Origin of the sequence: Aequorivita vladivostokensis (assembly GCF_000952855.1) — a bacterium.
In the GTDB taxonomy this organism is placed as follows: Bacteria; Bacteroidota; Bacteroidia; order Flavobacteriales; family Flavobacteriaceae; genus Aequorivita; species Aequorivita vladivostokensis.
On record NZ_JSVU01000001.1, the window covers coordinates 519,043 to 576,184 of the forward strand.

At 41.2% G+C, this 57,142-nt stretch carries 64 protein-coding genes (2 of these 64 running past the window's edge); 50 read left to right on the forward strand and 14 right to left on the reverse strand.

Going from position 1 to position 57,142, the window contains the following annotated elements; all coding sequences use genetic code 11:
* On the forward strand, positions 1–269 hold the 3' portion of the coding sequence (locus MB09_RS02340) for a DUF5723 family protein (protein ID WP_045079228.1). 1,147 nt of this gene lie to the left of the window's left edge; 269 of the gene's 1,416 nt are visible here — the last part of the coding sequence; its start codon lies off the left edge, out of view; the stop codon is at positions 267–269.
* Entirely contained in the window at positions 266–1,057 is a 792-nt protein-coding gene (locus tag MB09_RS15375; RefSeq protein WP_052671272.1) for a hypothetical protein, read from the forward strand. The genes MB09_RS02340 and MB09_RS15375 overlap by 4 nt, the downstream gene beginning before the upstream one ends.
* Here MB09_RS15375 and MB09_RS02350 read toward each other — a convergent pair.
* Complete coding sequence (locus MB09_RS02350) at positions 1,054–2,331, reverse strand: replication-associated recombination protein A (RefSeq protein WP_045079229.1); 1,278 nt, start codon at positions 2,329–2,331, stop codon at positions 1,054–1,056. The two genes, MB09_RS15375 and MB09_RS02350, sit on opposite strands and share 4 nt — an antisense overlap.
* Before the next feature lie 91 nt (positions 2,332–2,422).
* On the opposite strand from MB09_RS02350, the gene MB09_RS02355 reads away from it, so the two are divergent.
* On the forward strand, positions 2,423–3,205 hold the full coding sequence (locus tag MB09_RS02355) for a rhomboid family intramembrane serine protease (RefSeq protein WP_045079230.1): 783 nt from the start codon (positions 2,423–2,425) through the stop codon (positions 3,203–3,205).
* A gap of 1 nt (position 3,206) precedes the next feature.
* Here MB09_RS02355 and rlmB read toward each other — a convergent pair whose 3' ends face one another.
* From rlmB to MB09_RS02380, 5 genes are all read right to left on the reverse strand, one after another.
* A complete protein-coding gene (rlmB, locus tag MB09_RS02360) occupies positions 3,207–3,947 on the reverse strand; it encodes a 23S rRNA (guanosine(2251)-2'-O)-methyltransferase RlmB (RefSeq protein WP_045079231.1) in 741 nt (246 codons plus the stop codon).
* A gap of 245 nt (positions 3,948–4,192) precedes the next feature.
* Positions 4,193–4,615 (reverse strand): hypothetical protein, encoded by a 423-nt coding sequence (locus MB09_RS02365; protein WP_045079232.1) that lies wholly within the window; start codon positions 4,613–4,615, stop codon positions 4,193–4,195.
* A gap of 25 nt (positions 4,616–4,640) precedes the next feature.
* Positions 4,641–6,083, reverse strand: coding sequence for a RagB/SusD family nutrient uptake outer membrane protein (locus MB09_RS02370; RefSeq protein ID WP_045079233.1), 1,443 nt, complete (start codon positions 6,081–6,083; stop codon positions 4,641–4,643).
* Positions 6,084–6,102: 19 nt separating this feature from the next.
* On the reverse strand, positions 6,103–9,162 hold the full coding sequence (locus MB09_RS02375) for a SusC/RagA family TonB-linked outer membrane protein (RefSeq protein ID WP_045079234.1): 3,060 nt from the start codon (positions 9,160–9,162) through the stop codon (positions 6,103–6,105).
* Positions 9,163–9,282: 120 nt separating this feature from the next.
* A complete protein-coding gene (locus tag MB09_RS02380) occupies positions 9,283–10,980 on the reverse strand; it encodes a POTRA domain-containing protein (RefSeq protein WP_052671273.1) in 1,698 nt (565 codons plus the stop codon).
* 186 nt (positions 10,981–11,166) lie between these two features.
* Here MB09_RS02380 and rpsL point away from each other — a divergent pair, with 186 nt between their 5' ends.
* The 41 genes from rpsL to MB09_RS02580 all read left to right on the forward strand — a co-directional run bounded on the left by rpsL (position 11,167) and on the right by MB09_RS02580 (position 40,825).
* Positions 11,167–11,541, forward strand: coding sequence for a 30S ribosomal protein S12 (gene rpsL / locus MB09_RS02385; protein WP_014782632.1), 375 nt, complete (start codon positions 11,167–11,169; stop codon positions 11,539–11,541).
* Between the two features lie 61 nt (positions 11,542–11,602).
* Complete coding sequence (gene rpsG, locus MB09_RS02390) at positions 11,603–12,079, forward strand: 30S ribosomal protein S7 (protein WP_045079235.1); 477 nt, start codon at positions 11,603–11,605, stop codon at positions 12,077–12,079.
* Between the two features lie 3 nt (positions 12,080–12,082).
* Positions 12,083–14,215, forward strand: a complete 2,133-nt coding sequence (fusA, locus tag MB09_RS02395) for an elongation factor G (RefSeq protein WP_045079236.1) — start codon at positions 12,083–12,085, stop codon at positions 14,213–14,215.
* A gap of 11 nt (positions 14,216–14,226) precedes the next feature.
* Entirely contained in the window at positions 14,227–14,532 is a 306-nt protein-coding gene (gene rpsJ / locus MB09_RS02400) for a 30S ribosomal protein S10 (RefSeq protein ID WP_010181931.1), read from the forward strand.
* 164 nt (positions 14,533–14,696) lie between these two features.
* Entirely contained in the window at positions 14,697–15,308 is a 612-nt protein-coding gene (rplC, locus tag MB09_RS02405) for a 50S ribosomal protein L3 (protein ID WP_045079237.1), read from the forward strand.
* Positions 15,308–15,937, forward strand: coding sequence for a 50S ribosomal protein L4 (gene rplD / locus MB09_RS02410; protein ID WP_045079238.1), 630 nt, complete (start codon positions 15,308–15,310; stop codon positions 15,935–15,937). The genes rplC and rplD overlap by 1 nt, the downstream gene beginning before the upstream one ends.
* 7 nt (positions 15,938–15,944) lie before the next feature.
* Positions 15,945–16,235 (forward strand): 50S ribosomal protein L23, encoded by a 291-nt coding sequence (rplW, locus tag MB09_RS02415; RefSeq protein ID WP_045079239.1) that lies wholly within the window; start codon positions 15,945–15,947, stop codon positions 16,233–16,235.
* A gap of 26 nt (positions 16,236–16,261) precedes the next feature.
* Complete coding sequence (gene rplB / locus MB09_RS02420) at positions 16,262–17,086, forward strand: 50S ribosomal protein L2 (RefSeq protein ID WP_045079240.1); 825 nt, start codon at positions 16,262–16,264, stop codon at positions 17,084–17,086.
* A 3-nt stretch (positions 17,087–17,089) separates the two neighbouring features.
* Positions 17,090–17,368: a 30S ribosomal protein S19 gene (gene rpsS / locus MB09_RS02425; RefSeq protein ID WP_045079241.1), complete on the forward strand. Its 279-nt coding sequence runs from the start codon at positions 17,090–17,092 to the stop codon at positions 17,366–17,368.
* Between the two features lie 6 nt (positions 17,369–17,374).
* Entirely contained in the window at positions 17,375–17,785 is a 411-nt protein-coding gene (gene rplV / locus MB09_RS02430; protein WP_045079242.1) for a 50S ribosomal protein L22, read from the forward strand.
* Positions 17,786–17,789: 4 nt separating this feature from the next.
* A complete protein-coding gene (rpsC, locus tag MB09_RS02435; protein ID WP_045079243.1) occupies positions 17,790–18,518 on the forward strand; it encodes a 30S ribosomal protein S3 in 729 nt (242 codons plus the stop codon).
* An 18-nt stretch (positions 18,519–18,536) separates the two neighbouring features.
* Entirely contained in the window at positions 18,537–18,956 is a 420-nt protein-coding gene (gene rplP, locus MB09_RS02440; protein ID WP_045079244.1) for a 50S ribosomal protein L16, read from the forward strand.
* Positions 18,957–18,967: 11 nt separating this feature from the next.
* Positions 18,968–19,159 (forward strand): 50S ribosomal protein L29, encoded by a 192-nt coding sequence (rpmC, locus tag MB09_RS02445; protein WP_045079245.1) that lies wholly within the window; start codon positions 18,968–18,970, stop codon positions 19,157–19,159.
* A 15-nt stretch (positions 19,160–19,174) separates the two neighbouring features.
* A complete protein-coding gene (gene rpsQ / locus MB09_RS02450; protein ID WP_045079246.1) occupies positions 19,175–19,438 on the forward strand; it encodes a 30S ribosomal protein S17 in 264 nt (87 codons plus the stop codon).
* 2 nt (positions 19,439–19,440) lie between these two features.
* Complete coding sequence (gene rplN / locus MB09_RS02455) at positions 19,441–19,809, forward strand: 50S ribosomal protein L14 (RefSeq protein WP_045079247.1); 369 nt, start codon at positions 19,441–19,443, stop codon at positions 19,807–19,809.
* Positions 19,810–19,822: 13 nt separating this feature from the next.
* Positions 19,823–20,137 carry a 50S ribosomal protein L24 gene (gene rplX, locus MB09_RS02460; RefSeq protein WP_045079358.1) on the forward strand — a complete coding sequence of 105 codons (315 nt, stop codon included), beginning with the start codon at positions 19,823–19,825 and terminating at the stop codon, positions 20,135–20,137.
* A gap of 2 nt (positions 20,138–20,139) precedes the next feature.
* The gene (gene rplE, locus MB09_RS02465) at positions 20,140–20,691 is read left to right on the forward strand and encodes a 50S ribosomal protein L5 (RefSeq protein WP_045079248.1); all 552 of its coding nucleotides are present in this window, start codon (positions 20,140–20,142) and stop codon (positions 20,689–20,691) included.
* Positions 20,692–20,694: 3 nt separating this feature from the next.
* Complete coding sequence (gene rpsN / locus MB09_RS02470) at positions 20,695–20,964, forward strand: 30S ribosomal protein S14 (protein ID WP_045079249.1); 270 nt, start codon at positions 20,695–20,697, stop codon at positions 20,962–20,964.
* A gap of 95 nt (positions 20,965–21,059) precedes the next feature.
* Complete coding sequence (gene rpsH, locus MB09_RS02475) at positions 21,060–21,461, forward strand: 30S ribosomal protein S8 (RefSeq protein WP_045079250.1); 402 nt, start codon at positions 21,060–21,062, stop codon at positions 21,459–21,461.
* A gap of 15 nt (positions 21,462–21,476) precedes the next feature.
* On the forward strand, positions 21,477–22,022 hold the full coding sequence (rplF, locus tag MB09_RS02480; protein ID WP_045079251.1) for a 50S ribosomal protein L6: 546 nt from the start codon (positions 21,477–21,479) through the stop codon (positions 22,020–22,022).
* A gap of 11 nt (positions 22,023–22,033) precedes the next feature.
* Positions 22,034–22,390, forward strand: a complete 357-nt coding sequence (gene rplR / locus MB09_RS02485; protein ID WP_045079252.1) for a 50S ribosomal protein L18 — start codon at positions 22,034–22,036, stop codon at positions 22,388–22,390.
* 8 nt (positions 22,391–22,398) lie between these two features.
* Positions 22,399–22,923 carry a 30S ribosomal protein S5 gene (rpsE, locus tag MB09_RS02490; RefSeq protein ID WP_045079253.1) on the forward strand — a complete coding sequence of 175 codons (525 nt, stop codon included), beginning with the start codon at positions 22,399–22,401 and terminating at the stop codon, positions 22,921–22,923.
* A gap of 11 nt (positions 22,924–22,934) precedes the next feature.
* Entirely contained in the window at positions 22,935–23,114 is a 180-nt protein-coding gene (rpmD, locus tag MB09_RS02495; RefSeq protein ID WP_045079254.1) for a 50S ribosomal protein L30, read from the forward strand.
* Between the two features lie 14 nt (positions 23,115–23,128).
* The gene (gene rplO, locus MB09_RS02500; RefSeq protein WP_045079255.1) at positions 23,129–23,581 is read left to right on the forward strand and encodes a 50S ribosomal protein L15; all 453 of its coding nucleotides are present in this window, start codon (positions 23,129–23,131) and stop codon (positions 23,579–23,581) included.
* Between the two features lie 12 nt (positions 23,582–23,593).
* Positions 23,594–24,937 (forward strand): preprotein translocase subunit SecY, encoded by a 1,344-nt coding sequence (gene secY, locus MB09_RS02505; RefSeq protein ID WP_045079256.1) that lies wholly within the window; start codon positions 23,594–23,596, stop codon positions 24,935–24,937.
* 2 nt (positions 24,938–24,939) lie between these two features.
* Positions 24,940–25,155 (forward strand): translation initiation factor IF-1, encoded by a 216-nt coding sequence (infA, locus tag MB09_RS02510; protein WP_026452613.1) that lies wholly within the window; start codon positions 24,940–24,942, stop codon positions 25,153–25,155.
* A 47-nt stretch (positions 25,156–25,202) separates the two neighbouring features.
* Complete coding sequence (ykgO, locus tag MB09_RS15675) at positions 25,203–25,319, forward strand: type B 50S ribosomal protein L36 (RefSeq protein WP_009779203.1); 117 nt, start codon at positions 25,203–25,205, stop codon at positions 25,317–25,319.
* Positions 25,320–25,322: 3 nt separating this feature from the next.
* On the forward strand, positions 25,323–25,697 hold the full coding sequence (gene rpsM, locus MB09_RS02515; protein WP_045079257.1) for a 30S ribosomal protein S13: 375 nt from the start codon (positions 25,323–25,325) through the stop codon (positions 25,695–25,697).
* 11 nt (positions 25,698–25,708) lie between these two features.
* Positions 25,709–26,110, forward strand: a complete 402-nt coding sequence (rpsK, locus tag MB09_RS02520) for a 30S ribosomal protein S11 (RefSeq protein ID WP_045079258.1) — start codon at positions 25,709–25,711, stop codon at positions 26,108–26,110.
* Positions 26,111–26,319: 209 nt separating this feature from the next.
* On the forward strand, positions 26,320–26,925 hold the full coding sequence (gene rpsD / locus MB09_RS02525; RefSeq protein ID WP_045079259.1) for a 30S ribosomal protein S4: 606 nt from the start codon (positions 26,320–26,322) through the stop codon (positions 26,923–26,925).
* Between the two features lie 94 nt (positions 26,926–27,019).
* Positions 27,020–28,012, forward strand: a complete 993-nt coding sequence (locus MB09_RS02530) for a DNA-directed RNA polymerase subunit alpha (RefSeq protein WP_045079359.1) — start codon at positions 27,020–27,022, stop codon at positions 28,010–28,012.
* A gap of 146 nt (positions 28,013–28,158) precedes the next feature.
* Entirely contained in the window at positions 28,159–28,659 is a 501-nt protein-coding gene (gene rplQ, locus MB09_RS02535) for a 50S ribosomal protein L17 (RefSeq protein ID WP_045079260.1), read from the forward strand.
* Between the two features lie 166 nt (positions 28,660–28,825).
* Positions 28,826–29,947 carry a glutamine-hydrolyzing carbamoyl-phosphate synthase small subunit gene (gene carA / locus MB09_RS02540; protein ID WP_045079261.1) on the forward strand — a complete coding sequence of 374 codons (1,122 nt, stop codon included), beginning with the start codon at positions 28,826–28,828 and terminating at the stop codon, positions 29,945–29,947.
* 81 nt (positions 29,948–30,028) lie between these two features.
* Positions 30,029–31,315 (forward strand): phosphopyruvate hydratase, encoded by a 1,287-nt coding sequence (gene eno, locus MB09_RS02545; RefSeq protein WP_045079262.1) that lies wholly within the window; start codon positions 30,029–30,031, stop codon positions 31,313–31,315.
* Positions 31,316–31,496: 181 nt separating this feature from the next.
* On the forward strand, positions 31,497–32,783 hold the full coding sequence (locus MB09_RS02550) for a citrate synthase (protein WP_045079263.1): 1,287 nt from the start codon (positions 31,497–31,499) through the stop codon (positions 32,781–32,783).
* Positions 32,784–32,846: 63 nt separating this feature from the next.
* Entirely contained in the window at positions 32,847–33,761 is a 915-nt protein-coding gene (locus MB09_RS02555) for a dimethylarginine dimethylaminohydrolase family protein (RefSeq protein ID WP_045079264.1), read from the forward strand.
* An 81-nt stretch (positions 33,762–33,842) separates the two neighbouring features.
* Positions 33,843–34,643: a transporter gene (locus MB09_RS02560; RefSeq protein WP_045079265.1), complete on the forward strand. Its 801-nt coding sequence runs from the start codon at positions 33,843–33,845 to the stop codon at positions 34,641–34,643.
* Positions 34,644–34,760: 117 nt separating this feature from the next.
* A complete protein-coding gene (locus MB09_RS02565; RefSeq protein WP_045079360.1) occupies positions 34,761–36,941 on the forward strand; it encodes a S9 family peptidase in 2,181 nt (726 codons plus the stop codon).
* 35 nt (positions 36,942–36,976) lie between these two features.
* Positions 36,977–38,380, forward strand: a complete 1,404-nt coding sequence (locus MB09_RS02570) for a peptide MFS transporter (protein WP_045079266.1) — start codon at positions 36,977–36,979, stop codon at positions 38,378–38,380.
* Between the two features lie 35 nt (positions 38,381–38,415).
* Positions 38,416–40,206, forward strand: coding sequence for a peptide MFS transporter (locus tag MB09_RS02575; protein WP_045079267.1), 1,791 nt, complete (start codon positions 38,416–38,418; stop codon positions 40,204–40,206).
* Positions 40,207–40,291: 85 nt separating this feature from the next.
* Positions 40,292–40,825, forward strand: a complete 534-nt coding sequence (locus tag MB09_RS02580; RefSeq protein ID WP_045079268.1) for a thioredoxin family protein — start codon at positions 40,292–40,294, stop codon at positions 40,823–40,825.
* Positions 40,826–40,852: 27 nt separating this feature from the next.
* Here MB09_RS02580 and MB09_RS02585 read toward each other — a convergent pair whose 3' ends face one another.
* The 4 genes from MB09_RS02585 to MB09_RS02600 all read right to left on the reverse strand — a co-directional run bounded on the left by MB09_RS02585 (position 40,853) and on the right by MB09_RS02600 (position 45,799).
* Positions 40,853–42,877 (reverse strand): ComEC/Rec2 family competence protein, encoded by a 2,025-nt coding sequence (locus tag MB09_RS02585; RefSeq protein WP_045079269.1) that lies wholly within the window; start codon positions 42,875–42,877, stop codon positions 40,853–40,855.
* A gap of 102 nt (positions 42,878–42,979) precedes the next feature.
* Positions 42,980–43,582 carry a C40 family peptidase gene (locus tag MB09_RS02590; RefSeq protein WP_045079270.1) on the reverse strand — a complete coding sequence of 201 codons (603 nt, stop codon included), beginning with the start codon at positions 43,580–43,582 and terminating at the stop codon, positions 42,980–42,982.
* Between the two features lie 44 nt (positions 43,583–43,626).
* Entirely contained in the window at positions 43,627–44,742 is a 1,116-nt protein-coding gene (lpxB, locus tag MB09_RS02595; RefSeq protein ID WP_045079271.1) for a lipid-A-disaccharide synthase, read from the reverse strand.
* Positions 44,743–44,824: 82 nt separating this feature from the next.
* Positions 44,825–45,799, reverse strand: coding sequence for a D-alanine--D-alanine ligase (locus MB09_RS02600; RefSeq protein WP_045079272.1), 975 nt, complete (start codon positions 45,797–45,799; stop codon positions 44,825–44,827).
* A 172-nt stretch (positions 45,800–45,971) separates the two neighbouring features.
* Between MB09_RS02600 and MB09_RS02605 the strand changes: the two genes are divergently transcribed.
* Positions 45,972–46,604, forward strand: a complete 633-nt coding sequence (locus MB09_RS02605) for a PASTA domain-containing protein (protein ID WP_045079273.1) — start codon at positions 45,972–45,974, stop codon at positions 46,602–46,604.
* Positions 46,591–47,637, forward strand: coding sequence for an RluA family pseudouridine synthase (locus tag MB09_RS02610; protein ID WP_045079361.1), 1,047 nt, complete (start codon positions 46,591–46,593; stop codon positions 47,635–47,637). The genes MB09_RS02605 and MB09_RS02610 overlap by 14 nt, the downstream gene beginning before the upstream one ends.
* 179 nt (positions 47,638–47,816) lie before the next feature.
* On the opposite strand, the gene MB09_RS02615 is transcribed toward MB09_RS02610, so the two are convergent.
* The 3 genes from MB09_RS02615 to MB09_RS02625 form a co-directional block, all read right to left on the reverse strand.
* Positions 47,817–48,128 (reverse strand): GIY-YIG nuclease family protein, encoded by a 312-nt coding sequence (locus MB09_RS02615; protein ID WP_045079274.1) that lies wholly within the window; start codon positions 48,126–48,128, stop codon positions 47,817–47,819.
* Positions 48,129–48,789: 661 nt separating this feature from the next.
* Positions 48,790–49,101, reverse strand: coding sequence for a GIY-YIG nuclease family protein (locus MB09_RS02620; protein ID WP_045079275.1), 312 nt, complete (start codon positions 49,099–49,101; stop codon positions 48,790–48,792).
* Positions 49,102–49,218: 117 nt separating this feature from the next.
* Positions 49,219–50,970 (reverse strand): T9SS type A sorting domain-containing protein, encoded by a 1,752-nt coding sequence (locus MB09_RS02625; protein WP_045079276.1) that lies wholly within the window; start codon positions 50,968–50,970, stop codon positions 49,219–49,221.
* Between the two features lie 347 nt (positions 50,971–51,317).
* Here MB09_RS02625 and MB09_RS02630 point away from each other — a divergent pair, with 347 nt between their 5' ends.
* Entirely contained in the window at positions 51,318–52,058 is a 741-nt protein-coding gene (locus MB09_RS02630) for a hypothetical protein (RefSeq protein WP_045079277.1), read from the forward strand.
* A 233-nt stretch (positions 52,059–52,291) separates the two neighbouring features.
* Entirely contained in the window at positions 52,292–54,433 is a 2,142-nt protein-coding gene (locus MB09_RS02635) for a S46 family peptidase (RefSeq protein ID WP_045079278.1), read from the forward strand.
* A 102-nt stretch (positions 54,434–54,535) separates the two neighbouring features.
* Here the strand turns inward: MB09_RS02635 and MB09_RS02640 are convergent, their stop codons facing one another.
* On the reverse strand, positions 54,536–55,429 hold the full coding sequence (locus MB09_RS02640; RefSeq protein ID WP_052671274.1) for a phospholipase A: 894 nt from the start codon (positions 55,427–55,429) through the stop codon (positions 54,536–54,538).
* A 131-nt stretch (positions 55,430–55,560) separates the two neighbouring features.
* On the opposite strand from MB09_RS02640, the gene MB09_RS02645 reads away from it, so the two are divergent.
* Complete coding sequence (locus MB09_RS02645; protein WP_045079279.1) at positions 55,561–56,451, forward strand: DUF808 domain-containing protein; 891 nt, start codon at positions 55,561–55,563, stop codon at positions 56,449–56,451.
* Between the two features lie 112 nt (positions 56,452–56,563).
* A protein-coding gene (locus tag MB09_RS02650; RefSeq protein WP_045079280.1) for an HYR domain-containing protein crosses the window boundary here: on the forward strand, positions 56,564–57,142 show its start. The gene runs 822 nt beyond the window's last position; the window shows 579 of its 1,401 coding nt (coding positions 1–579); its start codon is at positions 56,564–56,566; its stop codon lies beyond the right edge, outside the window.

The following is a 57,142-nucleotide window of genomic DNA, read 5'->3' on the forward strand; positions in this document are numbered from 1 at the left end:
TGCAATTTTACGCAATGCTTAGGCCCAAGGGGCCGCAAATGGCGGGAACCCTTTTTTATCATAGGAGACTTACGGAATATCTTTCGGCAAAGGCTACATATACTGTAGATTCCTATTCCTTTTCAAACGTGGGCTTAGGGGTTTCTGCGGATATTGGTACGGTTAACTTTTATCTTGCCGCCGACAATCTTATCGCGTACGGTAATTTGGCAAAGGCAAAAAGCGTATCTTTACAATTAGGATTTAACATTGTAATAGACGAAGAATGACCCGATTTTTACTGCTTTCCCTTGCGCTTATCTTTTCGGTGGGTGCTGCCGCCCAGAATACAAACCTCAGTGATTACAGTTACGTTGTGGTTCCCGAACAGTTTGATTTTTCTAAGTCCAAAGACCAGTATCAATTAAACTCTATGGCAAAATTCTATTTTGAAAAAAGTGGGTTTAATGCCTATTTGGCAGATTCGGCTCCCAATGCCAACCGTTGTGATGGACTCTACGCCAATGTGGAAGAACTTAAAACATTGTTCGGAACAAAGCTTCAAGTGGTTCTGAAAGATTGCAACGACAATGAAATTTATAGAGGCCAAGAAGGAAAAAGCAAGTATAAGGAATACGACAAAAGCTATCAGGATGCGCTGCGCAAGGCTTTCAGTAGTGTAGAGTTGCTGAATGTTAAACAAAGAGAGGTTGTGTTGTTGGGCACTGCGCAAGTAGCTTCTTCCGAAGAAAGACAGCCGAAGTCCCAAATATCTGCATCTTCAAAACCGAAAACTTCCATGGTTTCGGGCAATTTGCTTCCCGATGCAAAATTTTCAAACTACAGCCATGAAGGAAAGACATTTCTGCTAAGAAAAACTTCAGAAGGGTATTCTTTATACGAAGAAACTGCCAGCGCTGAGGACGGATTGATGCTAAAGGGAAAAATAATAATAATGGACAACGTGGTGAAATTTTTGGATATTTCGGGAAAAGTTGCCAATGCCTCCTTTGATGCTTCCGGCAATCTATCAATTAGTGATGGCGCGTCAACCACTGTTTATACTTCCGTGAATTAAAAATCGTATTTGTCCTGCCAGAGCTGTTTCAAATAACTTTTTAGGGAATTTTCCTTGGGATTGTTTCCGGGTTTGTAAAATGTGGTGCCCTTAATTTCTTCGGGCAGGAACTCGTGGGGAACAAAATTGCCTTCGTAATTATGGGCATATTCATATTCCTTTCCATAGCCCAATTGCTTCATAAGCTTTGTAGGCGCGTTTCTGATAGATAGCGGCACCGATAAATCTCCCGTTTGCCGAACCAGCTGTTGTGCCTCGCCAATTGCTTTATACGAAGCATTGCTCTTCGGGGAAGTTGCCAAATAAATGGCACACTGGCTTAAAATGATGCGTGCTTCGGGATAGCCGATAGTATTCACCGCCTGAAAAGTACTGGTAGCAAGCAAAAGGGAGTTTGGGTTTGCCATCCCAATATCCTCGGAAGCCAATATCACCATTCTTCGCGCAATGAACTTGATATCTTCGCCACCCTCAATCATCCGGGCCAACCAATAGACGGCCGCATTTGGGTCGCTACCACGAATGGATTTTATAAATGCGGAAATAATATCGTAATGTTGCTCGCCGGTCTTATCGTACAGAACCGTATTTTTCTGTGCTTTCTGCATTACCAAATCATTCGTAATGGTGAGTTTATCGGCTTTTTCCGATAGCACAACCAACTCCAAAATGTTTAATAACTTGCGCGCATCACCGCCCGATAGACGAATTAGAGCTTCGGTTTCCTTTAGGGTCACTTTTTTTTGGGAAAGAATTTTATCTTCCTTTAAAGCTCTTTTCAATAGAGCTTCCATATCTTCACGACTGAAAGATTCCAATACGTAAACCTGACAGCGTGATAATAATGCGGGAATTACCTCAAAACTGGGATTTTCTGTAGTAGCACCAATAAGGGTAATCCATCCTTTTTCTACAGCGCCCAAAAGTGAATCCTGCTGCGATTTACTGAAACGGTGAATTTCATCTATAAAAAGAATGGGGTTTTTGGTGGAGAAGAGGTTGTCGCTTTTCTTTGCTTTTTCAATTACTTCCCGAACCGCGGCAACGCCACTATCCACCGCGCTCAGGGTATAAAAAGGCCTGCCGCTTTTATTGGCAATTATATTTGCGAGTGTTGTCTTGCCCGTGCCCGGAGGCCCCCAAAAAATCATGGAGGGAATCATCCCCGTTCCCAATTGTGAAGTGAGGGAACCTTTGGGTCCCACCAAATGCTGCTGGCTTAAATAACCTTCGAGGGTGGTGGGGCGGATACGTTCGGCGAGGGGTGCGTTCATAGTTTTTCAAAATTACAATTTTAATAAATCGCTTTCACTGACAATTTATCATAAATTTGGACTTGGGAGTGTTTTTTGTAAGCAGAGCAATATGTCACAGCAAAACCAATTAAAATTTAGCCCCGAGGTTTTTGGGTATCCATTACTCTTTGTATTGGTTCTTTGGATTGTATATTGGGTTGAGGCTCGTTTCAATATAAACTTTAATCCTTATGGAATTTATCCGCGAACCGTATCAGGCTTGCGGGGCATTATTTTCAGTCCTTTTATTCACGGCAGTTTGAAACATCTTTTTAACAATTCAGTTCCGCTATTCGTTTTGACGGCGGCGTTATTCTATTTTTATAGGGATATACGCTGGAAGGTCTTATTATTAGGGCTTTTATTTACTGGCATAGCTACTTGGGCCATTGGCAGGCCATCGCTTCACATTGGGGCGAGTGGCGTGGTATATCTACTTGCTTCTTTTTTGTTTTTTAAAGGAATTTTCTCAAAACAGTACCAGCTTACTGCCTTGGCGCTGGCGGTAGTCTTTCTTTATGGAGGAATGCTTTGGTATGTTTTTCCCGTGAACCCCGAAATATCTTGGGAAGGACATTTGTCGGGTTTTTTCGTAGGCTTTGTTTTTGCATTCCTTTTCAGGGGAAATCCTATTGAACGGAAGAAGTACGAGTGGGAGCGGGAGGATTATATTCCTGAGAACGACCCGTTTTTACAACAGTTCGATGACGATGGGAATTTTATCGGACCACCCAAAGAACAAGAAAACCTCACACAACAGACTTCTGAAAAGGAGCCACTATCTGATGAACGGAAAAAAACGGTAAGAATAGTATATAGTTTTAAGAAAAACGCAAAGGACAATTTAGAATAGACTATAAGCGCCTCTGGCGGGTAACCTCGTATAAAAAAGCGCCACAGGCCACCGAAACGTTCAAAGAGTTAATTTCGCCCAAAAGGGGTAGGGAAGCTCTTTCATCCACCAAGTTGAGTACCGATTTTGAAACCCCCTTGCCTTCAGAACCCATAATGATAGCCAAGGGTTTCTTTAGATCTAAGGAATAAATTTCGGTCTCGGTTTTTTCGGTAGCAGCCACGGTGGAAATACCAGAACCTTGAAGATAAAATATTGCGTCTTTGATATGCTCTACTTTGCAAATGGGAATTTTAAAAATTGCGCCTGCAGAAGTTTTTACCGTATCACCGGAAACGGGGGCTCCGCCAGATTTTTGAAAAATCACGGCATCAACGCCGGTACATTCGGCAGTACGAAGGATTGCTCCAAAATTGCGGACATCGGTTATTTGGTCCAAAATCAGAAATAGCGGTGTTTTATCGCTTTCCAGCGCCCGCTCCACGACATTTTCCAAAGATTGAAAGGCGACCGGCGACGTAAGTGCAACAATGCCTTGGTGGTTTCCTTTGGTAAGCCTGTTGAGTTTCTCGAAAGGAACTATACTGACTGGAACGTTCGCCTTTTCCAAATCTTTCATAAGGCTCGTTATTTTGTCATTTTCTGCTCCTTTTTGAATATAGACTTTGTCAAAAACCACGTTTGATGCCAAAGCTTCTTTTATGGGGTATATTCCGAAAATGGTGTTTGTTCTGTCGCTCATAACTATTATTTTAATGCAAATATAATTCTACCAAGAGAACTTCGGTCTATATTCGGATTATTTATCAGCGATGTAACTGTATAACGAGAATGCTATTTAAAGCCTTTGTCTTAAAGTTAAACCACGTTGCAAGTTTTATAATAAATAGAATATGTCCGTTACTGCATAATTGCTTTTCAAAAAAAGGGGTAAAAGAAAAGAGGCTATTCAATTTGAATAGCCTCTTAATTTAAATAAGTAACAGCTTACTTGTATATCTGAGCGGTAAGTCTACCTCCAGATACAATGCCATTAACAGGGTCAACCTGAAGTGTTAATGGAAGTTTCTCTTCAGTTAGAGAAACATCAATACCAGTAAGTACAAATTCTGCACTTCTTTGATTGGCTAGGATTACAATGGTCGGATCAAAGGAATAATTCTCTGGTGCAACCTCTGTTTCTTCTGCAACAACGGATATGGTAAAAGTTCTGTCAACGCTTGAAACATCGGAAACGAAGATATCTACGCTCTTATCTCTTGTTCCCCCATTGGGTACTTTTATATTCGCATTTGCAAGGGTAAATCCAGCGATGGTAGCTCTATTGACGTCGTAATCATCATATGTTTCACAAGATGAAACAAAGAGCGTCAATGTTATAATTGTAATTAATATTTTAATTTTTCCCATTTTCTTAATATTTATAAGTGATAAATTAATAACCTGGATTTTGAACTAGATTAGGGTTTTTGTCTATAGAAATCTGATCAAAAGGAAGTTGAAACTTATAACTACCGGCTGGTAGGTTTAATTCCTCTGACGGTGTTCCTGATCCATCTGCGTTATCTCCGTCTGAAGTTCTTGTAATTGATAATCCCCATCTTTTCAAATCAAAAAAGCGTTGATATTCAAAAGCAAATTCCAGACGTCTTTCTAGTCTAATTGCGTCACGCAATGCGGTACCAGTTTCGCCGCTAGGTGGAGTTGTGTATCTTCTAGTTCTCACCGCGTCCAGAGCAGTTCTTGCTGCGCTTTCATTGCCTAAATTGTAATAAGCTTCGGCTTTATTTAGTTGGGCTTCGGCAGCTCTAAATATTTTATAATCAACGATACCGTCAGTGTTATTAGGCCTTCCAAGCAACTTTTTAATACCATTTACTGGATCGCCATCTGCTACACCTAAGAATATATAGGCGTCTTTACGGATATCGTCAGCAGCATAAAGGTTTGTTAATTCAAAAGAGGCTACGTATTCTGGAACGAGAGAGTTGATACCACCTTGGCTCCAAGTAACTCCGATGTTATTACCGAGAGTTCCCGATTCATTAGGGATAGAGAAGACTAGACCAGAATCGCTTGTATCTTCCCATACACCCACTACATCCGCTCTAGGAGCAACTGGTGTAGTTACCTGATTGGCCGCATTAATGGCATTTTGCCATTGACCCATATACAGGTATACTCTTGATAAAAGTAGATTAACCGCTTCTTTGCCCATTCTTCCAGCTGGATTAACATCGTTGATATCAGCAACTGCTTCAGTCAAATCAGTAACGATTTTGTCATAAACAACACCAACTGTTTCACGAGCTGGCTCTATTTCCGGATTGTTTTCGGTTACATATGCTACGCCTAAACTTCCATTAGCATCTCCTGATTGAGTAGGAATTTTCCCATAGTATGATACTATGTTGAAATGAGCAAGAGCTCTTAGGGCTTTTGCCTCAGCCACTATGTTTGCTTTGTTCTCACCTTCATAGTTTTCAGCGTAGAACAACAATTGATTTGCTCTAAAAATCAGTCTATATGCTCCACGATACATACCACCAACACTTCCACCTGCAGGTGTATACCTCCAGTTGTGCAAAATTGATTTTGTAGTTCGGCCCGATTGAGACAAAGTCACGTTATCTGATAATACATCAGGCGCCGATAACATTGATCCAGCATCAGAACTACTGTACAATGCAACAAACTCTGGATTGTCGATTAAAGCTGAGTAAGTTCCTCTAATAGCATTTTCAAAATCCTCAGAGGTTACAAAGGCATTATCCGTCGCAAATTCATCAAAAGGTAATTGGTCCAATTCATCATCACAGGAAGTAAACCCTCCTATAACCAGGGACAATACCAACATTTTATATATTACTTTTTTCATTTTTGTTTTTTATTTAATATTAGAAACTTACATCAAGACCTACTTGAATAGATTTGGTGTTTGGATAGCTATAAAGAGTTATCTCACCAGGAGCAACAGTATCTGCAAAATCAATGGTTTCTCCAGAGGAAATACCTACTTCTGGATCTCCCCAGAATTTACTGAAAGTTAACAAGTTTTGTCCTTGTGCGTAGATTCTCAGCGTACTTATAGGAGTTTTTTCTAAATATTCTCTTGGGAAAGTATACGAAAGTGTAATGTTTCTCATACGAATATAATCACCTCTTTCCAAAAATCTATCTGAATTTACAGCTTGTTCTTCAGTATAAAGTGGACTAGGTAAAACATCAGTGTCACCTGGTTGTTGCCAGTAATTAAAGGCTCCAACTGCTTGGTTATCTGCAACTGTATTACCGTTGCTACCATCACCATAGTAGTTTTGCTTAACAACATTATTTACCCAATTTCCATATTTGAAAACAAAGTCAGTACGTAGCCCGATACCTTTATAAGATATGTTGCTGAAGAAACCACCTTCTTTATCAGCTATGGTAGACTTCCCTTGTAATACTCTATTCTCTCCTTCAGGAAGTGTGTCAAAGAAATAAACATTATTGTCAGCTCCGTAGTATTGTGGACGACCGGTAGCTGGATCAACTCCTGCGTATCTTACCAAGTAATGTTCATTAATTTTTGCACCTTCACGGAATAAGATGTTAAATGCATTAGGGGTTACATCTTCTCCGTCAGGAAGACTTATGATTTCATTATCTAAGAATATAATGTTTCCTCCTAGAGTCCAAGTAAAATCTGCAGATCTAAGGATATCACCTTGTAGTGCAATTTCCAAACCTCTGTTCTCGATTTCACCTAAGTTACCGGCAATTGAACCTACACCAGCCTCATCTGCACGTGGAATTAAAAATAACAGGTCGGTTGTGTTTCTAACAAAGTAATCAGAAACTCCTCTTAAACGATTGTTGAAGAGATTGAATTCCAAACCAATGTTTTTTGTAACTGTAGTTTCCCATTGTAATTCAGGACTACCAATATTCGCGGGAGCTGTAGAAGAGCCACCAGGATATGGTGAAGTTCCAAAGGAAACAGTACTCTGTGAGTCATAACGACCAATACCGTTTCTGTTACCTACAGTACCGTAAGAAGCACGTAGTTTTAGTAAATCAACCCAAGATACATCAAAGAAACTCTCTTTGGCGATATTCCAACCTAAACTGAAGCTATAAAAACTACCGTATTTATAATCACTCCCAAAACTTGAAGATCCATCACGTCTGTATGAGGCTGAGGCCAAATATCTTTCTTTAAAATCGTAATCGGCAAATGCACCATAAGAAACTAAAGTTAATCGGTTTCTGAAGGTTTGACCGTTTCGAAGGTCACTACCGTTTACTTGAGTTGTCAATAAAGCTGAAGGAAACCCTCTGTTGTTTATTGTATAGCTATTGTTCTCGTTCAAGTTAAATTCATAAAGACCTAAAACGTTCAAGTTGTGCTTGTCATTAGATAGGTTGTAGTTTAATCTATTGCTAATGGTTAAATCCAAACGTTGGATGCCTGAATCCGTCTTACTTCCACCGCCTAAATTAATAACATCATCCAATGCACCGCCTGGTTGAGCATAATATTCTCTTCTGCGATTAAGGTGGCTTACCGCAGTACTAAATGTATAGCTAAAGTTTTTATTAAATTTAACTGTAGCGTCCACATTTGCAAGGGTCTGGTTTTCAATGGCCGATTCAACGTCGGTCAAAATTGCCTGTGCAACAGGAAATCCGGTGTGTGTAAGGTTGTAAACTGGATCACCGTTTTCATCAATAAGGGGATTGCCATCTTCGTCTAATACAAAAACAGTTTCATAAGGACTATAGTCATAAGTTGCGCGGAATGCGTTTTGGGTATTGTTTCTATCACGTGGTTCGTCGCTGAAACTTCTTGAATATCCAACATTTACCCCTAAAGTCAACCATTCTTTCGCATCAAAATTTACATTCAATCTGCTCGAAAGTCTTTCGAAACCTTTGATATTGTCAATAATACCTGTGTTTTTATCATTAGATACCGAGAAGTAATAATCTACTTTTTCTGCACCTCCGGAAATAGCTACACTGTTGTTCTGAAGAACACCTTCTCTTAACAGATAATCTTCCCAATCAACTTGGTTATCTATTAATTGCTGACGCTCAGGTGAGCCAGGCGCAGTTGTAACTCCAGGAAGTCCTGAGGCCGATGTAATTCCAAGAGCGTACATTTCTGCCTCGTACTGCATTTTCTGCTCTGCATTCATCATGCTGAAGTTTCGGTTTATTTGAGATGTAGTTCCATATCGTGAACTGAATCGCACTACGGCATCTTTATTTCTGTTACCGTTCTTTGTTGTAATAACCACAACACCGTTGGCACCACGTGATCCATAGCGTGCAGTGGTTGCAGCATCTTTAAGGATAGTGATATTTTCAATATCTTCATTGGCTATGTTGCCAAGATCTTCTTCTCTAATAGGAGCACCGTCCACAATATACAATGGCGATGAAGCTCCCGCAACAAGAGATCCTGTTCCACGAATACGAACAAAAGCACCCTGTCCTGGCTTTCCGTTGGCAGCAGTTACCTGCACACCCGCGGCTTTACCTTGCAGCATATTATCTATACTGGTGGTAGGGGCCATTTGGGAAAGTTCTGCAGCGGAGATTGACACTACTGCTGAAGTTTGCACTGTTTGGTTTCTCGTAGAATAACCGGTAACGACTACCTCACTCAGGCTTTCACCCGGTTCTAAAGTAATGTCGATTTTATTCTGGGTACCTACTTTTACTTCCTTGGTGTCGAAACCTACATAACTAAAAGTCAAGGTCTGGCCCACATTTGCTGAAATGGTATAATTACCATCAAAATCTGATTGGGTACCAGTACTTGTTCCTTTGATTATAACGTTTGCACCAGGCAATGGCAGACCTGTATCGTCCGTCACCGTACCTGTAATAGTTTTTTGCTGTGCGAAGGTAAGCTGCACAACTAACGCTAATAATAGCGTTAAAATTCCACTAAACTTTGTTCTCATTTTTATAAATTATTTGAATTAGCCAACGGCAAAAATCATAATAAAAAGTTAATTACACAAGTATTTGCTCCCAATTTTTGCGTTTATTTAAAGAATAGAGCGCCCTAGCGATATGATTCATTAAAATTTTGAGGAAATACTGATATGAATTTTTGTATTTGCAAAACTAAAACTGGAGTCCTGAGTGCTTCCGTTGGCTATATTAAAACGAAAGAGACCTGCCATCGTGTTTAAACCAAGACCAAAACCGAAGCTATAAAGGTTCTGTTGCAAAGAAAGGGTCTTGTTTTCAAAATATCCTAAATCGATAATGCTGTGCGCATATATATCTTCACCAAATAGATAGCGATATTCAGTGCTTAGTACAGTGTAGAGCGAAGCGTCAATGCTGTTTTCGTCAAAACCTCTAATGCTATTGATTCCACCGAAACGGTACAATTCATTTACCAAATAATTTTCGCTGAAGAGCACGCCCGTTTTATTTTGAACGAAGATCGAGTTTCTATAATTGAGATTAAAAATATTGTTGAGGGTGGTTTCGACACCTAGCTGGTCTTCAGGTTTGTTCTCATTTTTGCGGGAGCCTATACCCGCATCTAAGAGTATGGCAGTTTTAACAGGGAATAATTTTCGATTCTGTGGTTTCAGATAGCCGCCACCCAATATAAAGAACCGGGAGCTAAAATCCTCGATAGGTGCTCCGGCAATTGCCTCGTCTAGCAAATTGCTTGATTCGTAGCCTTTGTATCCAATGTATACCGTGGATCTCGGATCAATTTGATACGTGGCGCGTACTTGTTGCTCCGTGGTAATAAAAGTGCTGTCTCTCTTAAATATCTTCAGCTCTCCGCTTAGCCCAAAAGGGGTGCTGAATAAGTAGGGTAGGGTAAGTTTGGTCCGAAAATTTATTTGTTCTTTCCCGTCTGCTTTATAGTTAATGATCAACTGTTCGCCATAATTTAAGTTATTGTTGAGTTCTAGGTTCAAGTATCCGTTAAAGATTAATTTTTGGGTTTCCTCATCGGTTGCAAAGCCTAAAATTCCATCAAATAGGTTGTTGTTCTGTTTTTCAAGATAAAAATAGACCGTAGTAGAGTCTTTTCTAAATAAAGCTTCGGGCGGTTTTACCGTTGAAACGAAGCCCAAGCTATTTAGGTTTTCACTTTGGGTCACCAGTTTTTTCTGATTGAAAATTTTTCCCTTTCGAATGCCAGCGTAATATCTGAGATACGACTTTGGAAACTTTTCGTAGCCTTTTACTACAATGGAATCTACCGTGCGCACAATTCCGTTGTCAACAAGGAGTGTCGCAATTAACATGTCCGTGTCATTTTTTTCAAACTCCGAAAGTCTTAATCGCGCAAAAGCATTTCCTTTTTGGTTTCTTAGTGCGGTCAGTTTTCGTAAGGCAAGGGGAATTGTTTCAAAAGGAAGTATAAAATAGAGATCGGTAATTTCCGAAGCGACTCGTTGCAGCTCTTTTTTGGAAAAATCTTCTTCGGAATAGAAAACCTTCAACTTGCTGTATTTCTTCCCAAGAAAAAAAATTGCGGAATAGCTGGTGTCGTTTTCTTTCTTTAATTGAAGCAGTTCACTTTCAATAAAACCCATCCGCTGCAGTTTCAGATAGGTTGTGTCCATTTCATTTTTAAGGGAAAGAAAGTCTTTAAAGGAAGTTTTGATACGGAGTGAGTCCTTCATCTCTTCCGATATGGGCCTTTCGGCTGCAATGGAAAGCGTGAGTTCCTGTGCTCTTAAACCCGAGAAGCAGCAGGTATATATATTAAGGTAAAAAAAAATGAAGAGAATTCTTTTCAAAAAGGGTGATATTTGCTGTGTAAAACTAACGCTTCAAGTTGGTGTTTCATATTCAAATGGAAAAAATAATGAAACTATGCTGAAAATTAATTCACTATGGTTTGATTAGTAAAAAAAATATTCTACATTTGCATCCCCTAAAAATAGGGGTGTTTTATTTTTAAACAGTAATAATACATATTTTATATGCCAACAATTTCACAATTAGTACGTAAAGGAAGGACCAAAATAACCAAGAAGAGTAAATCGGTTGCTTTGGATTCGTGCCCACAGCGTCGTGGTGTTTGTACGCGTGTATATACTACTACACCTAAGAAGCCTAACTCTGCAATGCGTAAAGTAGCAAGGGTAAGACTTACAAACGGTAAGGAAGTAAACGCATACATCCCGGGCGAAGGACACAATCTCCAAGAGCACTCGATAGTATTGGTTAGAGGTGGAAGGGTAAAGGATTTGCCAGGAGTTAGGTATCACATTGTTCGTGGCGCGCTGGACACCGCAGGTGTTGCAGGCCGCACGCAACGTAGATCTAAGTACGGAGCAAAACGCCCAAAGAAGTAAAAATGAAAACGGGTCGAGAATAAATTGAAAAAACATATTCTTAGCCATTAACAAACAACACATGAGAAAAAGACAGGCCAAAAAAAGACCACTTTTACCAGACCCGAGGTTTAACGACCAGTTGGTTACGCGTTTTGTAAACAACATGATGTGGGACGGAAAAAAGAGTGTGGCTTTCAAAGTTTTCTACGATGCAATTGACATTGTAGATGAAAAGAAACAAGACGAAGAAAAAACTGCGTTGGAGCTTTGGAAAGATGCACTTTCCAATATTATGCCCCACGTAGAGGTGCGCAGTCGTAGAGTGGGTGGGGCAACCTTCCAGATTCCTATGCAAATTCGCCCAGACCGTAAAATTGCAACCGCAATGAAATGGTTAATTACCTATTCAAGAAAAAGAAACGAGAAATCCATGGCCGCAAAACTTGCCGGTGAGATTCTTGCCGCTGCCAAAGAAGAAGGCGCCGCTGTAAAGAAACGTATGGATACTCACAAAATGGCAGAAGCTAACAAAGCATTCTCACATTTCAGATTCTAAAAAATGGCACAAAGAGATTTAAAATACACAAGAAATATCGGAATTGCCGCGCATATTGATGCCGGTAAGACCACAACTACAGAGCGTATCCTTTTTTACACGGGGGTAAGCCATAAACTTGGGGAGGTTCACGATGGGGCCGCTACCATGGACTGGATGGAGCAAGAGCAGGAGCGTGGTATTACCATTACTTCAGCAGCTACTACCTGTACTTGGAAGTTCCCAATGGAAAACGCAGAAGTGCTTCCTGAGACCAAGGAATACAACTTTAATATTATTGATACTCCCGGACACGTAGATTTTACCGTGGAGGTTAACCGTTCGCTAAGAGTTCTTGACGGATTGGTTTTCCTATTTAGTGCAGTTGATGGTGTTGAGCCACAATCTGAAACTAACTGGAGACTTGCTGACAACTATAAAGTGCCACGTATAGGTTTCGTGAACAAAATGGACCGTTCCGGCGCCAACTTTATGGCTGTGTGTCAACAAGTGAAAGATATGTTGGGTTCCAATGCGGTGCCTATCGTTTTGAACATCGGTGACGAAGCAGATTTTAAAGGAATCGTGGATTTGGTAAAGAATCGCGCGGTAATTTGGCACGATGAATCCTTCGGTTCTACATTTGATGTTGTTGAGATTCCTGAGGAATTAAAGGCAGAAGCAAAAGTATTGCGAGGTAAACTTATTGAAGAAGTTGCCGCTTACGATGAAAACTTGCTTGAAAAATACATGGAGGACGAAGAATCCATTACTGAAGATGAAATCCACGCTGCGCTTCGTGCTGCCGTAATGGATATGTCTATCATTCCAATGGTTTGTGGTTCTTCCTTTAAAAATAAAGGAGTACAGTTTCTTTTGGATGCTGTATGTCGTTACTTGCCAGCGCCTACCGATAAGGAAGGTATAATTGGTGTTAATCCAGAAACAGAAAAAGAAGAAATTCGCAAACCTGATGTTACTGCACCATTTTCGGCATTGGCATTTAAGATTGCTACTGACCCATTCGTTGGTCGTTTGGCTTTCTTCCGTGTTTATTCTGGTCGTCTGGATGCGGGTTCTTATATCTTGAACAATCGTTCAGGGAAGAAAGAGCGTATTTCACGTATCTACCAAATGCACTCCAACAAACAAAACGCGATCGATTTCATCGAGGCGGGTGATATTGGGGCAGCAGTAGGATTTAAGGATATCAAGACTGGTGATACCATGTCTGATGAGAAACACCCCATTGTTTTAGAGAGTATGAATTTCCCTGATCCCGTAATCGGTATCGCGGTTGAGCCTAAAACAAAGGTAGATGTTGATAAACTGGGTATGGCATTGTCAAAACTGGCCGAAGAAGATCCAACATTCCAAGTGCGTACAGACGAAGCTTCTGGACAAACAATCATTTCCGGAATGGGCGAGCTTCACTTAGATATTATCGTTGACCGTCTGCGTCGCGAATTTAAGGTAGAAGTAAACCAAGGTCAGCCGCAGGTTGAGTACAAAGAAGCTATCACAAAAGTTGCCGATCATAGAGAGGTTTATAAGAAACAATCCGGTGGGCGTGGTAAATTTGCTGATATTGTATTCACACTTGAGCCTGCTGAAGAAGGAAAAGTTGGTTTGGAATTCATAAATGCCGTAAAAGGTGGTAACGTTCCAAAAGAATTTATCCCAGCAGTTGAAAAAGGTTTCAAACAAGCCATGGTCAACGGTCCGCTTGCAGGATTTGAGGTGGATAGTATGAAGGTTACTTTAAAGGACGGATCTTTCCACCCTGTGGATTCTGATGCCTTGTCTTTTGAATTGGCTGCAAAAATTGGTTTCAAGGAGGTTGCCAAAAAGGCTGGTGCCGTTATTCTTGAGCCTATAATGAAGCTTGAGGTGCTTACACCTGAAGAAAACATGGGTGATATAGTTGGTGACCTTAACCGTCGTCGTGGTACTATAAGTAACATGAGCGATCGTGCGGGAGCCAAAGTCATCAAGGCTGAAGTGCCACTTTCTGAAATGTTCGGTTATGTAACCACATTAAGAACTTTGTCTTCAGGCCGTGCAACTTCAACTATGGAATTTTCACATTATGCTGAAACACCTTCTAACATTTCAGAAAGTGTAATAGCAGCAGCAAGAGGAACCGCTAACGTTTAATAATTTCAGCAATGAGTCAAAAAATAAGAATAAAACTAAAATCTTACGATCACAATTTGGTGGACAAATCTGCTGAAAAAATCGTTAAGACCGTAAAGAGTACCGGAGCTGTAGTTACAGGGCCAATTCCTTTACCAACACACAAAAAAATCTTTACAGTATTACGTTCTCCACACGTGAACAAGAAAAGTAGAGAGCAATTCCAATTAAGTTCATACAAAAGACTTTTGGATATCTACAGTTCTTCTTCAAAAACCATTGACGCTCTTATGAAATTGGAGCTTCCAAGTGGTGTTGAGGTAGAGATTAAAGTATAGTTTTTTGTAGGCACGCGATTAATCGCGCGCCTACAAAACATAAAAATGTCCTCAACGATGGTTGGGGAAAAACGGAAACAAAATAACATTCAGGGTTGAATTTATTTTGACCCTGTTTTTTTGAATAGAAATTTAAATAAGTAATAATTAATAAATAATTAAATATGTCTGGGTTAATTGGAAGAAAGATAGGGATGACCAGCATCTTTGACGAGAACGGAAAGAACATTCCGTGTACCGTTATTGAAGCAGGACCCTGTGTTGTTACCCAAGTCAGAACCAAAGAGGTTGACGGGTACGAAGCTCTTCAACTTGGTTTCGATGACAAGAAGACTGTAACTAAAGCTGCCGAAGGGCACGCCAAAAAAGCAGGAACCGTTGCAAAACGCAAAGTCGCCGAATTCAAGGGATTTGAAGAAAATTACAAATTGGGCGACACCATTACTGTGGAGCATTTTATCGAGGGTGAATTCGTGGATATCGCGGGTACATCAAAAGGTAAAGGGTTCCAAGGGGTTGTAAAGCGTCATGGTTTTGGCGGTGTTGGGCAGTCCACACACGGTCAGCACAACCGTTTGCGCGCGCCTGGTTCCATTGGGGCCGCATCATATCCTGCGAGAGTATTCAAGGGAATGCGCATGGCGGGCCAAATGGGCAACGAAAGAGTAAAAGTTGAAAATTTAAGAGTTTTGAAAGTAGTTCCAGAAAAGAATCTACTTGTGGTAAAGGGAGCAGTTCCCGGCCATAAAAACGCTTATGTAATGATCGAGAAATAATGAAGGTAGCTGTATTAGACATAAACGGAAAAGACACAGGCCGGAAAGTTGAACTTTCTGCAGATGTGTTCGGAATAGAGCCTAACAATCACGCGGTTTATCTTGATGTGAAACAATATCTTGCCAACCAACGTCAAGGTACTCACAAAGCAAAGGAACGTGCTGAGATTGCTGGTTCTACCAGAAAGATCAAGAAGCAAAAAGGAACTGGTACTGCCCGTGCGGGTAGCATCAAGTCTGGTGTATTTAAAGGTGGTGGTAGAATGTTCGGGCCTCGTCCGCGTAACTACTCCTTCAAATTGAACAAGAACCTGAAGCGTTTGGCACGTAAATCTGCCCTATCGATGAAGGCGAACGATAAAGCTATTGTTGTAATAGAAGACCTAAATTTTGACGCTCCAAAAACCAAGAATTTTACCGCGGTTTTGAACAGTTTAGGGCTTAATGACAAAAAATCTTTATTTGTGTTGGGAGACTTAAATAATAATGTATATTTGTCCTCTCGCAATTTGAAAGGTACTGAGGTTATAACTAACTCACAATTAAGTACTTACAAAATTATGAATGCAAATAGTTTAGTGCTATTTGAAGGTTCTTTGGAAGGAATTGAAACAAACTTAAGTAAATAGAAACAAGATGAACATCTTAATTAAACCTATAATTACGGAAAAAGCCACCAAAGATGCTGAAGACAAAAACGTTTTTGGCTTTGTAGTGAACCCAAAGGCGAATAAGGTAGAAATCAAGAAAGCGGTGGAAGCTGCTTACGGAGTTTCTGTTGAAAAAGTTCGCACAATGAATGTCCGCCCTGATAGGAAGACCCGTTATACAAAAACAGGTGTCCAAACTGGTAAAACGAACGCTTACAAAAAAGCAATCGTACAGGTGGCGGAAGGTGATACAATAGATTTTTACAGTAACATCTAAGGAAACTTAGATTTAAAAAGACACAAATGTCAGTAAGAAAATTAAAACCAATCACCCCAGGTCAGCGTTTTAGGGTTGTTAATGGTTTTGACGCCATTACAACCGATAAGCCGGAGAAGTCGTTACTTGCTCCGAACAAAAGATCTGGTGGTAGAAACAGTCAAGGAAAAATGACCATGCGCTACATAGGTGGTGGTCATAAGAAGAAATATCGAATTATCGATTTTAAACGCGACAAGGCGGGAATTCCTGCCACCGTTGCAAGTATTCAATACGATCCAAACCGTACTGCGTTTATCGCACTTTTGAACTATCAAGATGGTGAAAAGCGATATGTAATTGCACAGAACGGACTACAAGTTGGGCAGAACATCCTTTCCGGTGAAGCAGTTGCTCCAGAGATTGGAAACGCAATGCCGCTTTCAGCTATTCCATTAGGTACTATTATTTCCTGCATCGAGCTTCGTCCCGGTCAGGGAGCTATTATGGCGCGTAGCGCTGGTGCTTTCGCACAGCTTATGGCCCGTGATGGAAAATATGCTACCGTAAAACTTCCTTCAGGTGAAACCCGATTGATATTAGTAAACTGTATGGCTACCATTGGTGCCGTTTCTAACAGTGACCACCAATTATTGGTATCTGGTAAAGCCGGTAGAAGCAGATGGTTGGGTAGAAGACCACGTACAAGACCAGTAGTGATGAACCCTGTGGATCACCCAATGGGTGGTGGTGAGGGCCGCGCTTCCGGAGGTCATCCACGTTCTAGAAAAGGTATCCCTGCAAAAGGGTATAGAACCCGTACTAAAACGAAAGCAAGTAATAAATATATCTTAGAACGAAGAAAGAAATAAGTTATGGCAAGATCGTTAAAAAAAGGACCGTTCGTTCATTATAAACTAGACAAGAAAGTTCAACAAAACGTTGAGGACAATAAGAAGACCGTAATCAAAACTTGGTCACGTGCTTCTATGATTACTCCAGATTTTGTTGGCCAGACCATCGCTGTGCACAACGGGCGCCAATTTGTTCCTGTGTATGTAACAGAAAACATGGTTGGGCATAAACTAGGAGAATTTTCACCTACAAGATCATTCCGTGGTCATTCAGGTGCTAAAAACAAAGGTAAAAAATAATAGGCCATGGGAGTTCGTAAAAGAGAAAGAGCAGAAGCAATTAAGGAAGCAAAGAAGACACAATACTTTGCTAAATTGAACAATTGCCCCACTTCACCAAGAAAAATGCGCTTAATGGCAGACTTGGTTCGTGGTGAGAAAATAGACAAAGCACTTAATATTTTGAGGTTCAGTTCAAAGGAATCTTCACGCAAACTGGAGAAACTACTTTTGTCTGCCATCAACAACTGGCAACAAAAGAACGAGGACGCTTCAATAGAAGATGCAGATCTTTTTGTTAAGGAAATCCGTGTGGACGGTGGCACGATGTTGAAGAGACTTCGTCCAGCACCACAAGGCCGCGCACACAGAATTAGAAAACGCTCCAACCACGTAACACTGGTATTGGCAGCAAACGATAACACACAAAGCAAGTAATTAAATGGGACAGAAGACAAATCCAATCGGGAATCGCTTAGGTATCATTAGAGGTTGGGAATCCAACTGGTACGGAGGCAACGACTACGGCGATAAACTTGCCGAAGACGACAAGATCAGGAAATACATCCACGCTCGTTTAAGCAAAGCTAGTGTGAGTAGAGTAATTATTGAGCGTACGCTTAAGCTTGTAACCGTTACTATAACCACTGCCCGTCCCGGTATCATTATCGGTAAAGGTGGCCAGGAAGTAGACAAGCTAAAAGAAGAGCTTAAGAAAATTACAGATAAAGAGGTACAGATCAACATTCACGAGATCAAAAGACCGGAGCTTGATGCATATTTGGTAGCTGCGAGTATCGCACGCCAGATTGAAAGCCGTATTTCATACCGTCGTGCCATAAAAATGGCAATCGCGGCAACAATGCGGATGAACGCTGAAGGTATTAAGGTGCAAATCTCAGGACGTTTGAACGGCGCTGAAATGGCACGTTCAGAATCGTACAAAGAAGGTCGTATCCCATTATCAACTTTTAGAGCCGATATTGACTACGCTTTAGTTGAGGCACACACTACCTACGGTAGATTGGGTGTTAAAGTATGGATTATGAAAGGCGAAGTATATGGAAAGCGGGAACTTTCCCCATTAGTTGGTCTATCGACCGGCAAAAAGAGTGGTGGTAAAGGAGCTCCAGCAGGACGCGGTGGCAACAAAGCACGTCGCAGAAAGTAATTTTTTAAATAGAAGAAAATGTTACAACCTAAAAGAACAAAGTACCGTAAACAAATGAAAGGCCGTATGAAGGGCGATGCCGGTCGTGGCAACCAGCTAGCATACGGAACCTTCGGTATAAAATCGTTGGAATCAGAATTTCTTACAGCAAGACAAATAGAAGCTGCACGTATCGCCGCTACCCGTTTTATGAAAAGGGAAGGTTCTATCTGGATCATGATTTTTCCAGATAAGCCAATTACCAAAAAACCGCTTGAAGTACGTATGGGTAAAGGTAAAGGTGCTGTGGAATATTATGCAGCTGTGGTTAAACCGGGAAGAATGCTTTTCGAGGTATCCGGTGTTCCAGTTGAAACAGCAAAAGAAGCATTGCGCCTTGCAGCACAAAAGCTTCCGGTAAAAACTAAATTTGTAATGTCTCGGGATTTCCAAGCATAATTTTTTGAAAGATGAAACAATCAGAAATTAAGAAAGCATCAACGGCAGAACTTCAGGAAGCATACGCTGAATCTAGAAAGGCTTATACAGACCTTAAAATGGCTCACACCATTTCCCCGTTGGAAAATCCAATTCAACTAAGATCCCAGAGAAGGGTGATAGCAAGAATAGCGACGGAACTAACTAATAGAGAAGTGCAATAATTGTACAGCTGAAAGATGGAAGAAATTAAAAGAAACTTAAGAAAAGAACGTATAGGTGTAGTAACCAGCAACAAAATGGACAAATCCATTGTAGTTGCAGAGGTGAAAAAAGTAAAACACCCTATGTACGGAAAGTTCGTGTTGAAAACGAAGAAATACGTGGCCCACGACGAGACAAACAACTGCAACGAAGGTGATACAGTAAGGATTATGGAAACACGTCCTTTAAGCAAAACCAAATGTTGGAGATTAGTAGAAATAATTGAAAGAGCGAAGTAATTATGTTACAACAAGAATCAAGACTTAAAGTCGCAGATAATACCGGTGCCAAGGAAGTACTTTGCATCCGCGTATTGGGCGGAACAAAAAGAAGGTATGCTTCTATCGGTGATAAAATTGTAGTTTCCGTTAAGGAAGCAACTCCGAATGGAAACATTAAGAAAGGAGCAGTTTCTACAGCCGTAGTAGTACGTACTGTTAAGGAAATTAGAAGACCTGACGGTTCTTACATCCGTTTCGATGACAACGCTTGTGTGCTTTTAAACCCACAGGGTGAAATGAGAGGAACACGTGTTTTCGGTCCGGTAGCAAGAGAACTTCGCGACAAGCAATTTATGAAAATAGTATCATTGGCACCCGAGGTGCTTTAATATGAAAACTAAAATGACAAAGCTTAAAATAAAATCAGGCGATACAGTAGTAGTTACTGCCGGGGACCACAAGGGTTCTGAAGGTAAAGTAATGAAAATATTCCTTGACAAAAACAAAGCAATCGTAGAAGGAGTGAACATGGTTTCAAAACACGAGAAGCCAAGTGCAAAAAACCCGCAAGGTGGAATTGCAAAAAAAGAAGCTCCCATCCATATTTCAAACCTTTCCTTGGTAGATCCAAAATCTGGAAAAGCCACACGCGTAGGTTACAAAATGGAGAATGGTAAAAAAGTACGATTTTCAAAACAATCGAATCAAGCAATATAGTTATGGCATATTCACCAAGACTTAAAGAAGAGTACAAAAGCAGAGTGATCAATGCACTTACTGACGAATTTGGTTACAAAAACGTCATGCAGGTACCAAAATTGGAGCGTATTGTTGTTTCCCGCGGCGTGGGTGCAGCAGTAGCTGACAAGAAACTTATTGACTATTCGGTTGATGAGTTTACAAAGATAACCGGGCAAAAAGCAGTAGCTACTATGTCCAAAAAAGACGTTGCAAACTTCAAACTTCGTAAAGGTATGCCAATTGGTGTGAAAGTTACGTTGCGCGGAGAGCGTATGTACGAGTTTTTGGATAGATTGGTTACCTCGGCTTTGCCTAGGGTACGTGACTTTAACGGAATTAAGGCAACTGGTTTTGACGGAAGAGGAAACTACTCTTTGGGAATCACCGAGCAAATTATCTTCCCGGAAATCGATATCGATAAAGTGAAGAAAATTGAAGGGATGAACATTACGTTTATCACTTCCGCCACCACCGATAAAGAAGCGAAATCATTATTACAAGAATTGGGATTACCCTTTAAAAAGAACTAAGAGATGGCTAAAGAATCAATGAAGGCCCGCGAGGTTAAGAGACAAAAGATGGTAAAAAAGTATGCCGCCAAACGCAAAGCTTTGAAAGAGGCTGGTGATTGGGAAGGCCTTCAGAAACTACCAAAAAATGCCTCACCGGTTCGTTTGCACAACCGTTGCAAATTAACAGGAAGACCAAGAGGGTATATGAGAACTTTTGGAATTTCACGTGTATTGTTCCGTGAAATGGCAAATTCAGGGTTAATTCCAGGAGTGCGCAAAGCATCTTGGTAAGAACAGGTTTCTGTTCAAAAGAAAAGTATAAACTGGTTGAAGGTTCAGTCCCGATGGTTCGGGAGTCTGAAAACCACTTCCGCAAATTCAAATAAATGAATACAGATCCAATTTCAGATTATCTAACACGAGTTAGAAATGCTGCGAAAGCCGGACATCGCGTTGTAGAGATTCCTGCTTCAAATCTTAAAAAGGAGATTACAAAAATCCTTTTTGACCAAGGTTACATTTTAAGCTACAAATTTGATGACGAAAGTACCCCACAGGGTATCATCAAAATTGCGTTGAAATACGACAAGCTTACCAAAGAATCGGTAATCAAGAAAATTCAAAGAATAAGTAAACCCGGTTTACGTAAATACGCAGGTTCAACAGAACTTCCTCGCGTGCTTAACGGTCTTGGTATTGCCATTGTTTCAACTTCTTCAGGAGTTATGACAGGCAAACAAGCAAAAGCACAGAATGTAGGTGGTGAAGTATTGTGTTACGTTTACTAAAAAATAGACAAAGAAATGTCAAGAATAGGTAAAAACCCGGTAGAAATCCCACAAGGAGTTACAGTTGATGTAAAAGACAACGTAATTACCGTAAAAGGAAAATTAGGCGAGTTAACTCAGGAGTTTGATTCTGATCTAACCGTGAAAGTAGAAGACGGAAACGTATTGGTAGAGCGCCCTTCAGATTCTAAAGACCACACTGCAAAGCACGGTCTTTACAGATCATTGATCAATAACATGATTGAAGGTGTTAGCAAAGGATGGACCAAGGAACTGGAATTGGTAGGTGTAGGTTACCGCGCCAGCAACCAAGGGCAAAAATTGGATTTGGCCTTAGGATTTTCACATAATATCATTTTGGACATCGCGCCAGAGGTGAAAGTGGAAACTGTATCAGATAAAGGTAAAAACCCAATCGTAAAACTAACTTCTCACGACAAGCAATTGGTAGGACAGGTAGCTGCAAAGATCCGCGGCTTCCGTAAACCAGAGCCTTACAAAGGAAAAGGTATCAAGTTTGTAGGTGAACAATTAAGAAGAAAAGCAGGTAAATCTGCATAACAAATAGAGTTATGGCATTATCAAAGTACGAAAGAAGAGAGCGCTTGCGCATGCGAATCAGAAAAACGGTTGAGGGGACCGAAAGTCGCCCACGTTTGGCTGTTTTCCGCAGCAACAAAGAAATATACGCTCAAATTATTGACGATGTAAATGGAAAGACCATTACCGCTGCATCTTCAAGAGATAAAGACATTGACGCTTCAAACGTAAACAAAGTTGAAGCAGCAAAATTGGTAGGAAAAGCAATCGCAGAAAAAGCTGTTAAAGCAGGTGTTGAAACCATCGCTTTTGACAGAGGCGGTTACCTATACCACGGAAGAGTAAAATCATTAGCTGAAGGTGCACGCGAAGGTGGCCTTAAATTCTAAGTAGCATTATGTATCAAGATTATAAAAACGTAGAATTAGTAAAGCCAGGAGGTCTTGAATTGAAAGACCGTTTGGTAGGTGTACAACGTGTAACCAAGGTGACCAAAGGTGGTCGTGCCTTCGGATTTTCAGCTATTGTAGTTGTTGGTGACGAAAAAGGAGTGGTGGGCCACGGTCTTGGAAAATCCAAGGATGTAGCTAGCGCGATAGCAAAAGCTATTGAGGATGCCAAGAAAAACTTGGTTCGTATTCCACTTAACAAAGTGACACTTCCGCACGAACAAAAGGGAAAATACGGCGGAGCCCGCGTTAACCTTCTTCCAGCTGCGCCTGGTACCGGAGTAATTGCCGGTGGTGCCGTACGTGCCGTATTGGAAGCAGTAGGGGTTCACGATGTATTGTCAAAATCACAAGGATCTTCTAACCCACACAACGTGGTAAAGGCAACGTTTGACGCTCTTTTGCAAATGCGAAGTGCACAAACTGTAGCTGACCAAAGAGGAATTTCACTTGAAAAAGTATTCAAAGGATAAATATCAGAGCAATGGCAAAAATTAAAGTAACAAAGGTAAAGAGCGTTATAAAGCGCCCAAAAAACCAAAAGAGAATCATGGAATCGTTAGGGCTTCACAAGATGAACCAAACGGTTGAGCATGAAGATACGCCAAACATTCTTGGTATGATCAATAAAGTTAATCACTTGGTTTCTGTTGAAACCAAATAAGGAAACACGAAAAAATGGATTTAAGTAACTTACAACCCGCCGCAGGATCGGCGAAAAACAAAGGCAAGCGAGTAGGTCGCGGACAAGGTTCCGGAAAAGGTGGTACTGCCACCCGCGGACACAAAGGAGCAAAATCACGTTCAGGTTATTCCAAGAAAATTGGATTTGAAGGTGGACAGATGCCCCTACAACGTCGTGTTCCTAAGTTTGGTTTTACAAACATCAACCGTAAAGAATATAAGGGAATCAATATAGATACTCTTCAGCAGCTGGTTGAAGACAAGAAAATAAATGATGCCGTTGACTTTGAAACCTTAGTTGGTTTGGGTCTTGCCGGAAAGAACGAAATGGTTAAGATTTTAGGAAGAGGAGAGATAAAGGCAAAACTGAAAGTATCTGCGCACAAGTTTACTGCCTCGGCAAAAGAAGCTATCGAAGCGGCCGGAGGCGAAGTAGTAACATTGTAACAACAGCTAAGGATGAAATTTATCGACACCTTAAAAAATGTTTGGAAAATAGAAGAGTTGCGTAACCGCATCATTCTAACCCTGGGAATGCTATTAGTGTACCGTTTTGGGGCACAGGTAGTACTGCCGGGTATTGATGCAGATATGCTTGCGCAGTTTGCAGGTAAGTTTGATTCAGGCGGTATTGGCGGATTGCTGAACGCATTTACAGGAGGGGCTTTTGCCAACGCTTCTGTTTTTGCATTGGGAATTATGCCATACATTTCTGCTTCTATTGTTGTACAATTAATGCAGATTGCCGTGCCTTATCTTCAAAAATTACAGAAGGAAGGTGAAAGTGGCCGTAAAAAGATTAATCAGATTACACGGTGGTTAACTATCGGTATCTGTTTGGTGCAGGCTCCAAGTTATTTGGCAGGTCTTCCAGCAATGGGGGTTCCGGCTGAAGCTTTTGTAATGGGCCAGAGCGTAATGTTCTATGTTTCCTCGGTAATCATCTTGGTTACTGGAACAATCTTTGCAATGTGGCTTGGTGAAAAAATTACCGATAAAGGTATAGGTAACGGTATCTCTATATTAATTATGGTAGGTATTATTGCTAATCTTCCACAGGCATTCGCTCAGGAATTTGTTTCCAGAGTAATGGAGTCAAACGGAGGGTTGATTATGATCCTAATTGAATTGGTTATCTGGTTTGTTATCATCTTGCTATCTGTAATGTTAGTGATGGCAGTACGAAAGATTCCGGTACAATACGCCAGAAGAACTGCAACGGGCGGTTTCGAAAAGAACATTTTTGGAGCACGACAATTTATTCCATTGAAGTTGAACGCTTCTGGGGTAATGCCAATCATTTTTGCCCAGGCAATTATGTTTGTGCCCTCTGCGGTAGCTAGTCTTTCTGAAAGTGATTTTTCACAAAGCATCCAAGCAACGTTCAGTGATATCTTTGGATTTTGGTACAACTTGGTATTCGCAGTGTTGATTATTATATTCACATATTTCTATACTGCTATTACGGTTCCAACCAATAAAATGGCTGACGACCTTAAACGTAGTGGAGGTTTCATTCCTGGAATTAAACCAGGTTCACAAACCGCTGAATATTTAGATCGAATTATGTCTCAAATAACCTTACCAGGTTCTATCTTTTTAGCGCTGATTGCGATTTTCCCCGCCTTCGTAGTTAAGTTGATGGGCATACAGCAAGGTTGGGCATTATTCTACGGTGGTACATCACTCCTAATTATGGTAGGTGTAGCTATCGATACCATGCAACAAGTAAACTCGTACTTATTGAACCGCCATTACGATGGTTTGATGAAAAGCGGCAAAAATAGAAAAGCAGTAGCATAATTATGGCAAAACAAAGCGCAATAGAACAAGATGGAAGTATAGTGGAAGCACTATCAAACGCAATGTTCCGTGTGGAACTGGAAAACGGTCACATTGTAACCGCACATATTTCTGGTAAAATGCGAATGCACTATATAAAATTATTGCCAGGTGATAAAGTGAAACTGGAAATGAGCCCATACGATTTAACGAAAGCAAGAATAACATACAGATATTAATACAACGGACCTCACGGTTCATTGAACAATAAATAAACAAAGAAGAGATGAAAGTAAGAGCATCCGTAAAGAAGAGAAGTGCCGACTGCAAGATTGTTCGCAGAAAAGGCAGATTATATGTAATTAACAAAAAGAACCCAAAGTTCAAACAAAGACAAGGATAAGTTATGGCAAGAATCGCAGGTGTAGATATCCCGAAGCACAAAAGGGGTGTAATCGCGTTAACGTATATCTTCGGAATCGGTAAGAGCCGTGCCCAAGATATTCTGAACAAAGCCGGAGTTGACGAAGACAAAAAAGTAAGCGAATGGAACGATGATGAAATCGGGGCTATTCGTGACGCTGTGTCGTCTTTCAAAATCGAAGGTGAATTACGTAGTGAAGTTCAATTGAGCATTAAACGCTTAATGGATATTGGCTGTTACAGAGGTATTCGTCACAGATCGGGTCTTCCACTAAGAGGACAACGTACTAAGAATAACTCGCGTACAAGAAAAGGAAAACGTAAAACTGTTGCTAACAAGAAAAAGGCAACTAAATAAAACCTAGAGTTATGGCAAAGACAAGTCAAAAAACTACAAAAGCAGTTAAGAAACGTAAAGTTAATGTGGAATCGGTGGGCGAAGCGCACATCAATGCTTCCTTCAACAACATTATCGTTTCCTTGACAAATAAGAATGGAGATGTTATCTCTTGGTCCTCGGCCGGTAAAATGGGCTTCCGTGGGTCTAAGAAAAACACTCCTTATGCAGCTCAGTTGGCATCAGAAGATTGCGCAAAAGTTGCACACGACGCCGGTTTGCGTAAAGTGAAAGTTTATGTAAAAGGGCCAGGAAACGGTAGAGAATCTGCAATACGTTCCATCCACAACGCAGGAATTGAAGTAACTGAAATAATTGACGTTACTCCAATGCCGCACAACGGATGCCGTCCTCCAAAAAGAAGAAGAGTATAAATATTATTTATTGTTATTATTTATTTTTTATTATGCCTGCTTATCTGGCGAAATAATAGACAATAACAATAAAAAATAATAATAGATAATAATCAATAACAAGTATCAATCTGAAGGGACCAAAAGCTAAAGGATAATAAAGGCAGGATGTATTCTGCCTCCACAATAAAGACCTTAATTTAGTTTTCCTTCATAACCTTAAATTAGAAATGGCAAGATATACTGGTCCAAAAACTAAAATAGCCCGTAAGTTCGGGGAAGCAATCTTCGGCGACGATAAGTCTTTCGAAAAAAGAAACTACCCTCCTGGGCAACACGGTAACGCACGTCGCCGTGGGAAAAAATCTGAATACGCAATCCAACTTGCTGAAAAGCAAAAGGCAAAATACACCTATGGTATTTTGGAGCGTCAATTCAGAAATATGTTTAAAAAAGCAACTGCTGCTCCTGGCATTACAGGTCAAGTGTTGCTACAATTGGCAGAATCACGTTTAGACAATGTGGTTTACCGTATGGGGATTTCCCCAAGCCGTGCCGGTGCAAGACAATTGGTTACGCACCGCCATATCACCGTTAACGGTGAAAAAGTAAACATTCCATCATACCAATTAAAGCCGGGTGATGTAGTGGCCGTTAGAGAGAAATCAAAATCTCTTAGCGCAATCAACGATTCGTTGGCAAATGCAAATCATGTTTACGAATGGATTACTTGGAATAACGACAAGAAGGAAGGAACTTTCGTTTCCGTTCCTGAGCGTATCCAAATTCCAGAAAACATCAACGAGCAGTTTATCGTCGAATTATATTCTAAATAATAAAATAATCATATTGGTATTTGGCCAAAGGGTTTATAGTGTTCTTCAAACTTTTAAACCGCGCAACCAAATAACAATTAAAACGAAGAAAAAAATGGCAGTATTTAGTTTTCAGAAGCCTGATAAAGTTATAATGGTAAACTCTACCGATTTCGAAGGGAAATTTGAATTTCGTCCTTTGGAACCAGGGTACGGACTTACCGTTGGTAACGCATTAAGACGCGTTTTACTTTCCTCATTGGAAGGATTCGCCATCACTTCGGTTCGCATCGAAGGTGTGGATCACGAATTTTCAACCATCGCAGGAGTAGTGGAAGACGTTACCGAAATTATTTTGAACCTGAAACAAGTTCGTTTCAAAAGACAGATAGACGAGATAGACAACGAAACCGTTACCATCTCTGTTTCCGGAAGCGAGCAGTTAAAGGCAGGTGATTTCCAAAAGTTCATTTCAGGTTTCCAAGTATTGAACCCAGATTTGGTTCTTTGCAATATGGACAAGAAAGTAAACCTTAACTTCGAGATTACCATCGAGAAAGGTCGTGGTTATGTTCCAGCTGAAGAAAACAAAAAAGCGAATGCACCATTGGGCACCATCTTTACTGATTCTATCTACACTCCTATTAAAAATGTGAAGTACAGTATTGAAAACTTCCGTGTAGAGCAAAAGACCGATTATGAAAAATTGGTTTTCGAAATCATTACAGATGGATCAATTCACCCAAAAGATGCTTTGACTGAAGCTGCAAAAACCCTGATCCACCACTTTATGCTGTTCAGCGATGAGCGTATAACCTTGGAGGCAGATGAGATTGCACAAACTGAAACTTATGATGAAGAATCCCTTCACATGCGTCAGTTGCTTAAAACAAAATTGGTAGATATGGACCTTTCGGTTCGTGCGCTAAACTGTTTGAAAGCTGCAGAAGTTGATACCTTGGGCGACCTAGTATCTTACAACAAAAATGACTTGATGAAATTCAGAAACTTCGGTAAAAAATCGCTTACAGAGCTAGAAGAGCTTGTAAACGTGAAAGGCCTAAACTTCGGGATGGATCTTGCAAAATATAAATTAGATAAAGACTAGAACAGACTTGAGATTTTAGACGTGAGACCTAAGATTTATAGTCTCAAATCTCACGTCTCAAATCTCATATCTATAAAAATTTAACCCATCATAATTTGCTCCCCGTCCGGCGGGTCTTGTAGCAAGATGATGATAACAAAAACGTCATGAGACACGGAAAAAAAATAAATCACTTAGGTAGAAAAACCGCCCACAGACACTCTATGTTGGCCAATATGGCTTGCTCACTTGTGGAGCATAAACGCATCAACACTACTGTTGCAAAAGCAAAAGCGTTGAAGCAGTTCGTTGAACCATTGGTAACAAAGTCTAAAGAAGACACCACGCACAACCGTCGTTTGGTATTTGCAAAATTGCGTCAAAAAGATGCGGTTGCAGAACTTTTCAGAACTGTTGCGCCAAAAGTTGGTGACCGTCCGGGAGGATACACCCGAATCATTAAATTGGGTAACCGTCTAGGTGATAACGCTGATATGGCAATGATAGAGCTTGTTGATTTCAACGAACTTTACAATGCCGGCAAAGCTACCAAGAAGAAATCTACACGTAGAAGTCGTCGTGGAAGCGGATCTTCAGCCGCTGCTGCTCCTGCTGCGAAAGCCGCACCAGCAAAAGCCGAGAAAGAAGCTAAAAAGGAAGAGGAATAGAATGAATACCAATTCAATAAATAACAAAGGGATAAGCGTTTTCGTTTATCCCTTTTTTTTATACTATTTTTGCAAAGATTTTGCGAATTGGAAATTTAGAAGTTTGAAACACAACATTTAAAACAAAAGAAACCACAGATTCAATAGTATCCACAGAAACAATAGCATGAAATACCAAACACGAAAAAAAGCACTTATTTTATTGGCAGACGGAACCATTTTCTACGGAAAAGCAGTTGGTGGTAAAGAAGGCTCTGCCTTTGGCGAAGTTTGTTTCAACACCGGAATGACGGGTTACCAAGAAATTTTTACGGACCCTTCCTATTTCGGGCAAATTATGGTTGCCACAAACGCCCACATCGGGAACTACGGCACCAATAAAGACGAAGTAGAATCTGAAGGCATAAAAATAGCAGGTCTTGTGGTGCGCAATTTCAGCTACCATTATTCGCGCCCCGCGGCTGATGACTCCTTGGAAGAATTTTTAAATAGAAACAACCTGCTTGCCATAAGCGATGTGGACACCCGTGCCCTGGTAAGCTACATTCGCGACAATGGCGCGATGAACGCCGTTATTTCCACGGAAGTTGACAATATTGAAGGTTTGAAGAAACAGTTGGCGGCCGTACCCGATATGAACGGTTTGGAACTAGCTTCAAAAGTTTCCACCAAGGAACCCTATTTCTTCGGAAACGAGAACGCGAAATACAAAATCTCCGCTTTGGATTTGGGAATTAAAAAGAACATCCTGCGCAGGCTCGCCGAACGCGATTGCTATATAAAAGTCTTCCCGTACAATGCAACTTTTTCTGAAATGGAAGCCTTCAATCCCGATGGATATTTCATCTCAAACGGGCCCGGTGATCCAGAGCCGCTGCACAGTGCAATAGAAGTGGTAAAAACTATTTTGGACAAGGAACAGCCTATGTTCGGCATCTGTTTGGGCCACCAAATGCTGGCGCTGGCAAACGGGGTTTCAACCTATAAAATGCACAACGGCCACCGCGGAATCAATCATCCCGTGATGAATTTGATTACCGGCAAGGGCGAAATTACCTCGCAAAACCACGGTTTCGCCATCAATAGGGAAGAGGCCGAAGCCAATCCAAATATTGAAATAACCCACCTACACTTGAACGACCACACCGCGGCTGGAATTAAATTGAAAAACAAACCCGCTTTCTCAGTTCAATATCATCCTGAGGCAAGTCCTGGGCCGCACGATGCTTCTTATCTTTTTGATGAATTCATTGAAAGTATTGAAAAACATAAACTACAAACCGCTTAAAATTTTCCAGACCCCAAAGGGTTTTGAAACCTTTGGGGTCTTTACAATTAACTATTAACCAATAACTATTAACTTTTACCAATGAGCATCATCATCGACATCAACGCCAGACAAATTTTTGATTCCAGAGGAAACCCGACAATCGAAGTGGACGTAATCACCGAAAACGGTTTTATAGGCCGTGCCGCCGTTCCTTCGGGAGCTTCGACAGGTGAGCACGAAGCCGTGGAGCTTCGCGACGGAGGAAAGGCTTATATGGGCAAAGGTGTGTTGAAGGCCGTTGAAAACGTTCACGGCAAAATTGCCGGAACGCTTTTGGGCATTTCTGTTTTTGAACAGGAGTTGATCGATAAAACTATGATCGATTTGGACGGCACAAAGAATAAATCAAAACTCGGTGCCAATGCCATTCTTGGTGTTTCCTTGGCTGCTGCAAAGGCCGCCGCTGCCGAATTGGGAATGCCGTTGTACCGCTACGTGGGCGGGGTGAGTGCCAAAACGCTTCCCGTGCCTATGATGAACATTATAAACGGTGGTTCGCACAGCGATGCGCCCATCGCATTTCAAGAGTTTATGGTGATGCCCGTAAAGGCGAAAAACTTTACCCATGCCATGCAAATGGGTTCCGAAATTTTCCACAACCTTAAAAAGGTATTGCACGACCGCGGATTAAGTACGGCGGTTGGCGACGAAGGCGGATTTGCGCCCACTTTGGACGGAACGGAGGATGCTTTGGACACCATCGCAAAAGCTACCAAAAAAGCTGGTTACAAATTGGGCGACGATGTAATGATTGCCCTGGATTGCGCTGCCGCGGAATTTTATGTGAAGAAGAAATACGACTACACAAAATTTGAAGGCGAAAAGGGAAAAGTACGCACTTCAAAGGAACAGGCCGATTATTTGGCTGAATTGTGTGAAATATATCCCATCATTTCAATCGAGGACGGCATGGACGAAAACGATTGGGAAGGCTGGAAATATTTGACTGAAAAAATCGGCGATAAAGTGCAATTGGTGGGTGACGATCTTTTTGTAACAAACGTGGAAAGGCTTTCAAAAGGTATTTCAGAAAAAATAGCCAATTCCATTCTTATAAAAGTGAACCAAATAGGAACACTCACCGAAACCATCGCCGCCGTAAATATGGCGCATAATGCCGGTTATACTTCCGTAATGAGCCACCGAAGCGGCGAAACAGAGGACAACACCATTGCCGATTTGGCGGTCGCCCTAAACTGTGGCCAGATAAAGACAGGTTCCGCTTCGCGAAGTGATAGAATGGCAAAGTACAATCAATTGCTGCGAATTGAAGAGCAATTGGGCGAAGTTGCCTATTTTCCGCAACAAAATGCGTTCAAAATTTAAACGTAGTACAAGCTTTGAAAAACCTCGCAACTAGCGGGGTTTTTTTATTTTTGGGAAATAGGCCGTACTGCCGATGATTTAAGGATATTTTAACCTAAGATTAGTTGGAAATGTTAAAAAATTAAACATAGATTTTGTACTTTAGCGTTTCTGAATAAATTAAAAAAACACACGATATTTTATGGCAAAGATGGCGACCCTAGAGATAGATGGTAAAAAATACGAGTTTCCCATTGTAGAGGGAACTGAAAATGAATTAGGAATAGATATAAAGAGCCTTCGCGCAGATACCGACGGCGTGGTTACACTGGATCCCGGGTATAAGAATACCGGTTCCTGCGAAAGTGCCATTACCTTTCTGGATGGCGAAAAGGGAATTCTTCGTTATAGGGGATATTCCATTGAGGAGTTGGCGGAAAAGGCGCGCTTTCTAGAGGTTTGTTATCTATTGATTTTTGGTGAATTGCCCACCGAGGAACAGCTTGAGAAATTTCATAATGATATAAAATCACAATCGCACGTAGATGAGGATGTGAAGCGCATCCTGGACGGTTTTCCGAAATCTGCTCACCCAATGGGCGTACTTTCATCGTTAACCTCTGCTTTGGTTGCTTTCAATCCTTCCTCGGTAAATGTGGATAGTGAGGAGGATATGTATAAGGCCATCGTAAAGATTTTGGCGAAATTTCCCGTCCTTACAGCCTGGACATATAGAAAACGCTTGGGTCTTCCGCTTGATTATGGGGACGACAATTTAAGATATGTGGAAAATTTCGTAAAAATGATGTTCAAAAAACCAAGTGGTGAATACACATCAAATCCACTGGTTGTTGAGGCTTTGAACAAGCTTTTGATATTGCACGCAGATCACGAGCAAAACTGTTCCACTTCCACCGTACGTATTGTGGGCTCCTCGCACGCAGGTCTGTTTGTTTCTATTTCTGCCGGTATTGCTGCCCTTTGGGGGCCACTCCACGGCGGAGCAAACCAAGCGGTTATTGAAATGTTGGAGGCCATTAAGGCAGATGGTGGCGACACCAAAAAATTTATGGCAAAGGCAAAGGATAAAAATGATCCATTCCGTTTGATGGGCTTTGGTCATAGGGTGTACAAGAACTTTGACCCCCGTGCCAAGATCATTAAAAAAGCTGCCGATGATGTATTGGACAGTCTAGGGATAGAAGATGACGTGCTGAGCATTGCCAAGGCTTTGGAAAAAGAAGCCCTTGAAGACCCATACTTTGTTGAAAGAAAATTATATCCGAACGTAGATTTCTATTCGGGCATTATTTACCGTGCCTTGGGCATTCCGGTAGAAATGTTCACCCCTATGTTTGCGCTAGGGCGCTTGCCGGGCTGGATAGCGCAGTGGAGAGAAATGAGGTTACAAAAAGAGCCTATTGGTCGCCCAAGACAGATTTATGTGGGAGAGAACCTGCGCTCCTTTGTGCCGATCCAGAAACGATAAAGACTTATTTTTAATACTTTTAAAAGCACTTCCATTATGAGGTGCTTTTTCTATATTTGCTATATGATCAACCTACACATCAATGACGAAATATCAAGACTGCGCGCCGTAGTGCTGGGCCGCGCAGATAGCAATGGCCCCGTGCCAAAGCTGGAAGACGCCTATGATCCCAAATCTGCGGAGCATATAAAGGCCGGCACGTACCCCAAAGATGAAGACATGGTAAAGGAAATGGAGGCCGTGGCCGAAGTTTTCAAAAAGTACGATGTAAAGGTGTATCGCCCCCATTCCATTAAGGACTATAACCAGATATTTTCGCGCGACATTGCCTTTGTGATTGAAGATAAATTCATTATCGCAAACATTCTGGAGGACCGTTCCATGGAAATTGAGGCCATTGAGCACGTAATCAATCAGATTGATCCTTCAAAGATTATTGAATTTCCCGAAAATGCCCATATAGAGGGCGGCGATGTTATGCCCTGGGGCGACTATATTTTTGTAGGCGCCTATTATGGCGAAGATTACCCGAATTACATTACTGCCCGCACAAATCTGAACGCCGTAAAACACCTGCAGAAACTGTTTCCGCATAAAAAGGTGAAATCCTTTAACCTAAGAAAGAGCAACACCGTGGCCGATGAAAACGCACTGCACCTGGATTGCTGTTTTCAGCCCTTGGGACGCGGGAAGGCGATTATCCATAAGGAAGGTTTTTTGATTGAGGAGGAATATAATTGGCTTGTTGATTTCTTCGGAAAGGAAAATTGCTTCCACATTACCAAGCGCGAGATGTATGAGATGAACAGCAACATCTTTAGTATCTCGCCCGATGTGGTCATTTCAGAAAAAAACTTTACCCGATTGAATACGTGGCTGCGCGAACAAGGCTTTACGGTAGAAGAAGTGCCGTACGCCGAAATCTCCAAACAGGAGGGGCTACTGCGCTGTACTACCATGCCGTTGGTACGGGATTAATACGCTTTTTTATTTTTATCGAAAGACCAAAAGGCCTTTATTTACGTATATATAGGGAATCACATCTATAAAAATCTTCCTATGAAAACGCTGGCCGTACTTATTGTTTCGTTATTTATATTCCAACACAGCTTCTCGCAGGGTAAAATAGATGGTTTTTATAAAGGCAAGAGCAAGGGTTCCGTGGTTTTAGGCCTTGGTTTTGAAGATTCAAAAAATTACTTTGCGGGCACCGAAAAAATAGGGTTGAGCCGAGATCTTTATTATATAAATCTTTGCGGCGCCTACGGAATTACTGACCATCTTGATGTGAACGTTTCGCTGCCTTATTTAAGCAGTGATGATGAAAGTGATTTTCAGGATATTTCCATCATGGTGAAATATCGCTTTTTTCAAACTACTTCAGAAACTGGAAATTTGGAATTTAGTTTGGGAGCGGGATTGTCAACGCCTGTTTCAGATTATAATGTGGGCGGCTTGAACGATATAGGCCAGCAGGCCACGGTGATTGAAACCCGCGCGATGGCACATTACAAATGGCATTCCGGCTGGTTGGCTACACTGCAGAGTGGTTTTTCGTTTAAATTTGAGGAAACCCCAAACAGTATTCCGGTTACCTTAAAGGCCGGCAAAGCTGCGGCTAAATGGTATTACGATGTATTTTACGATTACCAACATGCTTTTGGTGGAATTGATTACCGGGGCACTCCGCCACCGCAAAATTTTAGTGAGCTGGGGGTTGATTACCATAAAGTGGGCGGAACCGTATATCGTTCCTTCTCAGAAAGTTTCGGCGCTGCGCTTAATCTCTCCTACCTTTTGGGCGGAAGGAATACCTTTCAGGGGCCAGTCTACGGGGTGTCAATAGTGTATAATTTGTGAGCCATTGTAACTAATTGTAATTCGCATTAAATAACGCTTTGTGGGCTTATTTAACAAAAAAACCATGCCCTCTTTCACAAAAAATTAGTAAACTTGGCGTATCAAAATTTTAACACTTTGAAAAGATTTAACGCCCTCCCTTTTTTACTGCTGTTTTTAACGGCCATTACTACCCTTACCGCACAACAGAAAAGCATAAGCCTAGAAGAAATTTGGGGCGGAGCCTTCCGAACCCAAGGTCTGGATGCCCTGCATTCCATGAACAATGGAAAGCAATATGCCGTTTTAAATTACGACCGGCAGGAAAAAGCTTCAACTGTAGATGTGTATGATTACAAAAGCGGCGAGAAGGTGCGCACGCTCTTAAACTCAAAAGATTTGAAGGGGATAGATTATATTATTTCCTATGAGTTTAGCGAGGATGAATCAAAAATTCTATTTACTACTGCGCTGCAGCAAATATACCGACGCTCTTCTTTGGGTACCTATTATGTTTATGATATTGCATCGAAACAGATTGGCTTGGTTTCAACTAATAAAATCCAGGAACCAACCTTCAGTAACGACGGCAGTAAGATTGCTTATGGATTTGAGAACAACCTATATATTAAGAATTTAAAAACAGGAGAAACCAAGCAGATAACCACCGACGGGAAAAAGAACAGCATTATAAATGGAATTACCGATTGGGTATATGAGGAAGAATTTGCTTTTGTGCGAGCTTTTGAATGGAGTAAAGATGGTGATAGGCTTGCCTTCATAAAATTTGATGAAACCGAAGTGCCACAGTTCAATATGGATCTATATGGCGATGCGCTATATCCTACAGCAGATACGTTTAAATATCCAAAAGCAGGAGAGGCAAATTCCAAGGTTTCGTTGCATATATACGATCTGGGCAGCGGCAGTACTTCAGAAATAGATCTTTCAAGTTATAACAATTATTACATTCCCCGTTTGCTTTGGACAAAGGACAACAACCTGCTGAGCGTACAGCTGGCCAACCGTCATCAGAATGTGATAGATTTGGTATTTGTGGATGCCTCAAACAACACTTCAAACCTAATATTGGCGGAAAAGGATGACGCCTATGTGGACGTTACCGACAATCTCACATTTTTAAACAACAACAGTTTTTTCTGGACCAGTGAAAAGGACGGCTGGAACCATATTTATCAATACGACAAAAATGGAAAGTTACTGAACCAAGTGACCAAGGGGCCTTGGGAAGTAACTGCCTATTACGGTTTTGACCAAAACACGGGTCGCGTTTACTATCAAAGTACTGAAAACGGAAGCATCAACCGGGATGTGTATAGTATACTTCCCTCAGGGAAAAACAAGGTGCGTCTTACCGACCGCAAGGGAACTAACGATGCGGACTTTAGTGCAGACTATACTTATTTCATCAATACTTTTTCTGATGCTAAAACCCCCTATGTGTATACGCTACACGAAGCAAAAACTGGAAAATTATTACGTGAAATAAAAAATAATAATGATTTGAAGAATCGATTGGCTTCCTATAAAATTTCACCCAAGGAATTTTCAACTATCCAAGTAAATGGCGAAGATTTAAATATGTATATGATAAAGCCGTTGGATTTTGATGAAAACAAGCAATATCCGCTATTTCTCTACCAATATTCCGGTCCTGGCTCTCAGAATGTTTCCAACAGTTGGATGGGTACAAACGATTATTGGCATGAAATGCTAGTGAATGATCAGGAAATTATTGTGGCCTGTGTGGACGGACGCGGAACAGGTTTTAAAGGAAGGGATTTCAAAAAGATGACTCAAAAGGAATTAGGGAAATACGAAGTGGAAGACCAAATAGCGGTCGCCAAAAAGTTGGGTGAACTTCCATATATCGATGCCTCGCGCACCGGAATTTGGGGTTGGAGCTATGGTGGCTTTATGTCTTCAAACGCGTTGTTTCAGGCGCCGGACACTTTTGAGATGGCCATTGCAGTTGCCCCGGTAACCAGCTGGCGATTTTATGATAGCATCTATACAGAGCGCTATATGCAAACTCCGCAGGAAAACGCTTCGGGTTATGATGAAAATTCTCCCCTATCGCACGTGGAGGGGCTAAAGGGAAAATTCTTATTGGTACACGGAAGTGCAGATGACAACGTGCACGTACAGAACAGTATGCGCTTGATTGAAGCTTTGGTACAGGCAAACAAGCAGTTTGACTGGAGAATCTATCCCGATAAAAACCACGGTATTTATGGAGGCAACACGCGCCTGCATTTATATACTTTAATGACAGATTTCATCAAGAAGAATTTATAAATAAAAAAAATCAACTCTAATTAATTATATATTTTATGTCAGAAGCACTTCAATATCAAAAACAGAAGGAATTATTTGGCCACCCAGTAGGTCTTTACATTTTGTTCTTTACCGAAATGTGGGAACGCTTCTCCTATTATGGGATGCGCGCCATTTTGGTACTTTACTTGGTTGCAGAGGCTACCAGCGGTAATCCTGGTTTAGGGTGGACCAACGCAGAAGCACTTTCCCTCTATGGAACCTACACTATGCTTGTGTATGTAGCCTCCATTCCCGGAGGATGGATTGCCGACAAATTTATGGGCCAGAAACAATCGGTACTGGTTGGTGGTATTCTGTTAGTGGCGGGTCATGGTATTCTTTCCATTGAAGAAATGTGGGCATTCTATACAGGTCTTGGTCTTATCATTGCTGGGGTAGGGATGCTTAAGCCAAATATTTCAACTATGGTTGGAGGTCTTTATAAGCCCGGCGATATTAGAAGAGATAAAGGTTTTACTATTTTTTACATAGGTATTAACATTGGTGCTTTTCTCTCCAGTTTAATTGTGGGGTATGTTGGTGAAGTTTATGGCTGGCATTATGGTTTCGGTCTTGCTGCCATAGGTATGGCTTTGGGATTACTTCAATATTTAGTAGGCCAAAAACATTTAAAATACGTTGGGAATAATACAAACAAATCTATTGATCCCGAAGAAAAGGCAGCGATGAAGAGGCCTCTTTCAAAAGTTGAAAAGGATAGAATGATCGTTCTGTTCATTTCTTTCATTTTAGTTATCGTTTTCTGGGGAGCATTCGAGCAAGCCGGAGGGTTGATGAATATTTACGCATCCGAAAAGACCGATAGAATGCTATTGGGCTGGGAAGTACCAGCTTCGTGGTTTCAGTCACTTAACGCAATGTTTATTATTATTCTGGGTACCGCGGTTGCAGCCTATTGGGCCAAAAGAAAGTTAAAGGGAAAGGTTTCCACTTCACTTTTCAAAATGTGCCTAGGTCTAATTATTATGGGGATGGGATTCTTCTTTATGACTGCCGCCGCAGCGCAATTCAATAGCGAAGGGGCATCTGCAATGTACTGGTTAGTGTTGGCTTATTTGTTCCACACGGTGGGAGAGTTGTGCTTATCACCAGTTGCGCTTTCTTACATCACAAAATTGGCTCCGTTGAAATATGCGTCCTTAATGATGGGAGTATATTTTGCCATGACAGGCTTTGGAAACAAGGTAGCCGGACTTTTAGGTGAATCGGCTTCTGACTTAGGAGAATATACCGTATTTACCGGTATAGCCGTATTCTGTGTTGTATTCGGATTATTGGTTTTATTGGTAAGAAAGAAATTGGAAAAACTTACACACGGGGCTGAGGACAATGAGCGTGAACTACACGATAATGAACCCTTTGAACTTGCAGATCCAGAAATAAACAAAGCCAACTAACTTTTTCAGAAACAATCTAACCAAAATACATACCGATGAATACCGATATAGAGAATCTATTTAAGGATAAAGTTTTAGGACATCCCGCGGGATTATTTATACTCTTTTTTACCGAAATGTGGGAACGATTTTCCTTTTATGGAATGCGTATTCTTTTGGTATTATTCCTTACTGCACCTATATTAAGCGACAATCCCGGTTGGGAATGGCCTCGGGAGCATGCCTTGGCACTCATTGGTACCTACGCGTCCCTTTTATACTTAACCCCGATAATTGGCGGTTGGATAGCAGATAAGATTACCGGCTACCGTATGGCCGTAGTTCTCGGTTGTATTATTATGACCTTAGGCCACGCTTCCATGGCGCTGGAAACCACCGCATCTTTTTACTTGGGGCTTGCGCTTTTGGTAATTGGAACCGGATTTTTTAAGCCGAATATTACTTCCATTATTTCTGAAATGTACAAAGGGAAGGAATCCAAAAAAGACGGAGCCTACACCATTTTCTATATGGGGGTGAACGCGGGCGCATTCTTCGGGATGATGCTTTGCGGCTATTTGGCTGAAAATTATGGCTGGTCTTGGGGCTTTGGGCTTGCGGGAATTTTTATGTTTTTTGGAATGCTTCAATTTTTGTTGGCCAATAAAATCTTCGGAGGAATTGGCGCAAGACCTTCCAAAGTCCACGAGGTAGAAATACCTCAAAACATTAATGAAGAAAGGCCTGAATTGCGAAGCGAGGAAGTAGAGGAAGCACCTATCAAATTGAATCCATTCACGATGTTTGATTTTGTTTTGATCGTATTATCATCAATAGGAGGCTTGCTATATTTATTTAATGATCCCTTGGAAAAAATATATGATACCTCGCTTGTGCCCTTTGAAATTGGCGGAATGAGTGGGACTAATATCGTGGTACTGGCTGCTTTGGCCATGTTCCTAATATTATTGATAACGCGGATTGCCCGATATTTGCCAATTGTAAGAGATAGGTTAATTGCCGTTTCCATTTTCGGATTGTTTACCGTTTTCTTCTTCGCATTCTTTGAACAATCATTAGGCTCCATGACGCTTTTTGCCCAGGATTATACAGATAGGGACTTAACCGGAAATTCTGCCATGATTTTCAAAATTATAGATGCGCTATTAACGACCGTACCCTTGATTATTATTTCTTGGGTAATTTATTTGCTCGTCAAGAAAACACATAGTAGAATTGCCCTGTCCAATGTGGCATTGGTGATCGCATTTATTGGTATTTGGGGGCTGGTTATTTATAGGTTGTACGATAAATTCAATCAAACTGAATTGCAGGTAGATGCCACTTGGTTCGGGATTTTAAATTCGTTCTTTATTATTACTTTAGCGCCCATTTTTTCAAAATGGTGGGAGAGTAAGTATAACCCCAGTGCGGCCGTAAAATATGGCATCGGGCTTATACTTTTGGGCTTGGGCTTTGCCATTCTTTCCTATGGAGCATCAGACATTCCTCCGGGAGCCATGACCGCAAAGGTAAGTATGGTATTCTTGATTCTGGCTTACTTAATGCACACCATGGGCGAACTTTGTCTTTCACCGTTGGGACTTTCCTATTTGAGTAAATTGGTGCCTGCGCGTATGATAGGCTTTATGTTCGGGGTGTGGTACCTTGCCATAGCCGTGGGCCAAAAAGCAGCGAACACTATGGGCGGGATGATCGATAAAATTTCGGCAGAGTATTCCATGGGAACTTTCTTTTTGATATTTACATTAATTCCTATTGGCGTTGGTGTTATTTCAATGTTGTTGAACCCGGTTCTAAAAAAATTAATGCACGGTATTCGTTAATACACAATAGTTTATAATATAAAAGCGTTCCTTTTTATGGAACGCTTTTTGTTTCAAAAACATCAAAAATTCAAAAGCACTTACAATGAAATACTTATTACTCTTTTTTCTTATTATTTCCGCAGGTACGGTCCATTCCCAAAAAATTAACTGGATGACCATGAACGAGGCGCTTGCCGCCCAGAAGAAAGAACCGAAAAAGATTTTTATGGACGTCTATACCACCTGGTGCGGCCCCTGCAAAATGCTCGATAAAAATACCTTTACCGATCCCGAGGTGATCGAGTATTTGAACAAAAACTATTATTCTGTAAAGTTTAATGCGGAAGGGACCGAGGAGGTAACCTTTAATGATTTCACATATACAAACCCAAATTATGATCCTGCCCGAAAAGGGAGAAACTCACAACACTTGTTTGCGCACGCGCTAAAAGTAACGGCGTATCCAAGTGTGGTTTTCTTTACCGAGGAAGGTAAGCTAATTCAGGCAGTTCCGGGATACCGGACACCTCCGCAGCTTGAGATTTTTCTTAAGATGATACATTCGGACGATTACCTGAAAATAACAACCGCCGAGGCTTGGGAGGAATATCAGAAAAATTTTAAACCCACATTTTAGGATAGCATTTTCGGTTTCATATTCGGGCTATTCTATTGGGAAAGCTCCTTGTTTCGCTGTATGGTGGAACGGGAGCTTTTTTAGTTTGCAGGTTTTTTCCCAACGGTTTACATAAGAATAATAGTTGCTGCCATCGGCAATAATTTGTTTGGGACGCAAACTGTCTATAAGACGGTCGAGGTTTACTTTTGTACTGTTGGTGAGCAACAGGGTATTTATATTTTTATGCTTCGGAAAAATTCCCAGGCTGTCCAAAATCAGGATATTCTTGTTGTTGTATCGAAATAGCCTCGGAAGCCTTTCTTCAGAATAAAATTTAGTATTCATCGCCACCTTAAAGGATTTAATGGGATGTGCTTCAGAAGAATTTATGGTTGAATCACTTTTAAGAACTATAAATTGGCTACTATTTTGGTAACCAACCAACGTCTGTCTGCTTTTCTGAAATATGATTAATTGATTTGTTGCGGTACGAAATTCATCATAAATATAAATTGATATGAGTACTGAAATAGCCAAAAGCGAACCCACCAACCTTCGGTAATTCATTTTTTTCAGAAATAAGATCAGGGCAACTATAAACAGATAGACTCCCAAGACTTTTAAGGTTGAAAAGTGAATGTCCCTGAACAAAAATTCATCCTGGACCGCAACCCAATGGATAAATGCGTTAAGGCTTTCAATTAGAAAATTGTAGCTTTCGGCGAGCCAGTTAGGCAAACTATTTAAGCTCGCTAAAAAAACAATCAGTATTCCGCCGCACATTAAGATTGTTAAAAAGGGTAGCACCACAATGTTGGTCAACAGAAACAATCCGGGAAATTGATGAAAATAATAGAGACTTAAAGGTAAAACGCCAATCTGTGCGCAAATGGTAACCGATACTATTGCCCAAATTTTACGTACAATCCAGTATTTTGAATACCCGATTTTATAAAAAAGCGGTTGTAGCCAAACGATGAAGAATACGGCTAAATAGCTAAGCTGAAAACCAACCTGAAACAACCAGAACGGATTGATTATCAATAGTGTGAAAAACGAAAGGAACAAGGTGTTTATGGAATTGCTCTCACGATTAAAGAGTTTGGCAACCGCAAAAAAGCTGAACATTGTCACCGCTCTTGTAACCGAAGGAGAAAGTCCTGAAAGCAACGCAAACCCCCAAAGTAGAATTACGATTAAAATGACATGGAAAAAAACACCGTTTTTCCATCGCGTTAAAGGTTTTAAAACGAATGCGAGAATAATGTATAAAATCCCAACGTGCAGCCCGGAAACTGCCAAAATATGCACGGCTCCCGCAGCCGCGTATTCGTTGTAAAGATTTTTGTCGATGTCTTTCTTTTCGCCTAAAACTAGGGCTTGTATAATGGCGCGCTCATCGGTTTTAAGTTTTGTTTTTTGAAGTTTTTCGATTATGTCGGCTCTTAAATTTTGGGCCATTCCCATAAAGGTTTTTGAACCTCTCGCAGTTTTCAGAATATTCTTTTCTGAAATCTGCAGCTGGTCGTAAATTCCCAAAGATTTCATATACGCGGAATAATCAAACTGGTGCGGGTTTAGGGGTTTTGCGATCTCGGAAATTGGTGCATAAACCAACAATATTTCATCTGCTGATAATTGCTTTCCCAATGCATCCTTCGAAATATTCAACAGTATTTTTCCGTCGGTCGATGCACCATTTACGGCGTTCACCTCTGCAAAATATTTTAAATTAAAGCTGTCCGGTTTTAGGGATCGTGTAATTTTCAGTTGAAACAATTCAGGGGTGTCCTCCGCAACTTGCTTAGAATAATGTTTCGGTTGAATCTGTGGCAGCCGTATTTGATAAGTGAAATATCCAATGGCAAAAAAGCAGAAATAGGCGGCAATTCCGAAGTAAACATTTTGGATGAGTTGTTTTCTGGCCCATAACCAAAGACAAAAAACTCCCAAGAGAAGTATCAAAAGATAATCCAGCAAAAAATTGTCAATTGGGAAGAAGTGCGCCGCAAGAATACCCAGCACAAGCAAAAATGAAAACTTTACTATTGTGAAGTTGATAAACTTCATGCCCCAAGCCTTTAAGTATGGTACTTAAAATTTACTGGGGAGAATGAACTAAAGTAAAAAATCTATCTTAGAAAACCAAGCTTCAGAAATTGGAATTATTACTTAAATAACCCTTCGGACTTCCACAAAGGCTTTTTTCCAATAATCTTCATCGAGTGATGAAATGATAACCCCGGCACGGGTAGTGGAGTGGATAAATTTTACTTCACCACGTTTGGCCTCTACCACCAAACCTACGTGATTTATGGTGTTTCTACGGCTGGTTTTGAAAAATACCAAATCACCTTCCTCTATATCGTTAAAGGAAATAAGGATGCCTTTTGTGGCCATATCGCGCGAGATACGGGGAAGTGCTATGTTTTCTTTTTGGAAGGCCGTACAGACCAAGCCTGAGCAATCCATTCCCGCATCCGTAGTACCTCCAAATTTGTAGCGCGTTCCCTCAAAGGTTTTGGCGTAGGCAATTATCTCTTTTTTTATCTGCTTTGGGCTATCTTCCTCTTTTTCAGACTCTGCAGTGTCTTCGGTGTTTTTTGCGGCAATTCGGTTGTTTTTATGGGGGCTTACCTTTCGGGTTGTTTTGGATGGGGTTTCATTTTTACCAATAATGGTTTCAGATACTTTTCCGGTATTTCGAGCGTACTTAGAACTTCCACAAGAAATAAGGAATAGGGTAAAAAAAGTGAGAAATAGCAGTTTTTTCATCAAGAGGGAATAGCGGATTAGTGCTTAAAAATATAAAATTTTATTCACTTCTTGATTGCTGAATAGATTAGTTTGGCCGTGTTTTCGCTTGCGCCCCGCCCACCGAGTGCCTTTTCCAATTCATAATAGTCCAAAAACATAGCGGCCCGGGTGTAGGGATCTAAAATGTTTGTCAGTTCTTTTTTTAACCTTTCTGTGTTGAAATCGGCCTGTATCAGTTCGGTAACAACGGTTTTGTCGAGAATTAAATTTACCAGTGATATATAATCCAGTTTGATCACTCTTTTTGCAATTTCATAACTTATTCGGTTGCCTTTATAGCAGACCACTTGTGGCACTTTGAAGAGTGCGGTTTCCAGTGTAGCCGTACCCGAGGTAACAAGTGCCGCTTCAGAAATGCTTAAGAGATCATAGGTTTTATTGGTTACAAAGTGTACATTTTTAGTGCTGAGGAAACTTTCATAAAATGATTTTTCCTGACTTGGCGCGCCGGCAATTACAAATTGATATTCCTTAAAATCCCCAGCCACCGAAATCATAATTTCTAGCATCTTCGTTATTTCCTGCTTACGGCTCCCTGGAAGCAGTGCGACGATGGGGCGATCATCCAATCCATTTTCTTTTTTGAAATTTTCTGGGTGAACCTGTTTTCTATCGTAAATGGCATCTATCAAAGGATGGCCTACAAAATGTACCGGAAAATTGTGTTTCTTTTCATAAAATTCCTTTTCGAAGGGCAGTATTACGTACATCTGGTCCACATCGCGCTTAATATCCTTTATTCGGCCTTCCTTCCATGCCCAGATTTGGGGCGAAATATAATAATGGGTTTTATAACCCATTTTGCGCGCCCATTTCATAATTCTAAAATTAAAACCGGGATAATCTATAAAAATTAGTACGTCTGGTTTATAGCTTTCAATATCTTTTTTGCAAAAGTTGATGTTTTTAAAAATAGTGCGCAGGTTCATTATTACCTCCGCAAAGCCCATAAACGCGAGTTCGCGGTAATGTTTTACTCCGGTGCCACCTACCTCGCGCATCAAATCGCCGCCCCAAAAACGGAAATCCGCTTCGGCATCTTCCTTTTTTAAGGCTTTCATTAAATTGGCTCCGTGCAAATCGCCGGATGCTTCGCCTGCAATGAGGTAGTATTTCATTCCATGGGTTTCAGGTTTCAGGTTTCAGGTTTCAGGTTGAAAGAAAATGGACTTTTAACCTACAACTTGTAACCCTTAACAATTATAGTACATTTTGAATTAAAATATCAAAAAATTTCGACAGGGTCATTCCCGCCTCGCGGGCTTGTTTGGGAATGATGCTTTCCGTTGAAAGGCCGGGATTGGTGTTTATTTCCAAGAAATAGGGTTTTCCTTTTTCTATAATGAATTCACTGCGGGTGATGCCTTTCATGTTCAATAATTTATAAATACGGACGGCCTCTTTTTTTACCATTTCGGTTTCCTCTTCCGAAATTCTTGCAGGGGTTATTTCTTGTGATTTTCCCAAATATTTTGCTTCGTAGTCAAAGAATTCGTTTTCTGAAACAATTTCGGTTACAGGAAGCGCGATTATCTCTTCACCATTATTGTAAACGCCAACTGAAACCTCCACGCCCACCAGCGCAGTTTCAATAATTATCTCAGAATCCTCCGTAAAAGCTTTTTCAATAGCAGGCATTATTGCCTCCATCTTACTTACCTTGCTGATCCCAAAACTGGAGCCGGAGCGGTTTGGTTTAACAAAGCAGGGCAAACCTGTTTTCATTACTATTTCTTCTACGTTAATTTCGGAGCCTTGGTTCACATAATAGGAATTGGCGGCACGCACCCCAAAATTTTTCAATACCGAAAGACAATCGCGTTTGTTGAAACTGAGCGCAGCCGAATAATAATCGGTACTGGTGTGCGGAATACCGAGCAGCTCCCAATAAGCTTGCAGGTAACCGTCCTCGCCGGGCGTACCGTGAATGGTGTTGAAAATAGCATCGGGGCGGATGGTTTCGGTGCCATTGTCAAAACTGAAATCTGCTTTATTTACAGGATGTTTTGTACCGTTTTCAGCAACAAAATACCAGCCTTCCTCCAAAATATGGATGGGATAAACTTCATATTTGTTTTTATCAAGAGCGTTGCAAACCACCCCGCCACTGTTTATCGAGATTTCAAACTCGCTGGAATAACCGCCCATAGCCACGGCAATATGTTTTTTTCCCATAACAATTCATTAAAAGCTGCGTTTACAAAAGTATTAAAAAGTTGGAGTTGTGCGTTATCAGTTATCAGTTATCTGTTGACAAGGGATTTCAATTTCAGTTTCGATTTAGATTTTGATTTCATCAAAAGATACTACCTTTGGAACTTTATATTTTGCATTAACATAGAAACGTATGACTTTTTTCCAGTTCGTGTTTTCCAAGGCATTTTTAAAGCAGTTGCTTCTGGCTATCGTTGCCCTGCTAGTTTTGGCATTTTTAATATTATGGTGGTTGCGTTTTAGCACAAATCACAACGAAAGGATAGAAGTGCCCAATCTAGCCAAAATGTCTTTGGACAAGGTGGAGGAAACTTTGGACGAAATGGATCTTCGGTATGAAATATTGGATTCGGCAAATTACAATCCAGACTTTCCGAAATATTCAGTAATAGAGCAGATTCCCAAACCGGGGAAATTTGTCAAGGAGGATCGAAAATTATACTTGACGTTAAATCCTTCGGGTTTCAGAAAAATTGAGGTACCGGATGTATTGGGTCGAACACGCCGCCAGGCCGAGCCTACGCTTTTGGCCATGGGCTTTAAGATTGGCAAAATAAGCTATCGCCCACATATTAGTGATAATGTACTGGAATTGCGCTATAAGGGCGAAAAACTGGACCCGGGCACCCCGCTTCAAAAAACTTCTGTGATCGATTTGATCGTTGGCGACCAGTCATTAAACAGAATCCAGTCTGAAGACGATGCTTCCGAAGAAAACCCAGAGGCGCCAACAAATAATGATGAGGAAAACAATGACGAATTTTAAAGAAGAAGAGTTTGATGATGCGGGCGGAAGTGATGATCTTTATGAACATTACCGCTTTAAGGCAGACAAAGGGCAGGGCGCACTTAGGGTAGATAAATACCTTATGAACCTTATTGAAAAGGCTACACGAAACAAAATACAAAAAGCTGCTGTTGCTGGAAACATTCACGTGAATGGGCAACCTGTAAAAAGTAATTATAAGGTTAAGGGCAATGATGTGGTTACCGTTCTTTTTGAGCATCCGCCTTATGAGTTTCTTTTGGTGCCCGAAAATATTCCGATAGATATTGTATATGAAGACGATGCCGTTCTTGTGGTTAACAAGGAAGCTGGCATGGTAGTGCATCCAGGACACGGGAATTATAGCGGCACGCTTATAAACGCACTAACCTATCACTTTGAAAATCTTCCAAATAATTCTAGCAATAGACCTGGTTTAGTCCATAGAATCGATAAGGATACAAGCGGATTGTTGGTGATTGCAAAAACTGAAGAGGCTATGACACATCTCGCCAAGCAGTTTTTTGACAAGAGTACGGAGCGCGAATACGTAGCACTAGTTTGGGGAAATGTGGAGGAGGATGAAGGAACCATCGAGGGCAATATTGGAAGACACCCTAAAAACCGATTGCAAAACACCGTTTACGAAAACGACGAAGAAGAAAAAGGAAAGCCAGCAATTACCCATTACAAGGTTTTGGAGCGTTTGGGCTACGTAACCTTGGTTTCCTGCCGTTTGGAAACAGGCCGTACGCATCAAATCCGCGTACATATGAAATATATTGGGCACACCCTCTTTAACGATGAACGCTATGGGGGCGAGAAGATATTAAAAGGAACTACCTTTTCAAAATACAAACAGTTTGTAGATAACTGTTTTAAAATTTTGCCGCGTCAAGCTTTGCACGCTCGTACCCTCGGATTTATGCATCCAGTGACTGGTGAATTTATGCGCTTTGAAAGCCCAATTCCCGCAGATATGGAGGCTTGTATTGAAAAATGGCGGAATTATTCGCAGCATGTGATAGAGTAATATTGAAGATAACTCCTTTGGCTTCGGCTACGCTCAGCCACCGAGACTTTCGAAAATTGGTCATTGATCGAAGTCGAAATGATTTTTTCAAATCCATTTTCGTTGGTTGTCACTGGCTTCGGCTGCGCTCAGCCACCGAGACTTCCGAAAATGGTCATTTAGCGAAGTCGAAATGACAGTTATTCCCTGAGCCTATTTTTATAGTGAGATTCATTTTTACATTCTGAAAGTTTTGGCAAGAGATTAGTTTCACCTGTGATGAGCGCTTCCTTTTTCTTCCTGCTCCATCCTTGGATTTGTTTTTCGCGGTAAAACGCTTGATCAATCTGTGCAAACTCTTCATAATAGACCAATTCAATTGGAAGGTGTTTTCTTGTGAAATTGGCCCCCTTGCCATTTTGATGGTCTGAAAGACGCTTTTCTAAATTATTCGTGCTTCCAGTGTAATATAAATTATTTGAACATTTTAATATGTAAACATAACCTTTCATTGGTGTTATTTTTTTAAATGTTGTTACGGCTTCTTTGGGTTCGTCTGCGTTGGCTTCGACTCCGCTCAGCCACCGCGAAAATGGTCATTGAGCGAAGTCGAAATGACTTTTTCAAATTCATCAACGTTGGTTGTCATTGGCTTCGGCTCCGCTCAGCCACCGAGAAAATGGTCATTGAGCGAAGTCGAAATGATTTTTTTAAATCCATCTTTGTTGGTTGTCACTGGCTGCGCTCAGCCACCGAGATTTCCGAAAATGGTCATTGAGCGAAGTCGAAATGATTTTTTCAAATCCATTTTCGTTGGTTGTCACTGGCTTCGGCTCCGCTCAGCCACCGAGACTTTCGAAAATTGGTCATTGAGCGAAGTCGAAATGATTTTTTCAAATCCATTTTCGTTGGTTGTCACTGGCTTCGGCTGCGCTCAGCCGCCGAGACTTCCGAAAATGGTCATTGAGCGAAGTCGAAATGATTTTCTCAAATCCATCTTCGTTGGTTGTCACTGGCTTCGGCTCCGCTCAGCCACCGAGACTTCCGAAAATGGTCATTGAGCGAAGTCGAAATGATTTTCTCAAATCCATCTTCGTTGGTTGTCACTGGCTTCGGCTCCGCTCAGCCACCGAGACTTCCAAAAATGGTCATTGAGCGAAGTCGAAATGACAGTTATTCCCTGAGCCTATTTTTATAGTGAGATTCATTTTTACATTCTGAAAGTTTTGGCAAGAGATTAGTTTTACCCGTGATAAGCGCTTCCTTTTTCTTCCTGCTCCATCCTTGGATTTGTTTTTCGCGGTAAAACGCTTGATCAATCTGTGCAAACTCTTCATAATAGACCAATTCAATTGGAAGGTGTTTTCTTGTGAAATTGGCCCCCTTGCCATTTTGATGGTCTGAAACACGCTTTTCTAAATTATTCGTGCTTCCAGTGTAATATAAATTATTTGAACATTTTAAAATGTAAACATAACCTTTCATTGGTGTTATTTTTTTAAATGTTGTTACGGCTTCCTTGGGTTCGTCTACGTTGGCTTCGACTCCGCTCAGCCACCGCGAAATTGGTCATTGAGCGAAGTCGAAATGACATCCAAAATATTATTTCTTCACCCACTTAGCAGTAGAGGTGTTTTTTCCATCTGAAATAGTTACAAAATACAAGCCGCTATTTAAATGTTTCAAATTATAACTGCTAGTGGTTTCCAGATTTCTTTCTTCAGAAAAAACCACTTTCCCGTCAATACTATAAATTTTCACCTTTGCATTTAAAATGGATTGCGGAATTTTAAATGTGAGAATTCCTTCCGAAGGGTTTGGGAAGATACTTATGGTAGTAGCTGCGCTTAAATCGGTAACACCGGCAATGGGGCCTAACTCCACAAGGCCATCGCGGGTATTATTGCCTTTATACCCATTTCTTACGATAGTGTTGGGCTGGTAGGGCACATTTAAATTATAGACACTCACAAAGGTTGAATCAACCCCTGCGCCAAAATTTAAGGTATAGCTATTTGCCGTCAGGTCTAGCAATCCATCGTTATCCACATCGCCCAAAACGGCGCCATTTAAAAAGGTAAATCCACGAGGGCGTAATGGAAAGCCATCAATCTCGCCGCTGCCATCCATGGCATAGGCGTGTATATAGCCGTAGCCGGCAGCATCGGTCATAATGCTCGGGAAAATCAGATCTAAATTGCCGTCAGCGTTAACATCTGCAATGGAAATAACCCCCTCAGTCCCTCCGTATTTTTCTATTGGGAAGTTGGGAAGGTTGTTGCCATCGGGATCGAGCCCATAAACCACAGGAAGTTCTTCCCCGGGTGTACCGCTCGTATTTCTATCCGACATAAATATTTCAAAAGTTCCGTCATTATCCACGTCCCAAACCGTGGAAGGAGAGTAGGTCCATTCGCTTGTGGCAATTGGCCAGCCAGCTTTATAGGTGCCATCGTGTTCCATAACGTAAAAACCAGGGGCGTCGCCGTGGTTGCTTCCTATAATTTCCAAATCGCCATCGCCATCAAGATCTGCGAGCATAGGGGATTGGTATGAATATTTCACATTGGGGTCAACCACCGGAAAACCGGGAAATACCTGTCCTTGGTTGTCAAAAATATACATACCTGCGGAAGAAGCGGCAATTACCACATCTGGGTTTCCATCATTATCCACATCGCCAATTGAAGGCGTAAAAGCAGGAGTAGCAAGCACTTCTACTGGCCAATTGGCATTGATGGGAGTGCCGTCCATTTTTATAGCGTGTACAAATCCTTGGGCGCTGGCTACGCGCTCTCCGGTTACTATATCCAGCATGCCATCGCCATCTACATCGGCTATGGCCGGGGCGTTGATCATCCAGTGGTCGTCAAAATTTAAGGGCCATCCCGGTAGGTCGTTACCCACGGGATCCAATAAATAAACACGGCCTGCATTGGGCACGCCTCCGGTGTTTAAGATAATTTCGAGTGTGCCATCACCATCTAAATCTGCTACCGAAGGCGGAAGCAGGATAGTGCCGCTAACTGTTTTCTCCCAGAGAATGGAACCATCGCCATTTAGAGCGTAAAAGGTATTCCATATGCCGTAAAGAATTTCCTCTATGCCGTCATTATTTATATCGGCCAAAGTTACGCCACGACTGTTTTTAAAATTGGGATGTGCTGGCTCCCCAAAGCGCCAGAGTTGGTCAAATACTTGGGTTTGTTCTGTATTGTTATAATCTTGGGGTAGTGTAACCATTTCTACGGAAATGGTGCCGTCTTGATTTAAAGATGCTTTTTTGCCTTGTTGCTGGGCTGTGGAGCCTATGGCTAAAGCAAGTGCAGATAGAAGGGTAATGGTTTTTTTCATCAGTCTTTTTTTAAGGTTAATTTTTATAAAGTTAGTGATATAAGTTGGGTTATCAAGGAAGATGCTCGTGTTGTCTTCGGGTTTTGGTCGAAAAAAAATAGTTTTTGGTGAAGTAAAGTTGAGTGAGAGGGGTGGGGAAATAGATGGAAGGGGATGGCAAACTAGAAGGAAACTAGAAGGAAACTAGAAGGAAACTAGAAGGAAACTAGAAGGAAATACAACATAATATCAACATATAGTCTATATACTGTCGACATACAGTCCACATACAGATTTGGAAAATTGGAGAATATAATTTACTTTTCACATTCTTAACAACAATGTGAGATTCTTAAAACCAATAAGTTATGGCTTCAGGCAATGGTTTTCCACCTATTATAGGAACGTATAACGGCATCAACTACTACATCCGTAATGGCAAACAGTGCCAACGCAAAGCGGGTGGGGGATTTACCAGTGAAAGTATAAAAAATAATCCAAAAATGCAAGGAGTTCGAGATAGTAATCAGGAACTGGCACTTTGTAGTAAGTTCAACAAGAATTTTAAGGATGCGCTATTTCCTTTTATAAATGATTTAGAAGATGGGACCTTGCACAGTAGGTTGATGAAGCTTTTTATGCATATTAAAATGCTAGATGAAGCACCTGTGGGAAAACGCACTGTAGGCAATGGGCTTTCTTGTGATATGGGGCAGAAGCTGTTGCGGGAATTTAGGTTTACCAAAGGACCTGGCGCGAGGGATATTTTAGGTCCGTTTGCTGATCTTAATGTTAAAACAGGGATTTTGAAAGCCGTTGCCTTTGATCCAAAAAGGTTGAAGTTTCCTAAGGGATCAACGCATTTTTATTTGCAGTATGGACTGTTGGAGTACAATTTAAAGGGGAATACTTTTCGGTTTATTCTGAATACGGATGCCTTGGTGGTAGCGAAAGAGGATGATGCAAAGGAGTTGGTGCTGGAAGTACTCGAAAAGCCCGAGAAAAGAAGCGTGGTATTTGGAGTTGTGAAAGTGCAGTTTTACCAGAAGTTGCCGGATCGGTTTTATAAGTCGTTTGCTAAGGGCGCAGTGGGGATTGGGGTTGTTTAGTTCTCGATTCTCACTTATACCCACACCGTTCCGCCTATGCGGGACGCCCTTCCCTTTCAGGAGATTTTATTTAAAGACAATACAGTCTTAACAAAAAGTTAAAGTTGGCCTTTTCAGTAACGTTCATGAGGGTTAAAGGACGAATCCTTCTATATTTACCGCCCGATACATTTAAGTGCATACTGCCGCTTATTTTATCGATCATTTTATAAATTAATAACTCCCTTTTACGAATGAAAAAATTAATTATTTGTTTCCTACTTGCTGCCTTTGTTTTGCCTGTGCAGGCCAACGAAGGTATGTGGTTTTTAATGCACATTGAGCGATTGAACTATCGCGATATGCAAAAAATGGGGCTACAGCTTACGCCCGAAGAAATTTACAGTATCAACAACTCCAGTCTTAAGGATGCCATAGTACAATTCAACCGTGGATGTACAGCTGAAATTATATCAGACAGCGGTTTGGTGCTTACCAATCACCATTGTGGATATAGCCAAATTGCCGAGCTTTCTACCGCAGAAAATGATTACTTGACCAATGGTTTTTGGGCTGGGAATTATGGTGAGGAACTAAAGCCGAAAAAACTTTCGGTTCGTTTTTTTGTGCGTATGGACGATGTTTCAAAACGTATTTTGGCACAGGTAAATGATGAAATGAGCGAAACCGAGCGTGAAGCTGCAATAAACCGTGAGATTGCCAAGATTGAACAAGAGAACAGCGAAGGCGGGAAATACACCGTTTCAGTAAAATCGTTTTACCAAGGGAATGAATTCTACTATTTTGTATATCAAGATTATAACGATGTGCGCTTGGTAGGTACGCCGCCGGCCAATATCGGAAAATTTGGAGGCGATACCGACAACTGGGAATGGCCAAGACATACGGGCGATTTTTCACTGTTCCGCGTGTATGCCGATAGAGACGGAAATCCGGCAGAATATTCGCCAGATAATGTACCGCTGAGACCAAAATACCATCTTACAACCAGTTTGAAAGGCTTTGAGGAAAACGATTTTGCCATGATCCTGGGATATCCCGGTAGAACAAATAGATGGATGCCAGCAGGGGGTATCCAACAAAACGTAGATTACGCGTATCCAGCTTGGGTAGAGGCTTCCAAGACATCCATGGATGTAATGAAGAAATATATGGACAAGGATCAGCAAGTAAAGCTTGACTATGCTTCCAGTTATGCCTCCATCGCCAATTATTGGAAAAACCGTCAAGGTATGATCGATGCGCTTAAGCAGCACAAAACGGCTGAAAGCAAACAAAAGGACGAGAAGGCTTTTCAGAAATGGGCTTCCAAAAAAGCCAATAAAAAGTATGAAGACGTAATACCAGTTATCAATAACTATTATGAAAATACCAATAAAGCCAGTGCCCATGATAATTATTTGGGCTTATTACTGCGTACCCGGATGGCAACCATTCCTTACCGATTGGGCAATTCAATAGATTATTATCTTCAACAAAATGAAGCCAAACAAGCTGAGGTAAAACCAAAGTTGGAGGCTGAAATAAACGATCTGTATGAGGGAATCTATATGCCTTTGGAAAAAGATGTACTGGCCGCCCAATTAAAGCTTTATTCAACCAAAGCCGAAAATGTAGCACCATTGGTGGCGCGCATTGCTACTGCAAATAACAAAAGTGAGGCGGGATGGAATGATTATTTGAACACCGCCTTTGAAAACAGTATTTTTCAATCAAAGGAAAAGTTGGAAGCTTTTATGGCAAACCCCGACGCCGAAGTTTTAAAGAACGACCCCTTGTTCCAGCTTTCTACAGATTTGCTGAAGCGATATCGTTATGAGTCTGAGGAAGAAAAGCAATTAAAGAATGATTTTGAGCGAGCCTATCGCTTAATGGTTCAGGGAATGCGGGAAATGAATCCGGATGCCAAATATTATCCCGATGCCAACAGCACCCTTCGCTTAACCTACGGAAAAGTAATTGCCTTGCCAGAGGACAAGCGGAACGACGCAGTAAAAAATTACTACACCACTTTAAAGGGAACCATTGCGAAATACCAGCCCGGCGACGACGAATTTGATATGCCCAAGAAATTGATTGATCTTTATGAGAAGAAGGATTTTGGTCAATATGCAGACGATGATGGGTATTTGCCCGTGAACTTTTTGACCGATAATGACATTACTGGCGGAAACTCGGGTTCCCCAGTTTTGAACGGAAAAGGGGAATTGATAGGTCTTGCCTTTGACGGAAACATTGAGGCTATGGCGGGCGATGTTATTTTTGACGACCAACTGCAGCGCACCATCAATGTGGATATTCGCTACGTATTGTTTTTAATAGACAAATTTGCGGGAGCAAGCCATATAATTGATGAACTAACGCTGGCAAAGTAATTTTGCCGCAGCGCAAAAGCGTAATTTTAAAAGGCCGCAATTTCAATTTTTGAAGTTGCGGCCTTTTGTTATTTTAGAAATAACTCCTTGTTAATTTTTCCTTTAATACAAAGAAATACCAAGACCAAAAGTAGTCTGGTTGTGATTGTAATCGATCATGCTTTCACCATAACCGGTAAAAATTTGCCCGTGCAGTTTTAGGTTTTTTATCAAACGATATGAATAATCCAATCTGGCGCTCGCCCGGTTTTCTGAGCCATCTCTCAAGGAGTGGCGCGCCGCGAGCTCAAAATTGTGTTTTCCAAAGGCGTAGCTTAGATCTAACTGGACGCGGCCCATATAATCCTGTATGTCCGGATTGTCGTCATTGCTTTTATCCTGTGGTAGGCGCACCCAGGGTTTCAAAACAATCTGAAGTTTTTTGATTTCCCAGCCAAACTGAAATATTACCCTATTCCAGCTTCTGCTAAGCGGATTTGAGCGCCCGTTACTCTGATGGTTTAGGCCAACGCCTGCAAAAACTCCTTTAAAATTGCCAAGGGAATAAGGCGTGGCAATCAGTAAAAATGCTTCTGGCTGATAATTTGTTTCCCGGAACGGCCTTGAAAGCGTATTGTTGTACAGTTGCCAGCGCGAGCTCTGCGTATAGGCGCCCCATACATCACCGCCAATCTCCTTTCCAAAGATATTGTGAAGGATTTTTGTTTTGAAACTAATCTGAAACGCCAATTCGGTATGGTTATACCCGATAGGTTCTTCCACCACATTATTCGGATTTTCGCTCGTTGGCGTGTTGTTCACATTGGTAGTGTAATTTCCCAATAATAAATAGAGGGGTTTATAAGAGAGAATCTTGAATTCAATCCTTTTAGAAGCCGATAGCGAGTCCAATTGCCAGGTCTCTGCAAGCGTTGGATAGCTATCTATGTTTTGTGAATTGCAATTAAGCGAAGAGAGAATAAAAAAAGTAAGAAAGTAGGGAATGGGAGTATTCATTTATAGTATTTATCGTGCAAAGATAAAGATGGAAGCTTAACCGTCTTGGTTTTTTTAAATGAATCGATGATTTTACTCTTTAGAATTAAATAGCTTCTCTATTTTTGTGAAAATTAAATACGAAAAAATATATGGCCTCAGGAATTTTTGCAATACTCGACGATATAGCCGCACTTATGGACGATGTGGCAATGATGAGCAAAGTGGCAGCCAAAAAAACCGCCGGAATATTGGGCGACGACTTGGCGGTGAATGCCGAAAAGGCTTCCGGTTTTGCTTCTTCCCGCGAAATACCGGTGCTCTGGGCCATAACGAAAGGCTCCTTCCTCAATAAGTTGATTATTCTGCCAATAGCTTTTTTGCTCAGTGCTTTTCTGCCGTGGGCGGTTACCGTAATACTCATGTTGGGAGGCTTGTATCTTGCTTATGAAGGTGCGGAAAAAATTTACGAATTTATAGTTCCCCACGCCCATACCAAAGAATCTTTTGTACAGGAAGGCCTTACGGAAAGCGAGATTTTGGCCATTGAAAAAGAACGCGTAAAATCGGCAATCGTAACTGATTTTATATTGTCCATGGAGATTGTGATTATCGCTCTGGGAACTGTGGTCCAGGAGCCCATAACTACACAGATTATGGTGGTGAGTGTTATTGCCATATTGGCTACTATAGGCGTTTATGGAATTGTTGCCCTAATTGTGCGTATGGATGAGGCTGGATATAAATTAATAAAATACAGCAAAAAAGAACGAAGTTTTTCAAAATCTTTGGGAACCTTGCTGGTAAAAGCACTTCCCAAAGTTATAAAGAGCCTAAGCGTGATAGGCACGATTGCGCTAATTCTGGTGTCAGGTGGAATTTTTGTGCATAACGTTGATTTTTTCCATCATTTCCTGCCTTCCCTGCCTTCTTTTGTGCTGGAATTTATTGTCGGGTTAATTGTGGGCTTTATTTGTCTGCTCGTGGTAGTAGCGGTTAAGAAAGTTTGGCGCATTCTTAAAGCAAAAGGAATAGTGGGATAATATTCGCAATTCTTAACCTTTTGGTAGTGATAAATTGATGAATATCATTTTCATTCTTACAAAGACAATATTATCTTTGCTGCCGTAAAAGTATTAACCCTTAAAAATTATTATGAATAAATTTTACACTTTATTTTTAGCTTTATTTATTACCACCATTGCCTCTGCACAGGTTTTGAACGAAACCTTCGACAACAATAGTGGTTTTACAACTTCAACCCCTTTCTTCTCTGATGGCGGCGGTGACTTTTTTGGTCTTGCCATTGTTGACGATTTTAACGGAGAGCCTACACCTACGGGACTTAAGGCTTATACCGGTTTCGCCGGCGGCTTTATGACAGGAATGGATATGGATGCCGAAGGAGCCAGCTTGCCAATAACTGTCGAGTGGAACGGACTTGATATTGATGGCCTTACAGATTTAATGTTCAGCGGTGAATTTGCCGAATTTTTCGATTCTCCCGGTGATATCGACGATTTGGATTTTATTCGTGTAGAATATCAAATTGACGGTGGCGGTTATCAAAACCTTATCTGGTTTGAGGGAGCTGATTTCACTAGTGGAACCCCACCGGTCTTCAACGGCATCTTTCGCGAGGATACCGATTTTGACGGTGAAGGCGACGGACTGGCCCTGAACGATGCCGCACAAGTATTTACCAAGACTATCGCAGGAACAGGCACGTTACTC

Bases quoted from the DNA above. Each gene is read 5' to 3' on its own strand.
- rpsS (WP_045079241.1), top strand. From the start codon at position 17,090: ATGGCAAGATCGTTAAAAAAAGGACCGTTCGTTCATTATAAACTAGAC.
- rpsG (WP_045079235.1), top strand. From the start codon at position 11,603: ATGAGAAAAAGACAGGCCAAAAAAAGACCACTTTTACCAGACCCGAGG.
- rpsH (WP_045079250.1), top strand. From the start codon at position 21,060: ATGAATACAGATCCAATTTCAGATTATCTAACACGAGTTAGAAATGCT.
- lpxB (WP_045079271.1), bottom strand. From the start codon at position 44,742: ATGAAATACTACCTCATTGCAGGCGAAGCATCCGGCGATTTGCACGGA.
- carA (WP_045079261.1), top strand. From the start codon at position 28,826: ATGAAATACCAAACACGAAAAAAAGCACTTATTTTATTGGCAGACGGA.
- MB09_RS02645 (WP_045079279.1), top strand. From the start codon at position 55,561: ATGGCCTCAGGAATTTTTGCAATACTCGACGATATAGCCGCACTTATG.
- rplP (WP_045079244.1), top strand. From the start codon at position 18,537: ATGTTACAACCTAAAAGAACAAAGTACCGTAAACAAATGAAAGGCCGT.
- rpsD (WP_045079259.1), top strand. From the start codon at position 26,320: ATGGCAAGATATACTGGTCCAAAAACTAAAATAGCCCGTAAGTTCGGG.
- rplO (WP_045079255.1), top strand. From the start codon at position 23,129: ATGGATTTAAGTAACTTACAACCCGCCGCAGGATCGGCGAAAAACAAA.
- MB09_RS02630 (WP_045079277.1), top strand. From the start codon at position 51,318: ATGGCTTCAGGCAATGGTTTTCCACCTATTATAGGAACGTATAACGGC.
- secY (WP_045079256.1), top strand. From the start codon at position 23,594: ATGAAATTTATCGACACCTTAAAAAATGTTTGGAAAATAGAAGAGTTG.
- MB09_RS02625 (WP_045079276.1), bottom strand. From the start codon at position 50,970: ATGAAAAAAACCATTACCCTTCTATCTGCACTTGCTTTAGCCATAGGC.
- MB09_RS02530 (WP_045079359.1), top strand. From the start codon at position 27,020: ATGGCAGTATTTAGTTTTCAGAAGCCTGATAAAGTTATAATGGTAAAC.
- fusA (WP_045079236.1), top strand. From the start codon at position 12,083: ATGGCACAAAGAGATTTAAAATACACAAGAAATATCGGAATTGCCGCG.
- rpmC (WP_045079245.1), top strand. From the start codon at position 18,968: ATGAAACAATCAGAAATTAAGAAAGCATCAACGGCAGAACTTCAGGAA.
- rpsK (WP_045079258.1), top strand. From the start codon at position 25,709: ATGGCAAAGACAAGTCAAAAAACTACAAAAGCAGTTAAGAAACGTAAA.
- rplE (WP_045079248.1), top strand. From the start codon at position 20,140: ATGGCATATTCACCAAGACTTAAAGAAGAGTACAAAAGCAGAGTGATC.
- rpsL (WP_014782632.1), top strand. From the start codon at position 11,167: ATGCCAACAATTTCACAATTAGTACGTAAAGGAAGGACCAAAATAACC.
- rplC (WP_045079237.1), top strand. From the start codon at position 14,697: ATGTCTGGGTTAATTGGAAGAAAGATAGGGATGACCAGCATCTTTGAC.
- MB09_RS02365 (WP_045079232.1), bottom strand. From the start codon at position 4,615: ATGGGAAAAATTAAAATATTAATTACAATTATAACATTGACGCTCTTT.
- MB09_RS02555 (WP_045079264.1), top strand. From the start codon at position 32,847: ATGATCAACCTACACATCAATGACGAAATATCAAGACTGCGCGCCGTA.
- rplV (WP_045079242.1), top strand. From the start codon at position 17,375: ATGGGAGTTCGTAAAAGAGAAAGAGCAGAAGCAATTAAGGAAGCAAAG.
- rplQ (WP_045079260.1), top strand. From the start codon at position 28,159: ATGAGACACGGAAAAAAAATAAATCACTTAGGTAGAAAAACCGCCCAC.
- MB09_RS02590 (WP_045079270.1), bottom strand. From the start codon at position 43,582: ATGAAAAAACTGCTATTTCTCACTTTTTTTACCCTATTCCTTATTTCT.
- MB09_RS02640 (WP_052671274.1), bottom strand. From the start codon at position 55,429: ATGAATACTCCCATTCCCTACTTTCTTACTTTTTTTATTCTCTCTTCG.
- rplF (WP_045079251.1), top strand. From the start codon at position 21,477: ATGTCAAGAATAGGTAAAAACCCGGTAGAAATCCCACAAGGAGTTACA.
- rlmB (WP_045079231.1), bottom strand. From the start codon at position 3,947: ATGAGCGACAGAACAAACACCATTTTCGGAATATACCCCATAAAAGAA.
- MB09_RS02620 (WP_045079275.1), bottom strand. From the start codon at position 49,101: ATGAAAGGTTATGTTTACATTTTAAAATGTTCAAATAATTTATATTAC.
- MB09_RS02355 (WP_045079230.1), top strand. From the start codon at position 2,423: ATGTCACAGCAAAACCAATTAAAATTTAGCCCCGAGGTTTTTGGGTAT.
- MB09_RS02375 (WP_045079234.1), bottom strand. From the start codon at position 9,162: ATGAGAACAAAGTTTAGTGGAATTTTAACGCTATTATTAGCGTTAGTT.
- MB09_RS02560 (WP_045079265.1), top strand. From the start codon at position 33,843: ATGAAAACGCTGGCCGTACTTATTGTTTCGTTATTTATATTCCAACAC.
- rpsJ (WP_010181931.1), top strand. From the start codon at position 14,227: ATGAGTCAAAAAATAAGAATAAAACTAAAATCTTACGATCACAATTTG.
- MB09_RS02370 (WP_045079233.1), bottom strand. From the start codon at position 6,083: ATGAAAAAAGTAATATATAAAATGTTGGTATTGTCCCTGGTTATAGGA.
- rplN (WP_045079247.1), top strand. From the start codon at position 19,441: ATGTTACAACAAGAATCAAGACTTAAAGTCGCAGATAATACCGGTGCC.
- MB09_RS02615 (WP_045079274.1), bottom strand. From the start codon at position 48,128: ATGAAAGGTTATGTTTACATATTAAAATGTTCAAATAATTTATATTAC.
- rpsE (WP_045079253.1), top strand. From the start codon at position 22,399: ATGTATCAAGATTATAAAAACGTAGAATTAGTAAAGCCAGGAGGTCTT.
- rpsM (WP_045079257.1), top strand. From the start codon at position 25,323: ATGGCAAGAATCGCAGGTGTAGATATCCCGAAGCACAAAAGGGGTGTA.
- rplD (WP_045079238.1), top strand. From the start codon at position 15,308: ATGAAGGTAGCTGTATTAGACATAAACGGAAAAGACACAGGCCGGAAA.
- rpmD (WP_045079254.1), top strand. From the start codon at position 22,935: ATGGCAAAAATTAAAGTAACAAAGGTAAAGAGCGTTATAAAGCGCCCA.
- rpsC (WP_045079243.1), top strand. From the start codon at position 17,790: ATGGGACAGAAGACAAATCCAATCGGGAATCGCTTAGGTATCATTAGA.
- eno (WP_045079262.1), top strand. From the start codon at position 30,029: ATGAGCATCATCATCGACATCAACGCCAGACAAATTTTTGATTCCAGA.
- rplW (WP_045079239.1), top strand. From the start codon at position 15,945: ATGAACATCTTAATTAAACCTATAATTACGGAAAAAGCCACCAAAGAT.
- MB09_RS02550 (WP_045079263.1), top strand. From the start codon at position 31,497: ATGGCAAAGATGGCGACCCTAGAGATAGATGGTAAAAAATACGAGTTT.
- MB09_RS02635 (WP_045079278.1), top strand. From the start codon at position 52,292: ATGAAAAAATTAATTATTTGTTTCCTACTTGCTGCCTTTGTTTTGCCT.
- rplB (WP_045079240.1), top strand. From the start codon at position 16,262: ATGTCAGTAAGAAAATTAAAACCAATCACCCCAGGTCAGCGTTTTAGG.
- rpsN (WP_045079249.1), top strand. From the start codon at position 20,695: ATGGCTAAAGAATCAATGAAGGCCCGCGAGGTTAAGAGACAAAAGATG.
- MB09_RS02350 (WP_045079229.1), bottom strand. From the start codon at position 2,331: ATGAACGCACCCCTCGCCGAACGTATCCGCCCCACCACCCTCGAAGGT.
- MB09_RS15375 (WP_052671272.1), top strand. From the start codon at position 266: ATGACCCGATTTTTACTGCTTTCCCTTGCGCTTATCTTTTCGGTGGGT.
- MB09_RS02605 (WP_045079273.1), top strand. From the start codon at position 45,972: ATGACTTTTTTCCAGTTCGTGTTTTCCAAGGCATTTTTAAAGCAGTTG.
- infA (WP_026452613.1), top strand. From the start codon at position 24,940: ATGGCAAAACAAAGCGCAATAGAACAAGATGGAAGTATAGTGGAAGCA.
- rplR (WP_045079252.1), top strand. From the start codon at position 22,034: ATGGCATTATCAAAGTACGAAAGAAGAGAGCGCTTGCGCATGCGAATC.
- MB09_RS02585 (WP_045079269.1), bottom strand. From the start codon at position 42,877: ATGAAGTTTATCAACTTCACAATAGTAAAGTTTTCATTTTTGCTTGTG.
- MB09_RS02600 (WP_045079272.1), bottom strand. From the start codon at position 45,799: ATGGGAAAAAAACATATTGCCGTGGCTATGGGCGGTTATTCCAGCGAG.
- rpsQ (WP_045079246.1), top strand. From the start codon at position 19,175: ATGGAAGAAATTAAAAGAAACTTAAGAAAAGAACGTATAGGTGTAGTA.
- MB09_RS02575 (WP_045079267.1), top strand. From the start codon at position 38,416: ATGAATACCGATATAGAGAATCTATTTAAGGATAAAGTTTTAGGACAT.
- ykgO (WP_009779203.1), top strand. From the start codon at position 25,203: ATGAAAGTAAGAGCATCCGTAAAGAAGAGAAGTGCCGACTGCAAGATT.
- MB09_RS02610 (WP_045079361.1), top strand. From the start codon at position 46,591: ATGACGAATTTTAAAGAAGAAGAGTTTGATGATGCGGGCGGAAGTGAT.
- rplX (WP_045079358.1), top strand. From the start codon at position 19,823: ATGACAAAGCTTAAAATAAAATCAGGCGATACAGTAGTAGTTACTGCC.
- MB09_RS02580 (WP_045079268.1), top strand. From the start codon at position 40,292: ATGAAATACTTATTACTCTTTTTTCTTATTATTTCCGCAGGTACGGTC.
- MB09_RS02570 (WP_045079266.1), top strand. From the start codon at position 36,977: ATGTCAGAAGCACTTCAATATCAAAAACAGAAGGAATTATTTGGCCAC.